Here is a 44,835-nt window from a genome sequence, read left to right as displayed (position 1 = left end):
GCTGTGAGGCATTGAGCTAACCCATACTAATTGCCCGTGAGGCTTGACCATATAACACCCAAGCAATTTGCGAAGAGCGGATTGCGGTGTAGTGAAGATGACGAACCGAAAGTTTGCGCCACACACACACAAATTACCGAAACAAACCTATTACACACCCATTCGCGGGTACGTACTCAAGTACGCACCGGCTACCGAATTTCTTGACGACCATAGAGCATTGGAACCACCTGATCCCATCCCGAACTCAGCAGTGAAACGATGCATCGCCGATGGTAGTGTGGGGTTTCCCCATGTGAGAGTAGGTCATCGTCAAGATTCAAATTCAGAACCCCCATCTGCATATGCAGGTGGGGGTTTTGTCTTTTCAGGCCTCATCCAGATTGTCGATATGCCTGAATCGCTCGACCAGGAAATCAATCAAGCTGCGAACCCGGGCCGACAGATGTAACTGCTGTGGATAGACCGCATACACATCCGCTCTAGTCGGAGTCTGGTCCTCCAGCACCAGACGCAACCGGCCGCTGCGCACATACCGGGCGATATCCCATTCGGCCCTGAGCAATATCCCATAACCCTCCAGCGCTCAGTTCAGCGCCACCTCGCCGTCATTACAGCCCAACGCTCCACGTACTTTGATGTTCTGGGTTTTCCCGCCGTTGGTAAAACTCCACACGCCATGGGGCGTTTCGTTCTGCCTGAGGAAAATGCAGTTGTGCTGCTGCAGATCTGACAAGCGCTGCGGCACCCCATGCTTTTCCAGATACAGCGGGGACGCGCATAACAAGCGGCGGTTGGATGCGATTTTGCGGGCATGAAAGGCGGCATCCGGCAGCGTGCCGAAGCGGATGCCCAGGTCAAAACCGTGTGTGGCCAGATCCAGCGGGTGATCGGTGATTTCCAGCTGTATTTCCACTTCCGGGTAACGTGAAAAGAATGCTGCCAATGCCGGCCCGATATAGCGGCGCCCGAAGCCCAGCGATGCATTGACACGAATCAGCCCCTTGGGCGTTGCCCGGCTGCTGCTCACCAACTGCTCGACCTCATCGATCTGAGTCAGGATGCGCGCCGCATGGGAGAAGTACAGCTCGCCCTCGGCAGTCAGGCTCATCGAGCGGGTTGTGCGGTTCACCAGGCGCACGCCAAACCGGGCTTCCAGTGCGCTCAGCCGTTTACTGACGGCTGGAGGTGTGATTCCAAGCTCCCGTGCCGTGGCGGCGAGGCTGCCCTGATTGGCCAGCAAGTAGAAAAAAGACAGGTCCAGAGTCTGATTCATTCGTAACTCAAGGTTATTGATGTAGTTATTTTGAGTAACTCACAGCTTTGTGCTCACTACATATACTCCGCCCACACCCTGCTGAACAGCCTGTTCGGCAGTACAACAAGAACGAATCAAGAGTGGAGTTGAACATGAGCGCATACAAGATTGCTGCAGTTCCAGGTGATGGCATCGGTGTGGAAGTGATTGCCGCAGGTGTCGAGGTTCTGCAAGCACTGTCGAAAAAGTCCGGGTTTGAAATCAATTTCAAACACTTCGACTGGAACTCCGATAACTACCTGAAAAACGGTTACTACATTCCCGAAGGCGGTCTTGAGGAACTGAAAACGTTCGACGCCATTTTCTTCGGTGCAGTCGGTGCCCTGAACGTACCTGACCATATTTCCCTCTGGGGCCTGCGTTTGCCGATCTGCCAGGGTTTCGACCAATACGCCAACGTGCGTCCTGCCCGTGTGCTCCCCGGTGTCAAAAGCCCGTTGCATAACGGCGACCAGATCGACTGGGTCGTGGTGCGGGAAAACTCCGAAGGTGAATATTCCGGTAACGGTGGCCGTGTTCACCGTGGTCTGCCGGAAGAGGTCGCTACAGAGGTGTCGGTATTCACTCGCGCGGGTGTCGAGCGTATCCACCGTTTCGCCTTTGAACTGGCACAAAGCCGTCCACGCAAGCACCTGACCATGGTCACCAAGTCCAACGCCCAGCGTCACGGCATGGTGTTGTGGGACGAGATTTTCTATGAAGTTGCCAAGGATTTCCCGGACGTCAAGATCGACAAGGAGCTGGTCGACGCCGTGACCACGCGCATGGTGCTCAAGCCTTCGACCTTGGACGTGATTGTCGCCACCAACCTGCACGCCGATATCCTGTCCGATCTGGCGGCAGCGTTGTCCGGCAGTCTGGGCATTGCGCCGACCGCCAACCTGAATCCGTCGCGCAAATTCCCTTCCATGTTCGAGCCTATCCACGGTTCTGCCTTTGACATCACCGGCAAGGGCGTTGCCAATCCGGTCGCGACCTTTTGGACCGCTGCCCTGATGCTGGAACACTTGGGCGAAGCTGCTGCGGCCAAGCAGTTGATCTCGGCCATCGAAGCCGTGACCGAAAGCGGCCTGCACACACCTGACCTCGGCGGCAACGCCACCACCCGGCAAATCACCGATGCGGTGATCGAGCTGATCAATCGTTGATTCAAAGTAGTACTGCGGCATAACGCCAGGAGGGCGATCATCGATGCGCCCCCTGGCATTTCCTGACAACAATAAAAAATCAGGGCCCCGTCATGAAAAGAATTCTCTCCAAGCTTTATGTACAAGTGCTTCTTGCCGTCATCCTCGGTGCCGTCGTCGGTGTGCTGGTTCCTGAAACCGGAACAGCGCTCAAACCCCTTGGCGATGCCTTCATCAAACTGATCAAGATGCTGCTTGCGCCGGTGATCTTCCTGACCGTCGTGACCGGCATTGCCCGTATGGAAAACATGAAAGAGTTGGGGCGCGTCGGTTTCCGCGCCCTGATCTATTTCGAGGTGGTATCGACCCTCGCTCTGGTCCTGGGCCTGATCGTCGTCGATGTCTTCAAGCCCGGAGCTGGCATGAACATCGATCCGGCCACGCTGGACACCTCCAGCCTCGCCACTTACACCACCGCAGCCAAACACGCGACGTTCATGGACTTTGTCATGAACATCATCCCCGACACCATCGTGGATGCCTTCGCCAAGGGCAATGTGCTGCAAATCCTGCTGTTCTCGGTGCTGCTTGGCGTTGCCCTGGCGAATGTCGGCCCGCGTGGCAAAGCATTCGTCGACACGCTGGATAGCCTCATGCAAGGCATGTTCAAGATCGTCGGCATGGTGATGCGCCTGGCTCCCATCGGTGCTTTCGGTGCGATCGCCTTCACCATCGGCAAATATGGTTTCGGCTCGCTGTTTTCCCTGGGCAAGCTGATGGCCTGCGTCTACCTCACGTGCGCGGCTTTTGTGATCTTTGTGCTCGGTCCGATCTGCCGTTACAGCGGTTTCAGCCTGTGGAAATTCCTGCGTTTCATCAAGGAAGAGTTGTTCACAGTGCTGGGCACCAGTTCGTCGGAGTCGGTGCTACCGCAGATGATTTCCAAGATGGAGAAAGCCGGTGTTTCCAAGCCGGTGGCCGGGATGATCATTCCGTCGGGCCTGACCTTCAACCCCGATGGGCAGGCGATCTATTACACCATCGCGGCGATTTTCATTGCTCAGGCGACCAACACACCGCTGACTTTGACCGATCAGTTGATCGTGCTCGCCGTGCTGATGTTCACGTCCAAGGGCTCGGCCGGTGTGACCGGTTCCGGGTTCATTATTCTGGCCGCGACACTGGCATCGCTGGGGACCATTCCGGTGGCCGGCATGGTGTTGCTGCTGGGAGTGGATCGGTTCATGTCGGAAGCGCGGGCCATCACCAATACCATCGGCAATGGCGTCGGTACCATGGCAATCGCCAAGTGGGTGGGAGCACTGGATACGGTGAAGATGAACAAGGCGCTCAATGGTGAGCCGGAGGAGATCAAGCCTGAAGCAGCGGCAACGACAACCGGAAATGTTGTCTTGCCAGGTCTGAAAGGCGCTCCCCAGATTTAAAGGAGCACCCTTCATACTTCGGCGCTGTTATTCAGCCAGCGCCGGAGCTTCTTCCTGTTTCACTTCTTCACGACGGCGGATGTATTTCCAGTCCGCCTCGTCGATGTAGATTCCGTTCGGGCCGCTGCCGCCTTCAAGGTCGATGGCTACGTGGGCCGAGACTTGAGGTTTCACGCTCGCCAGAATCGGCACAAAGCCCAGTTGCAGGCTGGTTTCCAGCAACGCTGCCTGGTTCTTTTCATCGATGTCCGCCGCCTCATCCAGGTAGTACGGCAAGCGCACGCGACCGGCCAGATCACGGTCCATCAAGTGCAGCAACAGGTACATGTTGGTCAGCGCCTTGATGGTCATGGTCGTACCGTTGGACGCGGCACCGTCGATGTCGGTGTGGATAACCGGCTGGCCATGAACCTTGGTGATCTCGAACGCCAGCTCAAACAAGTCTTTCAACCCAAGCTGGTTGTGATTGGCCGCGACCAGTCGGGCCAGATACTCCTTGGCTTCTTCGTTCTTGTTGTCCTGCTCGGCACTTTGACTCAGGTCGAAGACGGACAGGGTTTCACCTTCTTCATACTGACCGGCGCTGTGGATGATCTGGTCGATATGCTTGAGGGCTTCCTTGTTCGGCGCAAGGACGATACGGAAGCTGGCCAGGTTGGAAACCTGCCGTTTGTTGATCTCGCGGTTGAACAGCGCCAACTGGTGTTCAAGGCTGTCGTAGTCGCTGCGGATATTGCGCAAGGTACGGGCAATGTCCGTCACCGCTGCACGACGGGCCTTGCCGAGGGTCAGGGCTTCGTCGGTGCGGTGCGCGTAGGCGTTGATCAACAGTTGCAGACGACGCTCCACGTCTTCCTCGCTGTCGAATTTGGCAACACCCTTGAGGCGGACCTGCGCATACAGCGCTTCGATCTGGCCATCGCTGCGCAGCAGGCTTTGCCAACTGTCCTGATAGTCATTGAGCAGCGGCAGCAGGTTGTCCATGGAGTCGTCTACCGGGTCCATGAACGGCGTACCGAATGGCATGTCCGCAGGCAGCAACTGACGGCGGCGCAGCGCGTCATCCAGTGTGCGTTGCTTGGCTTCCATATCGCCGATCTGCCGAGCGACCAGTTGCAGCTTGGCGGACAGTTGCTGGACGCGCTCGGTAAAGGCATCGCTGGAGCGCTTGAGTTCGTCCTGCGCCGCTTCCAGTTGTGCCAGCTCTTCATGCTTGCCGGCTTCTTCCGCGCTCAACGTCTGGCAGCGACGGAAGTCTTCCAGCGCCTTTTGAGCGTCCAGAACCTGTTGATACAAGGCTTCGGTCTGGGTCTTGCTGGCGGCACGGTCGGCAGCGACGGCCTGCTGGGTTTTCAGTTGCTTGAGCTCTTTCTCCAGACGTTCTTTCTGATCGCGCAATGCGGCGCGATCCGCCAGTGCCTGCAAGGCGGGCGGCTCGATATTCGACAGGTTGATGGACAAACCCGGCACCTGGAACTGGTCGCCCTTGAAGCCATCGAGGATGGTTTCCAGAGACTTGACCCACGCGTCGCCGTCGTCCAGCGCAATGCCTTGCTCACCCAGCGGCAGGCTGAACAGCGCGCTGTTGAACAGGCGCATCAGGCGCTCGACGTCCGGTTGCGAGAACTCTTCGCGTAGACGTGCATAGCTGTTGTTGTCGGCGTGATCGAGTTGTTGCTTGACCGACTTCAGGCGTTTTTCCAGATCCCGCAGACGCTCTTCCAGGTCCTCGGCGCTGAACTGACGGGACTGGGCCAGCGCACCGGCCAGTTCGTCGTGAGCATCCTTGGCGGCCAGCAGTTGCTGCTCCAGCACCTTGACGTCATCGACCAGCGCGAAGCGGTTCTTGAGGACCGACAGCTCGCCGATCCAGCGCTGAATGCTGCTGATCTCACGCTCCAGTCGCATCAGTTCCTGAGTGCTGTTGCGCTGATCATTCTGCATCTCGTCCTGCTGGGCACGGTAATGCTCGGCCTGGATGACCAGCTCTTCCTTGCGGGCGCTGGAGTAGTCCGACCAGGTGCCGAGCAACGAGTCCAGCAATGGCGACAGGCGATGCAGCTTGCCGCGCAGGATGTCGCGTTGCTTGACGCCAGCGGCCAGGGCTTCGACCAGCGGGCCGGCGAGTACCAGCGAGTTGTAGTCCTGTTCCATGCGCCGCACGTCGCGGAACGCTTCTTCGCAGGCGGCGATGTAATCGACGCTGCCGGAACGCAGGCTGTGCTCGAAAGCATCCAGGAACAGCTGCTTGAGCTTGGCCGCAGTGATTTCGCGCATGTGCAGCAGGTTGATGAACAGGGCGCGGAAGGTCTTGAGGCTCTGTTCGCTGGTAGAGCGCAGTGGAATCAGCGTCAGGTCCAGCGGGATCGACGTGTGGCCGCCCACCAGCAGGCGACGCAGTTCGTCCGGCTTCAGTTCGTAAGCTTTCAGGCCCTTGCTTTCCAGATTGCTGAACAGCTCTTTCTGTCGAAGGCAGGTGTCGTTCTTCTGGTAATGGCTCAGGTCCAGCTCACCGGCATAGGCGAAGAACTGGTGCCCGAAGCCGCCACCCGGGCCGCGACCGACGACGCCGATCACGTGCGGGCCGTGGGGCAGGGAAACTTCCACCAGAATGTAACTGGTGTCCGAGGCGAAGTAGAAACGGCGCGATTGCTCCAGGCTGTACTTGCCGAAGCTCATGTCCGACATGCGCGCCAGAATCGGGAACTGCAGGGCGTTGATCGAAGCACTCTTGCCCAGGTTGTTCGCGCCGTAGACCGACAACGGGTTTTCCAGCGGGAACAGGCCAAGGCTGTAGCCAGCGGTGTTCAACAGGGCAAAACGGCGGATGCCATAACGTTCCTGGCTCATGCGTCCATCTCCTGTTGTTCTTCAGCAATTGCGCGTGCCAGGGCCTGCTCTTCGGTTTCTTCGGCGAACTCGGCCAGATCCAGCGGATCGTCGGTTTGTAGCAGTTTCTCGTCGCTGTCGTCATCGATCAGGATCGGTGTCGGCAGAGGCAGGTCGCTGTGCAGGCTGGCGGCCAGATCACGGTCCTGCTGCACCGACAGGCACACATCAAGGAAGCGATGCATCGGCGGCAGGAAGCGATAGATACCCACTTCTTCACTGGCAAAACCCAGTTGAGTCATGCGGCGCATGATCTTCTCTTCGAGTTCTTCCTGAGTCTGGACTTCAGCCTGCAAGAACAGGTCGCGGTATTTATCCAGCATCGAAGGCAGCTCATCGCGGCCCAGGGTGCCGCCGTCGAGCACGGCCATCGGATCGCGACCCTGGTCGGCCAGATGCTCGACGAGGATGAAGGTGAACAGCGCCAGACGCTGCGCAGTCTTGTTGACCTGTGCGGCGGCCAGCTCCGGGACGAAGTAGTAGAAACCGCGGGTATCGCAGACCAGCTCGAAACCCAGCGCCTTGAACAGCGTGCGGTACTGGTCCTGGGCATTGGAGAGTTGGGCATACAGCTCCGGGTCGCGGCGGCTGATGTGATAGCCCTTGAACAGCTCGCGAAAGATCGGCGCAAGCTGGGACATTTCGGAAAGATCAAGATGCATGAAGGGTGCTCTCGGAATTCTCTGGCTGCTCGTCTCGGGTCGAGAGCAGGGCGAAGGAGCGCAGGCTGACGCGGTGCTCCTGAGTGAAATACTCGCGACGCTCCAGGCGTTCGCGGGCGAAGCGCTTGTCACGGGACAGGCGCGAGAACCAGTACAGCAACTCGTCGGTGGCGCCGTTGGGTTCCTGCTCCAGCAGCCAGACCATCAGGTCCGGCATGGGCAGAGCGTCTTCGCAGCGCTCGAGCATTTCCTTGACGGTACGCGGTGCCTGAGGCAGTGCGCCCTTGCGGGCAGTGCCGCTGGCCTTGGGGAATTTTGCGGGTTTGGGTTCAAAGCGTGCCAATGCATAGACATAAGCCTCGACCTGGCTGGCGCTGCCCAAAAACGTGCTCTGCGGACGCGTGAACATCGGCATCGCCGCCTGCGGCACGGCATCCAGCCCTTTGCGGCGTATGGCCGACAAGGCCAGCGCGGCACCACGGGTCACGGCGTTGTGACGACGGGCTTCCTCGCGCAGCGGCAGCAGCAACTCCCGTGCATGACGCAGGGTGAGTTGGGCGCTGGTCTGCATTTCCAGGATGCGCGCATGGGTGCGCAGTAACATGTCGTCGTCCACCAGATGGCCCAGACGCTGCTGTTCGGTCAGCAGGCGCAACAGAACATTCTCGACCTTGCGCACGCCTTGCTCGAATGCACCGTCGGCGTTGACCAACTGGATCATCGGTTCGACGTATTCGTCCCAGGTCGCGAGCACCTCGGCGTAGCGCTGGCGCAGTGGGATCTGACGGTCGCTGGTCTTGGCGCGATCGGCAACGGCCACCAGTGCCTGTTCGTCGTTGGCGAGTTTTTTCAGGACATCGCGCACGCGCATGTCCAGCAGGCGCAACTGGCGGGCCAGATCGCTGGCGTCGCGAATGTCGAAGGCATCCTGAATGTAACCGGCCAGTCGCTCCAGATGGCGCAGATAGGCTTCGATTTCCAGGCATAACCCCAGACGGTGCTCGCGGCGCAGATAGGACAGGAAGTCATGGATCTGCGCATTGAGCTCGAAACGGTTCGGGCTTTTGGCGACAGGCACCAGAATATCCAGACGAATCCACACATCCAGCAGGTTGGTGATGTCTTGCGGTGTGCTGTCCAGCTGCTGAGCGGCCAGTTGCAGACGCAGTTCGCTCAGGCTCAGCGTGCCCTGGTCGAAGTGTTCGCATAAAGGCTCGAGTAGCGCCCAGTGCTCGGCAAGGGCGCGCAGGACGCGCTTGGGTTCGATCATTGGTAGGCCGACTGTTGGCAAGTGAAAAGGAGCGATTGTACTGCATCAGCCACTGAAGATTTCACCTCCCGGCGATCAACTGCGGCGCGAATCTGCGAAGAGCGCTAGAATTGCGCGCTTAACTTATCCACAGGTGGCCGACCTTTGTTGAACGAGTCCCGTCGCCGCGCCTATTTGACGGCCATGCAGGTGGTCAACTGGCTGCCGCGCACTGAACTGCCTTTCGCTGCACCGTCCCGTCCGGAGCTGCTTGCGCCGTTGCCGGTGGAGGTCGAAAGCATTGCGCCTGTCGTGCCTGAAACGCCGGTTGCCGCCCAATCTCCAGTGGCCCCAGGCGCCGCGCCGGTTGCGCGTCAGGCCGAGCGGCCGAAGATCGAAGTGCCTCGTCCATCCTCCGCCAGTAAAAGCGCTCCAGTGGCTGCGGCAGAAGAGACCGAGGCCACACCGACGGTCAAGGCCGTTGTCGTACCGCCACCGCGTTTCTCCTTGCAACTGCTGCGTGCCGGGCGTTGCCTGCTGCTGGTTGAGCTGCCTACCGGGCAGCCATTCCAGAGTCGCGACCCTGCTTACCTGTTGCTCAAGGACATGCTGCGCGCTGCCGGTTTGCCCGATAGCCCGCAGATTATCGGCGAGCCTGTGCGCTGGCCGCTTCTGGTTCGCGGCAACATGGATCAGGGGCCTGATGCAGCGCGTGATTTCGTGCAGGGCTTTGTTGCTGCCCGCCTTGAAGACGAACCCTGTGCCTGCCTGTGGCTGATCGGACTGCCTGCCGTGCGCTTTGCCGGTGAGGCCGAAGCCGAAGCGTTCAACCGTGAACTGCAAGTCGAAGGTCTTGGAGCCGCGTGGGCGCTGCCAGGGCTTGAATTACTGATGGACGAGCCGCATCGCAAGGCGGACGTCTGGCAAGCCATGCGTCGGCTGATGGCGCGCTGGAAATCCATAGATGAGTGACGCAATAACCTTTCGCCCGATGACCGAAGCAGATCTGGATGCGGTATTGAAGATCGAGTATGCCGCCTTCAGTCATCCCTGGACGCGAGGCATCTTTCTCGAAGGCCTGAAATCCTATGACATCTGGCTGATGTTCGAGGGCGCGCAACAAGTAGGGCATGGCGTCATTCAGGTCATCATCGATGAAGCGCACTTGCTCAACATTACCGTCAAGCCTGAGAGCCAGGGCCGCGGTCTGGGGTTGCGTTTGCTTGATCATCTGATGAAACGTGCCTACGAACTCAACGGACGTGAGTGCTTCCTGGAACTGCGCGACAGTAATCGAGCCGCCTATCGTTTGTATGAAAACTATGGTTTCAACGAGATCGGTCGGCGTCGGGATTACTACCCGGCTGTCGGAGGACGCGAGGATGCAGTCGTGATGGCCTGTACGCTGCTTGAGTAATTGCCACCGGCGCAAATAGCTCGCAAGTAGTGGCACCTTGGCGTGACTTGGCGTGTGGAGCGCGAGTCAAATCTGGGCATCATTATCGAGGCGTCATAGCATGAACGATCTACAAGACCTGATTGATAACAACGAGCGTTGGGCCGATGCGATCAAACAGGAGGACCCTGAGTTCTTCGCCAAGCTGGCTCGCCAGCAAACCCCTGAATATCTCTGGATCGGCTGCTCGGATGCACGCGTTCCCGCCAACGAGATCGTAGGCATGTTGCCTGGCGATCTGTTCGTACACCGCAACGTGGCCAACGTTGTGCTGCACACCGACCTGAACTGCCTGTCAGTCATTCAGTACGCGGTTGATGTACTGAAGGTCAAACACATCCTCGTGACCGGGCACTATGGTTGCGGTGGTGTGCGCGCTTCCATGCAGGACCGTCAGTTCGGCCTGATCGATGGCTGGCTGCGTACGATTCGCGACCTGTATTACGAAAAGCGTGAAGAGTTGGCGAAACTGCCGACCGAGGAAGAGCAGGTTGATCGCCTGTGCGAACTCAACGTGATTCAGCAGGTGGCCAACGTCGGTCATACCAGCATCGTGCAGAACGCCTGGCATCGTGGCCAGAGCCTGTCGGTGCATGGCTGCATCTACGGCATCAAGGATGGCCGCTGGAAAAGCCTGGACACGACCATCAGCGGCCCTGAGCAACTGCCGCCGCAATACCGCCTGCGTCCTCTGTAACCCCGTGGGAGCGAATTCATTCGCGAATGAATTCGCTCCCACGGTGGGCTGCTCTTAAAGCACAAACCTCTGCACCATCATGTTCAGATCCGTGGCCAGCATCGACAATGCGTTGCTGGCCACGGTGGTCTGTTGTGCGCCGGAAGCGGTCTGGCTGGACAGGTCGCGAATGCTGCTCAGGTTACGGTCCACTTCACCGGCCACCTGGGCCTGTTGTTCGGCGGCGCTGGCGATCATCAGGTTGCGGTCGTTGATGGTCGTGGTCGAGCTGATGATCACCGTCAGGGCTTCACCCGTTGCCGCTGCCTGTTCCAGCGTCTGGTTGGCCTGGGTAGCGGTATGGCGCAGGGCGTTTGCCGTTTCCTGAGTGCTTTGCTGAACACCGTTGATCAACCCTTCGATTTCCGTTGTCGAGGCGCTGGTGCGTTGCGCCAGAGAGCGCACTTCATCGGCGACGACCGCAAATCCGCGACCCGCTTCGCCGGCCCTTGCCGCCTCGATGGCCGCGTTGAGCGCCAGCAGGTTGGTCTGGTTGGCGATAGCCCGAATCACATCGAGAATGCTGCTGATGTTCTGGGTCCGCTCGGCCAGTCCTTCTGCCTGATGGGATGAGTCCAGCACATTGCTGGTCAGTTCCTTGATCGAACTGATGGTGGCTGACAAGCGATCCCGACCTTGTGCCGCTGCCTGGTTAGAGGCTTCCGATTCGGTCACGGTATTGCTGGCATTGCCCGCCACTTCCACCGCTGCCTGGCTCATCTGGTTGACGGCGACGGCGGCCTGTTCGATTTCATTGTTTTGCATCTGCAGGTTGAGCGCGCTGGCCTCTGCGATGGTGCCCATTTCCTGTACCGACTGGGATAACTGGGTCGCGGCTGCGTAAATCTGGTCGATGGTGCCATGCAGGTTGCTGCGCATGCGCCCGAGCATCATGAGCAGTTGCGCGGGCTCGTCCTTGCCTTGAGGAATGGTCTGTTCGGTCAGGTCGCCATCGGCGATGGTATTGGCAATGTGCAGGGCATAGCGCACGGGATGGATGATGCTCACGCTCAGGCGCCACGCCAGCAGCAGGGTCAGCGCCAGGGCCAGCCCGATGGCGCTCAGGGCGATAATGCGCGTCTGGTTGTAGCTGGCGCTGGCGGCCTCGACGGCAGCGGCTGCACTTTGTTTGTTGAGTTCGCGCAGCAGTTGCACCTGCATGTCCATCAGGTCGCCCTGCAAGGACAGCATGGTGTTGGAAAGCATCCGCGCTTCGTCCAGCTTGCGTTGTTCGATCAGGCCTATCTCGTCCTGAAGGCCGGGCATGAATGCGTTATAGGCTTCCTGCAAGGCGATGATCGAATCATGCTCGGTGCCTGCGGGCACACGGGCCAGATAGTCCGTGAAGCCTTTCTCGACCTCATTCTTGAGTTGTTCGACGTTGATCTTGCTGTTGATCACCGAACCGGGATCATCGGCATTGGCAATCAGGCGCGTGGTTTCGCTGCGCAACTTCACCAGGTTGATCGCAATCGCATCGGCCATTGCAATACTGGGCAATGCACCACTTTCCACCGCTTCTCCCTGATTGCGAATGTCCTGCATCTGAAACAGACAGAAAGCTCCCAGCGCAACCATCAGCAACGAGGTGATACCAAAGCACAGTACCAGGCGCGAAGTGATCTTGAAGCGTCGCAATACCGTCGTTCTGGATTGCTGGCGCAAAAAACGAGGCAGGAATTTTTTCACAGCAAACAACCCCTATAGGCGGCATTTCGGAGAGCCGTTTATAAGGCAGTTGTGTGATGTCTTTATGACATCCATGGGCGCTGAGCAGTTTTGACGTCAAGAATTTGCGATGTATTCAGGGGGCGCCGATTTCCTCCATCAATTCATCCAGAAACCGCTTCAATCGCGCATGCCTGACCTGCGCCATTTGCGCGCCGGTACGGGTCTGGAAGCCATCGGCCAGATTCAGCAGTTTGGTGTGAAAGTGATCGACCGCAAAATGCTTGTCGTCATAAGGCCGATCGGCAGCCTGAGGGTCCTGCGAGTCATAGAGATAGCTGCCCATCCGTCCCGATACATAGAACACGCGAGCCACGCCCACCATGCCCATGGCGTCGAGCCGGTCGGCGTCCTGCAGGATTCTGGCTTCGAGTGTCACAGGCGTAATGGCTGCCGAAAAACTGTGGGCTTCGATGGCATGGGCAACGGCGGCGATTCGCGTCTCGTCCCAACCCGTTTCGGTCAGCAGCTCGGTGGCCCTGGCGGCTGCCAGCCGTGAGGCGCTGGCGCGAAAGGGCGAATCCTTTTCGACCGAGACACAGTCATGCAGCACGGTCGCCGCCAGGAGGATTTCCTGATCCCCGCCCTCATGATTGCGAATGGCGCAGACGTTCTTCCAGACCCGCAACAAGTGAGAGATATCGTGTGAACCATCGAACCTCTTCGCTTGAGTGTGTGGGATCAGCAATCTGGCGAGGTCCTGAAAGGGCGTAAAACCGGCGTATGTCATCGATGAAATCCTGAAGAAACCTGTACAAGTAAAGCACCCTCTGCAACGGCGTTCGACAGGCTATCCCCCTGAAAACGGAAAAACCCTTTATAATCCATGGTTTTTCCCCACCTTCGATGTGAGAAACGCTGTGAGCTTACCGTCCTGCCCGAAATGCAATTCCGAGTACACCTATGAAGACGGCACAATGCTGGTCTGCCCGGAATGCGCCCATGAGTGGTCTGCTGACGGCAGCAGTGCAGAGTCTTCCGATGATGTGAAAGTCATCAAGGATTCTACCGGCAACGTGCTGCAGGACGGCGACACCATCACTGTGATCAAGGACCTGAAGGTCAAGGGCTCTTCGCTGGTGGTCAAGGTCGGCACCAAGGTCAAGAATATCCGTCTGGTGGACGGCGACCACGATATCGACTGCAAGATCGACGGCATCGGCGCCATGAAACTGAAATCCGAGTTCGTGCGCAAGGTTTGAGTCTGCTGCAGCATCGCTTGACCTGAACGCCTCGCCGGTCGTTTCCCGACCCCGAGGCGTTGTTGTCTTCAGGCTCATTTTGCCGCGCTGCGGTAAAGTGACGGTTCTTCAAGGAGAGAGCCACATGCCTTCAACCCCCGCGCCTTATTTGCAGGCTGATGAGTGCGTCGTGCTATTCGATGGCGTATGCAAGTTGTGTAATGGCTGGGCGAAGTTTCTCATCCGGTACGACACTTCCCGGCGTATTCGTCTGGCCACCGTGCAGTCCACCGAAGGGCAGGCGTTGCTGAAGTGGGCGGGCTTGCCGGTCGATCAGTTCGACACCATGGCGGTGATCGTCAATGACCGCGCGTTGCTGCGCTCCGATGCCTTTCTGTACGTCATGCGACAGATGCCGGAGCCTTGGTCCTGGCTGGTCGCGTTATGCATTGTGCCGCGCCCCTTGCGCGACTGGGGATACGATCGCATTGCCTTGAACCGCTATCGCCTGTTTGGTCGTTACGACAGTTGTCTGCTGCCGACGGCCGACCATGAGCAACGCTTTCTCAAGGCAGCGGCCCATGAGTGAGTTGCAACGCATTGCCTGGGTCGCCCGTGCCGGTCTGGCACTGATGTTCTTCTACCATGGGCTGGTGCCGAAGATCCTGTGGCTCAGCCCGGGTGAACTGGAAATGATCCAGGCCCACGGTTTTGCTGATGCGCGCTGGGTGGCAATGTTGAGTGGTGCAGCGGAAATCGGGCTGGCGGTCTGCTTGCTTTCGGGGTATTTCAAGCGAGCTTCAGTGATTATCAGTGCGGTCGTGCTGGCCGGGCTGTTGATTGATGTGGCCCTTGTCAGCCCTCACTTTCTTGTTCAGGCGTTCAATCCCGTTTCCCTGAACGGTGCCGGTCTGGCCTTGTGCGCCGTTGCCTGGCTGGCCGAGCGCCCGCAACGAAAGCTGGCAGGCTGAACGGCTACCGGCTGTCACCGCACAGGCTCACGTGTTGTGATCCATGCGATCCAGACGTAGAATTCGCGTCATCTGGTTGTATCCCCCATACCCACAATAATCCACATCGCACGCTGCGCTCGTTCATGTATTCACGAGCGGGGCGTTTTTGCGTTTGCTGCCGAAGGGGGCTGGCCTGATTTTGCGGTACAGGTGCCATGCGGGATTCATATGCATGGCGAACGGCTACTCCTTTGAGCGTTGCACATTCTTGATGAATACCCCTCCAGAGGTTCGTACCGGTAGCTGGCTTGGCGTTATTGCCCTTGCGCTGGCTGCCTTCATTTTCAATACGACTGAATTCGTGCCTATTGGCCTGTTGAGCAATATTGGCGAAAGCTTCGACATGACCACGGCGCAGGTCGGCCTGATGCTGACGATCTATGCCTGGGTCGTTTCGCTGATGTCCCTGCCGATGATGCTGATCACCCGCAACATCGAGCGGCGCAAATTGCTGATCTGCATATTCATGCTGTTTGTCGTGAGCCATATTCTCTCGGCCACGGCTTCAAGCTTCGGCATGTTGCTGGTCAGCCGCGTCGGCATTGCCTTCGCTCACGCGATTTTCTGGTCAATCACCGCATCGCTTGCCGTGCGCATTGCGCCGCCGGGCAAGCAGGTCCAGGCATTGGGCTTGCTGGCAACAGGCACTTCGCTGGCCATGGTGCTGGGTATTCCGTTGGGACGTGTGCTGGGCGAGGCGCTGGGGTGGCGCACGACCTTCATGGGTATTGCCGGGATTTCCGCGCTGACCGTATTGCTGCTGAGCCGCACACTGCCGCTGTTGCCCAGCCAGAATTCCGGCTCGCTCAGAAGCCTGCCGATCCTGTTCAAGCGTCCACGGCTGGTAGCCATCTATGCACTGACCGCTACCGTCGTCACTGCGCACTTCACCGCATACAGCTACATCGAGCCCTTTGCCCAGACCGTGGCGCACCTGAGCGGCGAGATGACGACTCTGTTGCTGCTGTTGGCTGGCGGCGCGGGGATCATCGGTTCCATCGTGTTCAGCCTGTTCAGCAGTCGCTTCCCCAATGGCCTGTTGATCGCCGCCATCACGCTGGTTGCGCTCTGTCTGCTGATGTTGCTGCCGTTCTCGAGTCAGGCGGCTGCGCTTGGTTCATTGAGTGTGGTGTGGGGCATGGCCATGATGTGTTTCGGGCTGCTGCTGCAGGCCAGAGTCCTGACCCTGGCGCCGGATGCTACCGACGTGGCGATGTCTCTGTTTTCGGGCATCTTCAATATCGGGATCGGCGGCGGTGCCCTGCTGGGCAGCGTGGTGAGCAGCCAGTTGGGCGTTGCAAATGTAGGGATCGTAGGCGGCCTGGTGGCCGTTGGCGGGTTACTGCTGTGCTGCGTGAGTACTTACCTTTTCAGCAAACAGGATTCTGCTGCTGCGCTGCAGGCCGACAGCAAGTGTTGACCTGATCGGGGCTGTTGAGAGATCAACAGCCCCTGCGTTTCCTTCCTCTGGACTTCAGGCCTTGAGCCTGCCCAGCCACTCCAGGGATGTTCTCCAGATACAGATCCCCATGAAGTAGGCCGACATGGCGAACCACAGCCCCATGATCATCGGCCCATTGTGTGGGTGGTTGATGATCAGCGAGGCGCTGCACAGCAGCCAGACCGTGGTGACCGCGATATTGATCGGCATGAACTTGCGCACGCGGAACGGATGCAGGAATTTCATGCGGGTCAGCGTCAGCAGCGCCAGGCCGACAATGGTCAGGAACGTGACCCAAGGCGTTGGCGACAGAATGTAAAGGCTCAGGGCGACCACGTTCCAGGCGGCCGGGAAGCCCTGGAAATAGTTGTCCTTGCTTTTCATGTCGACGTTGCAGAAGCAGAACAGCGACGAGACCAGAATGATCGAGATGCTTAACAGCAGGGTGAATTCCGGCAACGGGATATAGCGGTAAATGAACAACGCCGGGATAAAGACGTAGGTCAGATAGTCGATCACCAGATCCAGTGCCGAGCCGTCGAAGTGCGGCAGTACCGAGTGAGTGTTGACCTTGCGCGCCAGCGAGCCGTCGACGCCGTCCACGATCAGGGCGACGCCCAGCCAGAGCAGACAGGCCTTGGGCTCATTATTGAACAGTGCAATGGTTGCCAGAAACGCAAGGACTACGCCTGTGGCGGTAAAGCCGTGAGCACCCCATGCGTTAAGCCTGGCTATGCGTTGATTGGTTATCACGGGACGCTCTCCAGAAAGTAATGCGTGTCAGTGTTACAAATAAGACCTTCAGATTGTGTGAAAACGCAGCAACGCCGGGCGTAGCAGTGTTCACAAAATCTGGTAGCTACTATCGACCCGGCAATCGCCGATAAGGTTCAGCGGTGACTATCGCTCGTTTTGCCGTCATTTTCCAGAAAACTGCTGTCCGGCGAGGACCGCTCGTCCTTGTACTCTTCCGGTTCGACGAAGCAGGTGGGCGCAGAGCCATTAGCGTTGAGCTGATTGATCAGGGTCGGTTCGCCACGCTCATTGAAGAAGACCTGGCCGATACCTGCCGAATTCCATAACCGCTCACCGGCCTTGCTGTGTTGCGGCGTGCGCGGAATGACTTTCATGCGCCGACGTTTGGTGAACCAGTTGAGCGGCGAGCGCGGCGAGTAGAGCCAGCGGTTCAGGCGATCGAAGGTGTCGAGCAGGCGGCGGGGAAACTCGTTCTTGATGCCGCTGCTGGTGATCTGCCAGATGCGTGGCCCGCCGCTGCGCTTGCGAATCAGGATTTCGTAGACGAACGAATAATGCACGTCTCCGGAAAGGATGACGTAGTTCCCCGGCGTCCTGGAATGACCAAAAATGTTGAGAATGACCTGTGCGGCCCCGCGATGCGCCATCCAGTTTTCCGCATCCACCAGCAACGGATAACCGAGCCAGCTGAATACCCGCTGGATAGCCTCTATCAGCTTGACCCCGAACACGGGCGCTGGCGACACGATGATTGCGGCCTTGTGGTCGAGCAACTCTTGCTGCAGTTCGCTGAGCGCTTCCCAGTCCATCAGGCCTGAGGGCTGACTGAAGTTCCACTCACTGCGCCAGCGCCGGGTACGGGTATCGAGCACCACCAGCGCCGGGCTGGTAGGTAAAACGTAGTGCCATTGCTGGAAGTGCAGCAGTTTGTCGATCACGGCATCCTGGGTCTTGCTGGCCCAGCGATTGTCATGCTCCTTGACCTCGGTGCTCAACGCCTCGACCTGCTGGATCAGATCATCAAGCGCATCGGGGTTGTTGCCCCAGCCCTGGCACAGCAGATAGGCGAGCAGGGCGTTGCCGATGATGCGTTTGGAGAACGGATGGCCGTAGGCGCTTTCTTCCCAATTGGCCGACAGGTTCCAGTCATCGGTGATGTCGTGGTCATCGAAAATCATCATGCACGGGAGATGCGCCATCGCTCGTGCAGCGCCACCCAGGCTGTTTCTGAAATCGTCGATCAGGTGCTGCTCTCTGGCATAGCGTTCACGCTGTTCGGCGTCGAGCTTCGGCATGTCCGGTTCGATCAGCGTCCAGGGTGTTGGCGACCAGACCAGCAGATACATTGCCATGACTTCAGCCAGCGTGACCAGGTGGTTATCCGCCGAACTGCTGGTGAAAACCGGCTTGCTGACACCGCCAAAGAACCGCTCGCGCAGAGTGTCGTTGCTCTTGAGGGCTGGCAGCAGATCGGCGCGCTGGTAATAGCTGGCCGGATGCTGATAAAGATCGACGCTGTCATCGACCACCGCGCCTTCAAGCCGCTCCCCGAACAGGCCAAGGCGTTCGATCAAGGCATGGATTGCACGCAGCATGGGGCCGGCAACGTCGTCGGCGTAAACCTGATCGCCGCTCATCATCAGCAGTGCCGGGCGATCCAGCGGATCTTTGGTATCGGCCAGCAGACGATCAACACACAACAGGCCGTCAGTCGCAGGATGATGCGGTTTGCGGCATGAGCCGTGGAGCATATGGTCGATCTTGCTGCGCACCACAAAGTTCGGGCTGTCGGTTTCGGCGTACAGCAAATGAGGCGCCCAGTCGGCGATGCCGCTGTGTCGTTCGTCATCGATCAACAGGTCGTAATCGATCAATACATCCTTGGGCAGTTCGGTATCCAGCTTCACGTCAATCAGATGCACAAAGGCATGGCGTCCTACGGCGATGACCTTGCACTGCCCGGCATCAAGAGGATAGTCCGTGCAGGTTCGTGCCCCGTTGGCGTCGGTAAATTGCAAGCGCAAGGTCAGGGAAAGCGCTTGTGACCCTGTCAGCCATAGCACCAGACGGTTTGCTTCCTGACGACGCAAGAGAGGGCCAGCGAGTACAGCGGGTAGGGGTGGAAGCTTTTCGGCGGGGGGTACGGACATCCTGGGTTCAGGCTCTGACTGAATTTCGACCAGAAATGGTAACGCAGGCTGTGTGAAAAATTCCTCCAGGCGCTGTCAGGCATTCGGAACAGAATGTTTCAAAACGATACCGAAGAGCGGGCATGAAAAAGCCGATGCCAGAGGGTCTGGCATCGGCTTTTGTGGAGCGGATCAACTCGTCAGAGGTATCAGAGTGTCCATTTCAGCGAGAACATCAGGTTGCGCGGGTCGCCGTAGACGCCGCTACCGGTACCGGTCGGGATGCCCTGCCAGTATTTGGTGTCGAACACGTTATTGAAGTTGACGCGGCCATCCCAGTGCTCGTCGAACTTGTAGCCAGCCATCAGGCCGACGACGGAGTAAGCATTCTGAGTCGCGTAGCCGGTGCCGACACGGTTGAAGGTTTCGCTCTGGGCAAGAACGTCTGCACCGACGCGCCACTTGCTCAAGTCGCCTTGCAGGTTGTAGCTGGTCGCGGCCTTGAAAAGGTGCTTGGGTTGGTCCGCGGCAAACAGACGGCCTTCATTACGCTCGACGGCATCCTTGACGTACTGGCTCAGCACATAGGTGTAGGCTGCGGAGAACTGCCAGTTCGGAGTCAGGGCACCGCTGATCTCGGTGTCGATACCTTGGCTGCGAACTTCGCCAGAGGCTGCGTAGCAGTTGGTCCCAGGCCGATTGCCGGTGCAGACACTCTGATCCGGTACTTGGTAAGCACGGTTTTGCTGCGTCATGTCGAACAGAGCTACCGAGGCGTTCAGTGCACCCTCAAAGTATTCACCTTTCAGGCCGATTTCATAACTTTCACCTGTCATCGGGTCTAGCACCGAGCCGGAGGCGTTTTCTTCACTCTGCGGTTTGAAGATCTCGGTGTAGCTGGCATAGACCGAATAGGTATCGTTCAGGTCATAGATAATGCCCGCGTATGGGGTGACTTCCTGGGTGACTTTATAGTCGCCCTCGCCAGTACGGTTGTTGTAGTCATACCAGGTCAGTCGGCTGCCCAGGATGACATGCAGTGGATCGATCGGGTTGAAACGGGCCGCTGCATAAACAGCCTTTTCAGTCGATGTGTTTTTGCTTTGGTAGGCATTGCGGTCAGCCCGGGAAGGCTTGGCGATAACGCTATGGCTGAAATTATAGATATCTACGGACGGGGACGCTGACCACCAGCCGCCGACCTGATCGAATTTCTCCTGACGACGGCTCGCGCCGATGGTCAACTCATGTTCGCGTCCGAACAACTGGAACGGGCCGGAGAGGGAGCCGTCGATATTGGTCTGCACATCGGTAGTATCGTATTGGCCGGAAGACTGGGTAAATCCAGTGCTGCCACCGTAGTTCAGGTAGCTGGAAAAGGTATTGGACTCGCCCCAGATCTTCGCGGCTGCCAGCTTGGCGTTCCAGCCATTGTCGAAGCGGTGGGTCAGGTCGGTGAATACGCTGACGTTATCGCGGTCCCAATAGGCCCAGTCGTTACTCAGGAAGGTGGAGCGCGACAGGTGCAGGTTTTCGCCATTCGGGCCGGACGGCAGGCTGCCCCAGTCCGAAGTCGCATCATCGCGCTGCTTGGAGGCACCGATGCTCCAGGTGGTGGCATCGTTCAGGTCGGTTTCCAGAATGCCGTAAAAGGTCTGGCGCTGTTTGTCGCGTTCATCGACAAAACTCTTGTTGTCTTCATAAGCTGCCACAAAGCGTCCACGCACAGTGCCGGACTCGTTCAGCTTGTTGGAGGCATCGACTTCAGTGCGATAGCGATCCCAACTGCCAGCGCTGGTGGTGATGCTGACCTGCGGCGTTGCGGTAGGACGCTTACGCACCATATTCAAAGTTGCCGACGGGTTACCTGCGCCGGTCATCAGGCCAGTAGCACCGCGCACCACTTCAACGCGGTCGTAGATGGCCAGATCAGCTTCGGAAATGGTGTCTTGGGTGAAGGTCCCAAGACTGCTCGGCAAACCGTCGTACATCACATTATCGATGGTAAATCCGCGTGCCAGGAATTGCTGACGATCCTGACCGAACTTGCGCAGGGTCACGCCCGGTGCGTATTTGACGACGTCGTTGAGGTCATTCATGCCTTGGTCATCCATGCGCTGGCGCGTGATGACACTGACCGACTGAGGTGTTTCACGGATCGACAATGGCAGTTTGGTCGCTGTACTCATCGAGCCTGTGGTGTAGGACTTGGTGCCTTCGGTGGTCGCAACCCCGGCAATGCCTGTATCGGCATTGATATTCACGTTACCCAGCGATACCGGACCTTCTGCCTGCTGCCGGAAGACCTGAGCAGAATTGCCCTGCACGGTTGCGCCGAGACCGCTACCGGCCAGCAACTGATTCAGCGCTTGCGCCGGCTCCAGATTGCCGCGTACGGCTGGCGCCTGCTTGCCTGCGACTGACTGGGCATCGAAGGTCACTTGCATGCCACTGACCTGACTCAGTTGAGTCAGAGACGACGACAGGGATTGAGATGGCAGGTTCAAGCTGACAGGAGCAGCCAGTGCAACGGCCGAAAGGCCTAGTGCCAGGGCACCGGTCAACGTGGGAATAAAGGGACGAAGCATCTCGTGATTCCTAGAGGGGCATGAAGACTTGGCAGCTTTGCGAGAGGCGTAGCGGGGGGGCGCTCGACATGGCAAAGGGCAGCGTGAAGCGCAGGATTTAACAATTTTTTCACAAGTATGTAAATACAAACGATTTGCAATTGCTCCTTTATTTGTGTTCGTTTCTGCGCCGATGCCTTGCGTGCCTGATGGTGAGGCATTCTGTGATGCAAGCCTGGCTGGGTTGTGGGCCTGCTGAGGATGAAGAAGCTCAGTCTAGAGCCTTGGCTTTATCCGACAGGTGGTGGAATCAGAAGACAGTGGCCCAGGATTATCGAGCGGGTGAATTGGAGTATTCGAGGGTGTAGGAGAGGATTGCTGAACGCCAAAAACAAGAAAGCCCGCACGAGGCGGGCTTCTTGTTGAACTTGGTGGCTACACAGGGACTTGAACCCCGGACCCCAGCATTATGAATGCTATGCTCTAACCAACTGAGCTATGTAGCCAAGTGGCGCGCATTATTCGCGTAGAACGACTATGTGTCAAGCGTCGATATGAAAAATAATTTCGATTGATCAATCGGTTAGCTCGGATCTGCTGCAGCGCCTCTGTTTTCGGGGGCTTTGGAGGGTACGGCTATTTGTCTTGCGGCCTGGCTAACCTGCTCGCATTCGGTGGCGCGTGTTGGTCGAGAGCGCCTCCTGCCATTCACTTCGACTGTTTCTTCCAGTGACATGTTACGGGACTCGTTTTTCAGGCCGCTGCGAACGCCGTTTTCGAGCGGCTGATATTCGGTTTTCCGAATGCTGGAAGGTGTTTCTGTCGGTGGGGCAACTGGCGTTTTTCCTCAAAGGGAACCGCAGGGCCCGTGTTGTCCACGCAGGTCGTCCACTTTATGCGCTTTGGATAAGTTTTCTGCGTCATTTGTGGGGTTTTTCTGCAAGAAGGCCTGCTTCGGTCCAGATCTTGCTTTGTTCCGCGCAATGCACTGAGCAAGATGCTTTTCGTGCCTTTAAAACATGGACGACTTCGCTTTTCGGATAAACGAGTAGCGATGGCTATCGTCATTAAATCAATAACATGGCATTTTGCTATTTGGCTTTTTTGAAAACGGGCATCTGCACGGGTTTACCCGGTTTTTGCAGGGTGTCACAGGGGGATGGCGGACATGAGTGGGCTTTTATCACCAGGTATGCGCCTGATGGGGCATTTTGGTTTCGCGCGTAAGTTTCAGGTCCTGTTCTTGTTGTTCATGCTGCCTCTGGTGGGCAGTGTATGGATGATTGCTCAGGATTATCGCAACAAGCTTGCGGTGATTACGGGCGAACAGTCGGGCGTGCGTCAGTTGTTGGTGCTCGATGATCTTGATTTCGAGTTATCGGCCCAGCGTGATAACGCGGCGCGCTGGAAAGCTGCCGACATTCTTCGTGAGCCCACTCCTGCCGCCAAGGCTGCGATTGCGAAGCTTGATGCGAATGTTCAGAAAATCTCCCAGGCACTTGATGCCGTAGGCGCCAAATTGGCGCAGGAAGATGCCACTGCTGAAGCCATGGAGCGTTACAGGGCATTGCAGGCGTCCGTGAAGGGCCTGGACTCTGCTTCGTTGCGCACGGTTGGCTGGTGGCCGGATGGTTATGATCGCTTTACTGCGTCACTGAGCCTGACCCAGGCCTTGCGTGAGCAGATCGCGATGGACAGCGGCCTGATCCTCGATCCCTGGCTGGAAACCTACATGCTGATGCAGCTTTCCACTCAGCAGATGCCGGATCTGATCGAGCGTATCGGCCGTATGGCCAGTATCGGCCAAACTTCCGTGGCCACGGGTCAGTTCAGTCTGCAAAGTCGTTTGCAGATGCGTGACTTGCGCAGTCGCATTGATGATGCCAAGGATCAAATGCACAAGGCGGGCAATCTGCTGTTGTCCAAGCTGCCGCCGGAGCTGGAGCCCTGGGCTGTAAAATACAAGGCGACTTCCGCGATGCTGGACGCCGAGCTGAAAGTGCTGGATGAGGGCGTATTCGGTGGCACCATCAAGCTCAAGCCCGAAGAGTTCGAGCGCAGCATTGATACCCTGCTGGGCGGGATGGCTCAGTTGCGCAAGCAGTCGCTGGTTTCTCTGAACGATAGGCTCGAGTACTACCGCGATACTTCCAACATGCAGTTCATTCCGATGGCCGTGACCTTTGGTGTGCTGCTGCTGGCAGCGCTCTATCTGTTCGTCTGCCTGCAATCTTCAATTCGCCGCAGTGCCAGCGGTATTACCACGCTCGCCGAGTCGCTGCGTGACGGTAATCTGTGCGTCGAGGTTTCGGTTCAGGGGCGTGACGAGCTGGCCGCAATCAGCAAGGCGCTGAACGTTGCGGTGGTGCAGTTGCGTACCAGCCTGTTGGGTGTCAATCATGAAACCCGGCAACTGGGTGATGCAGTGCTGACCCTCAATACCCAGTCAAATGGCACGCTCAGTGAAGTCGAGGAGCAGCAGTATCAGATCAGCCAGATTGCAGCCGCGGCCACCGAGCTGGCGGCAACCTCTCAAGGGGTGGCCAGAAGCTGTGAACAGGCTTCCGACAGCGCACGCCAGACCCGCAAGATTGCAGAAGAAAGCAGCCGCGACAGCCGACGTACCACTGACAGCATCCAGCAGCTCAATCAGCGCCTGACGGATACGGCTGCGGCTCTGGGGCGTGTCAGCGAGCAGGGTCAGCAGATCCATTCGGTCGTTGATGCGATTCGTGGTATTGCCGAACAGACTAACCTGCTGGCGCTCAACGCGGCCATCGAGGCGGCGCGGGCGGGCGAGCAGGGGCGTGGGTTTGCGGTGGTGGCCGATGAGGTCCGTAGCTTGTCGCAGCGTACTCAGGCTTCAACGGCAGAAATCGCCGGTACTGTGGACAGCTTGCGCTCTACCGTGACTCAGGCCGTCAATCTGATGGAAGCGGCTTGTGGGCAGGCGGTCAACGATGCTCAGTCCGTGACCGGGCTGGGTTTGCGGTTGGGTGAAATTGCTTCTGCCGTGCAAGGCGTGACGGACACCCTGGTGCAGATTTCCACTGCGGTCGAAGAGCAGGCTTCGACGGCCGATGAGGTCAGCAACAATATTCAGCAGGTGGATCAGGCAGCAGGTCGTTTGCTCGAGGGTGCCCGCGCCGTCAATCAGGCGGCCGATACCCTGAGCAAGGGCAGCCGTGCGTTGAACGACAATACAGCGCGCTTTCAGTTGGGTTGATAGGGTCTTACCGAACGCTTCACTCAATGACACCTCAATCGCCAGGTCCGGCGGTTGAGGTGTTTTGCATTGGGGAGCAGTGTCTTGCGTTTGTGTCGTGGTGCCGTCAAACGGCTACGGCTGGTTCATTGATCCAGGTGGGGGCCACGCTTTGCAGTTGCACCCAGGGCTGCGGTTTACCCAGCAGATAACCCTGGAACTCGTCCACTCCCATGGCATGCAGGCATTGCGCCTGGGTATGGGTTTCGATCCCTTCGGCAACGATCTTCAACGAAAAGCGCTTGGCGATGAGCACAGCACTTTCGACCACGGCCAGGGCCCGGTCATCAAGCTGGGCGACGAATGAGCGGTCGATCTTGATGCCATCGATGGGCAGCTCACGCAATCTGGACAGTGAGGAATAGCCGGTGCCGAAGTCGTCGATGTGGATATGCACACCCATTTTTCTCAGGTGATGCAGCGATTCGAGAATGCGATCCTTCCAGGCTTCGTCAAACACCGACTCGGTAACCTCCACGATCAGCCGGACAGGAGACAGACGCTCTATCGCGAGCGTCTGGGCGACGAAGCGGGTGAAGCCCGGCGTCACCAGTTGGCGAATGGATACGTTCACGGCAATCGACGGCAGTTCCGGGCCGGTTTTCTCCCAGGTGACGGCTGCGCGGCAGGCCTGCTGCAATACCCAGGCGCCGAGTTCGACGATCAGATCGGACTCTTCGGCTATGGGAATGAATTCCTGCGGGCCTACAGCGCCTAGCAGAGAAGGGTTCCAGCGCAGCAAGGCTTCGATGCACATCACTTCGCCGGTTGTTGCCGAGATCAGGGGCTGGAATACCAGGGACAGGCTTTCATCATGCACGGCCTGGCGCAGGGCAATGTTGATGTCCAGCTTGCGACGCTGAATGCGCGCCAGTTCCTGATCGTAAAACACGATGCGGCCACGGCCCTGTCGCTTGGCTTCCGCAGATGCCAGGTCGGAGGCTTGCAGCAGGGTTTCAATGTTGTCGCCGTCGTCGCCCTGAATGGCAATGCCGATGCTGACGCCGATGCGCAGGGAGGCAGAGGCGACCTCGAAGTTCTTTATCAGCGCTTCCCCGAGGTTCTCAGCCAGTTGCCAGGCCTGGGTACGGATATCGAGTAATGCTGGCGTCACGACAATGAATTCATCACCTCCCCAGCGGGCGATGGAAGAGCCGTCTGGCAGCAGGGATTTCAAACGCTTCGCAACGCCCTGAAGGATTTCGTCGCCACAGGCATGTCCCAGCCCGTCATTGATCTGCTTGAAGTGATCCAGGTCGAGAAACAGAACGGCGCGCGATTGGGGAGCGAAATCCGGCAGCGGGCTCAAGTCGTACATCAGGCCACGGCGGTTAGGCAGGCCGGTGAGCGGATCGTGATGAGCTAGATTGTGCAGGGAGCGGGTTCGGTCGGCGACGCGCTCTTCAAGCTCTGCATTGGTGGCGAGCACTTCCTCGGTGCGCTGGGTCAACTGTTCGACCAGGTCCGAGTTTTCATACTTCAATTCGATGGAATTGCGCAGCCGTTCATAGTTGTTGCGGTGCCCGGCAAGCATCAGGCCATAGAACGCCACGCCAATGACGCTGAGTATCCACTGCGATGGAGTCTGTACGGCCAACTGGTAGCAGACAGGCAGCATCATGAGCCCGAAATACACCGGGCCCATTACGCGCATGGGCGCAAGTATTCCGCTGGCACCGCCTGCCATGGCCGATATCACCATGGTGATCAGATACTGTTGGGCATGTGGATAGGTATTGAACTCACTCAGGATCAGGACTGCCCACAGAAAGCCGGTGGTAAACAGGCCGGCTCCCTGAAGCTCCCAGGCTCGATCAAGCCATTCGATCGATTGACCTCTGGGAGTATTGGCGACTTTGAGCAGGTAGTGATGCAAGGCATACCTGAACCCCAGGGTGGTCACGACGATTGTCAGCCATGTCCAGTGACATTCGCGGTCGATTTCCGATGTCTGGACCAGCAGCACCACACCGATTGCCGCGACCAGTTGAGCCCACAGACCTGCAAGGTTGCTGCCTAATGTGTATTGCAGAAGCTCAGCCTTCAGATGGGCCTTGTTCATCTTGTCTTTCCCGACAGGTACTTTCTATGGGAGTCCGTGTGTGAAGTGAGATCCATGAGTGAAGGCAGACTGCATTGCTGTAGTGAGTCTGGCCAGATGCGATGCAAGGCTCTGGGCTGAATGCATCTTTGATCTAAATGATGGCTAAATGCAATCACTGTGAGGCAGTGGTGGATTGGGTTTGCAATTGCGCGGTCACGCCGTTATCGGCCGCAAGCGTTCAGAGCTTGAGATGCCGGTCATCGGACAGCCGGTAAGAGGAAGGAATTGCAGAAATATCGCCTTTGGCCACGTGATGCAGCCAAAGGCAGAGGAGGAGCGCAGGGGTCAGAACGAGCCGTGTTTCAGCAGCTTTTGCAGGTATTGACCGTAGCCGGTCTTTTTCAGTTTCTCAGCCTGCTCACCCAGTTGTTGAGCCGTGATCCAGCCATTGGAGTAGGCGATTTCTTCAAGGCATGCCACTTTCCAGCCTTGGCGCTGTTCGATGGTATGCACGAAGTGGCTCGCCTCCAGCAGCGATTCGTGGGTGCCGGTGTCGAGCCAGGCGAAACCGCGGCCCAGAATTTCCACCGTCAGGCTTTTCTGTTCCAGATAGGCTCTGTTCACGTCGGTGATTTCCAGTTCGCCACGCTCGGAAGGCTTGATGTTTCTGGCGATTTCGACAACCTGGTTATCGTAGAAATACAGACCGGTAACGGCATAGCTGGATTTCGGGTTGGCCGGTTTCTCTTCAATGCTCAGTGCCCGACCGCTGTCGTCGAACTCCACCACGCCAAAGCGCTCGGGATCGGAAACGTGATAGCCGAATACCGTCGCACCGCTGCTTTGCCGGGTGGCGGCGTGCAGTTTTTCCGAGAAGTGCTGACCGTAGAAAATGTTGTCGCCAAGGATCAGGCAGCATGGATCCTTGCCAATGAACTCTTCACCGATCAGGAAAGCCTGTGCCAGGCCATCGGGGCTGGGTTGCTCTGCATAGGTGAGTTCGATGCCGTACTGGCTGCCGTCTCCCAGGAGCTTGCGGAAAGAGGGCAAGTCGTCCGGCGTGGAGATAATCAGGATTTCACGCATTCCTGCCAGCATCAGCACCGACAGAGGATAGAAAATCATCGGCTTGTCGTAGATCGGCAGCATTTGCTTCGAAACGCCGAGGGTCAACGGATGCAGACGAGTGCCCGAGCCTCCGGCCAGGATGATGCCTTTACGGTTGGTCGTGATCATTTATTCAGGGTTTCCATGAGCATTCGGGTTACACCACTTTGCCAATCCGGCAAGTGCAGGGAAAAGGCGCTGCGCAGTTTTGTTGTGTCCAGGCGCGAATTCAAAGGCCGTTGCGCGGGAGTCGGGTAGTCGACGGTCCCGATGGGGTTTACGGCCTCTACTGCCAGTTGCTCGCCATTGGCCCGGGCAAAATCGATGACATATTGCGCGTAGGCATGCCATGACACTTCGCCTGCCGGTGCCAGATGATAGATCCCGCCGAGTTGCGGGCGTGCCAGTGTCTGTTGCAGGGCAACTGCCGTTACATCCGCCAGCAGCTCAGCGCCTGTGGGGGCGCCGATCTGATCGCTGATGACATTGAGCGTCGGACGATCCTTGGCGAGTCGCAGCATGGTCTTGGCAAAATTGTTGCCGCGTGCCGCGTACACCCAACTGGTACGAAAGATCAGGTGTTTGCAGCCCGATGCAGCAATGAGCTGCTCACCTTCGAGTTTGGTTGCGCCGTAATGATTGATGGGCGAAACCGCATCGGTTTCTTTCCAGGCGTTTGTGCCTGTGCCATCGAACACATAGTCGGTCGAGTAGTGAATCAGCAGGGCGTCGAGCTGGCGTGCTTCTTCAGCCATGACCTGGCTGGCCAGGGCATTGACCCGGTGTGCCGCTTCACGCTCGCTCTCGGCCTTGTCGACGGCCGTATAGGCCGCGGCATTGACGATGACCTGGGGCTGGACACGACGAATCGTATCCCGCAGGCCGGTCAGATCAGCCAGGTCGCCAGCCAGCTCGCCGCAAGTGGTCTGTGCAGGATGTCTATCCAGCGCTATCACTTCGCCAAGCACTGCCAGCGAGCGCTGCAACTCCCATCCGACCTGACCGTTTTTCCCAAGTAGAAGTATTTTCATGCTTTCCCGGTGCGCGATGCGTAGTTTTTATCGATCCATTGTTGATAACTACCACTTTTCACATGAGCGACCCACTCAGGGTTATCGAGGTACCACTGCACGGTCTTGCGGATGCCGGACTCGAAACTTTCCTCGGGAACCCAGCCCAGCTCACGCTGAATCTTGCTGGCGTCGATTGCATAGCGTAGATCATGCCCGGGGCGGTCCTGAACATAAGTGATCAGGTCGGCATGGGGGCGGAAGGCCGAGTCGGGACGAAGCTGGTCGAGCAGGGCGCACACGGTATGCACCACTTCGATGTTCTGCTTTTCGTTGTGACCGCCGATATTGTACGTCTCGCCTATCTCGCCCTCGTTCACCACCTTGTAGAGTGCGCGTGCGTGATCTTCCACGTAAAGCCAGTCACGGACCTGATTACCCTTGCCGTAGATAGGCAGCGGCTTGCCTTCCAGTGCATTGAGAATGATCAGCGGGATTAGCTTCTCAGGGAAGTGGCAGGGGCCGTAGTTGTTCGAGCAGTTGGTGACCAGCGTCGGCAGGCCGTAGGTCCGGCTCCAGGCGCGCACCAGATGGTCGGAGCTGGCCTTGCTGGCCGAGTACGGCGAGCTTGGCTGATAAGGCGTGGTCTCGGTGAACAGGTCTTCAGGCCCTTCAAGGTCGCCATACACTTCATCGGTGGAAATGTGGTGGAAGCGGAAGGCTGCCTTGCGCGTATCGTCCAGTCCGTTCCAGTAGCCGCGAGCAGCTTCCAGCAGCGCGTAAGTGCCGATGATGTTGGTCTGGATGAATTCCGAAGGCCCGCTGATGGAGCGGTCGACATGGGACTCGGCAGCCAGGTGCATCACTGCATCGGGCTGGTGATCGCGAAAGACCCGGTCGAGCTCTTCACGGTTGCAGATATCCACATGCTCGAAAGCATAGCGCTCGCTCTTGTCCGCCGACTGGAGGGATTCGAGATTGCCGGCGTAGGTCAGCTTGTCGACATTGACCACAGCGTCGGTCGTGTTGGCGATGATATGGCGAATGACCGCCGAGCCAATGAAGCCTGCACCACCTGTTACTAAGATCTTCACGAGAGTTTTTACCTTGGATTCTGACAAGACTTGAGTGCGCCAACTGGAGGTCGCGACTGTAAGGGACAAGCTGACCTGACGATAGTACAAGGCAGCATTTTACATGGAAAAATCGCTATCGCAGGCCTGAAGCAGCAATCGCTCGATCTGTGCCAGCTCCCAGGTGCTCAGCAGGCTGACCGGATCTGTACCGTAATGCTGAGTTTCCAGGTTCCACTCCCTGCCGTCCGGAGCCCGGCAGCGTTGGCAATGGTGCAGATGCCTGTCACTGAAGTCGAGGGTCAGGCACCAGTCTTCGAGAGTGATTTGCAGCAGCCCTGAGTCAAGATGCTGCGCCAATTGCAGGGAATGAATGCCCTGAGCCGTGTCCCTCAATTGCTGATAAACCTCGCGTGCGCTCAAGGGTTGCATCTATTTCACTCCCTGCAAACGGTTTTCCTCGAACTGGCTGCAACTGTTCCAGAAGCGTTCGAGCCCTACGGAGATGAATTTCTCCCGATGGCGAATCATGAAAAAGCGTCGGGTAAAGGGCGGAATATCGCCACTCAGCGTCTTCAACTGCTTTGATGCCAGAAGATCGGCAACCACCCAGCGCGACAGGCAACTGATGCCGATGCCCTGAGCCAGCGTGTGCTTGATGGCTTCGGAACTGCCGATCTGCCGGATATCGGACAAGCCATGCAAATGCCTCAGCAGCAATTGCTCGACGACTTCACGAGTGCCTGAGCCAGGCTCGCGAAGCAGCCATTCGGCATCCTGCAGATCGCCCAGCGTGACGTCCTTTTGCCTGGCCAGTGGATGCTGGCTGCCGGCAACAATCAACAGTTCATCCACCAGCCATGGCTCGGCGCTGAGTTCGGGCAGATGACACGGGCCTTCGATCAACCCCATGTCGATTTCAAAGTCGGCGACTTTTCGGGCGATGGTCATGCTGTTGCCCATCTCGACATCTACCTGCAGCAGAGGAGCCGACTGCCGCAGCTCGCCAAGAATCAGCGGCAGTACATAGTTGCCGATCGTGGTGCTGCATCCGACTCGCAGGCGGGTTTTCATCTCTGCGTTGCCGGGCTGAAAGCCGGCTTCGATCTGTTGCGCGCTTTCGAGCATTTTTCGGGCTTGAGGCAGCAAGGCGTGGCCGTTGTCGTTAAGCACCAGACGCTTGCCCACTCGGTCGAACAGTCGGGTTTCAAGGGCGCTTTCCAGCTCATTCAATGCTGCGCTGGTTGCCGATTGCGACAGCGATACCGCCAGTGCAGCGCTGGTGGTGCTGCCATGCTGGCTGATAGCGCAGAAAATCTGCAATTGACGAAGGCTCAGTTTCACTCGATCTACCTGTAAAACGGGTAAGAGAAACCTATATTACCCGTTTTTATAATTGTTTTGCTTTCCCTAGACTTTGCTTATGTCATCAGGCGGGAGCACTCACATGATCAACATCGGACCAGCAGCGATCACGGGACGCGGTCGACCATTGGCTGCCCTTTCGAGTCCTCGGGAAGCCATCCGGCAATTCACTCCCAACTGGTTCGCCGTAACGATGGGCACCGGTATTCTGGCCTTGCTGCTGGGGCAATTGCCTTTTTCCGTTCCATTGCTCAAGACCTTGGGCGAGGCCCTCTGGCTTTTCAACATTGGATTGTTCGTGCTGTTCAGCGTGATGTATGCGAGCCGTTGGGTACTGTTTTTCGATGAGGCCAAACAGGTTTTCGGTCACTCCACTGTCTCGATGTTCTTCGGGACGATCCCCATGGGGCTGGCCACGATCATCAGTGGGCTGCTCCTGTACGGACTGCCGCGCTGGGGCGTTTCCGTAATTGCCCTGGCTCAGGCCTTGTGGTGGATCGATGTGGCGATGGCGCTGGTTTGCGGGGTGCTGATCCCTTTCATGATGTTTACCCGCCAGCAGCACAGCATCGACCAGATGACGGCGGTATGGCTCTTGCCTGTCGTGGCCGCCGAAGTCGCCGCTGCCAGTGGCGGTATGCTTGCCCCTCATTTAGCCGATGCCAGCGCTCAGTTTTCCATACTCATCACCAGTTACGTGCTGTGGGCGTATTCGGTGCCGGTTGCCCTGAGCATTCTGGTGATCCTGCTGTTGCGCATGGCCTTGCACAAGTTGCCTCACGAAAGCATGGCCGCCTCAAGTTGGTTGTCGTTAGGCCCGATTGGAACCGGCGCCATGGGCATGCTGGTGCTGGGCACCGACGCGCCAGCCATCTTTGCTGCTCATGGTCTGGCAAGCATCGGCGACGTTGCCAAAGGGCTCGGCCTGATTGTCGGCATTCTGTTCTGGGGGCTTGGCCTGTGGTGGCTGACGCTCGCCCTGTTGATCACCTTGCGTTACTTCAAGACCGGTATTCCGTTCAACCTGGGCTGGTGGGGATTCATCTTCCCGTTGGGCATATACGCAGCCACGACCCTGAAGCTGGGGGCGATGCTGGATCTGGTGTTTTTCAACGTGACGGGCGTCGTGCTGGTGATGCTGCTGGCAGTGATGTGGCTGATCGTTGCTTCCAGAACGTGGGCCGGGGCTTATCGTGGCAGCCTGTTTGTGTCGCCTTGTATTGCTGCGTTGGGAGGGGTGAATAATCAGGTGTGCAGGCTCAGTTCCAACTGATTTTTCGACGAGCCTTCGGTATGCATTCGCCGTTCGCATGGCATAAACACAAAACCCCCGAATCGCATGGCGATTACGGGGGCTTTGAGGATTCATCAGCATCCGTGGCAACCCACGGCAGGCATCAGACGTTAAAGCGGAAGTGCATCACGTCGCCATCCTTGACGATGTATTCCTTGCCTTCCAGGCGCCATTTACCGGCTTCCTTGGCACCGGCTTCACCCTTGAACTGGATGAAGTCTTCGTAGGCGATGACTTCGGCGCGGATGAAGCCTTTTTCGAAGTCGGTGTGGATCACGCCTGCAGCCTGTGGTGCGGTGGCACCGACGCGGACGGTCCAGGCGCGGACTTCTTCGACACCGGCGGTGAAGTAAGTCTGCAGGTGCAGCATTTCGTAGCCGGCGCGGATCACGCGGTTCAGGCCGGGTTCTTCAAGGCCCAGGGCTTCGAGGAACATGTCCTTTTCTTCGCCGTCATCCAGCTCGGCGATTTCCGCTTCGATCTTGTTGCAGACTGGCACCAGCATTGCGCCCTCTTCGTCGGCGATGGCGCGGACCACGTCCAGCAGCGGGTTGTTCTCGAAGCCGTCTTCGGCAACGTTGGCGATGTACATGACCGGTTTGGTGGTCAGCAGGTGGAAGCCGCGGATGACCGATTTTTCCTCGACGCTCATGTTCTTCATCAGGCTGCGCGCCGGCTTGCCTTCGGTGAAGTGGGCGATCAGTTGCTCGAGCAGGCCTTTCTGGATCACCGCATCCTTGTCGCCGCCCTTGGCGTTGCGAGCGACTTTCTGCAGTTGTTTTTCGCAGCTTTCGAGGTCGGCGAAGATCAGCTCCAGGTCGATGATTTCGATATCGCGCTTCGGATCGACGCTGTTGGAAACGTGGATCACGTTCTCGTCTTCAAAGCAGCGCACCACGTGAGCGATAGCGTCGGTTTCGCGGATGTTGGCCAGGAACTTGTTGCCCAGGCCTTCACCTTTCGAGGCACCGGCGACCAGACCGGCAATGTCGACGAACTCCATGGTAGTCGGCAGGATGCGCTTGGGATTGACGATGGCTGCCAGCGCCGCCAGACGCGGGTCGGGCATGGCCACGATGCCGCTGTTCGGCTCGATGGTGCAGAAGGGAAAGTTCTCTGCCGCAATGCCAGACTTGGTCAGGGCGTTGAACAGGGTGGACTTGCCGACGTTAGGCAGGCCGACGATTCCGCAGTTGAATCCCATGGTGTTTCCCCTCGAGTGATGTCAGGCCTTCTGGCTGTGCAGGTTTTTCATCGCCCGGTTCCATTCACCGGCGAAGATATCCGGCAGCACGCCGAGGGCAAAGTCGATACTGGCATCCAGTTTTTCCTGTTCGGCGCGTGGCGCTCGACCCAGGACAAAACCGGAGACCTTGCTGGCATCGCCTGGGTGGCCGATGCCAAGCCGCAAGCGATGGAAAGTGTTCTGGTTACCGAGCTGCGCGATGATGTCGCGCAGACCGTTGTGACCGCCATGCCCGCCGCCAACTTTCAGTTTGGCAACGCCGGGAGGCAGGTCGAGTTCGTCGTGCGCTACCAGAATGGAGTCGACCGAAATGCGGTAGAAGCCGGCGAGTGCCGCTACAGCCTGACCGCTGCGGTTCATGTAGGTAGTAGGAATCAGCAGACGAACATCCTGACCCTGATGCGTGAAGCGTCCGGTCAGGCCAAAGAATTTGCGCTCGGGAACGAGGTTGACTCGTTGCGCCGCAGCAATACGCTCAACGAAAAGAGCCCCTGCGTTATGCCGGGTCTGTTCGTATTCAGTGCCGGGGTTTCCCAGGCCAACGATCAGTTTTATGGCGGTCACGACAGGGGCTCTTCCTTGGAGTTGTGGATAACACCGCTTGCGAAAGCGGCAACTGTGGACGAAAAGTGCTCATTTACCATGATGTAAACTCCGCGATCCCGCCCGCTTTGCCTGCTATCGCTCGCGATGTTTCCTGAGCAACTCCGACGTTACCAAGTAATGAATTACTCGGCAGCGCCTTCTTCTTTGGTGTCTTCTGCAGCTACGCGTGGAGCGTGGACGTTGGCGATAGCCAGGTCGGTACCGTGCGCCAGTGCGACGAACTCAACGCCTTTTGGCGCTTTGAGGTCGGACAGGTGAACGTTGGAACCGATTTCCAGAGCGCCCAGATCCACTTCGATGAACTCAGGCAGATCTTTAGGCAGGCAGGAAACTTCCAGCTCGGTAGTGGTGTGCGAGATCTCGCCGCCTTTCTTGACCGGAGCTTCTTCGTTGATGAAGTGAACCGGAACGATGGCGGTCAGTTTCTGGCCGGCAACAACACGTACGAAGTCAGCGTGCAGTACGTGACCTTTTGCTGGGTGACGCTGCAGTGCCTTGATCAGGACGTTCTGCTTCTTGCCACCAACATTCAGCTCGATAACGTGGCTGAAAGCAGCTTCGTTTTCCAGCAGTTTGGCAACTTCTTTGGCCAGCATGCTGATGGACTCAGGGGCTTTGTCAGCACCGTAGACAACAGCTGGAACCAGGCTTGCGAGACGACGCAGGCGGCGGCTCGCACCTTTCCCCAGGTCGGAACGCACTTCAGCATTCAGAGTGAAATCATTCATTTTGTTTCTCCAAAATAACCACACTCGCTTTGGCGTTTGCGACCAGCGCCAATGCGATATGGGCAAAAAAGCCCCGCCCTGACCGGATGCCAGGGCGGGGCGCTTTTCGTCGACGAGATGAACCCAGGGAAAACCCTTAGCGGAACATCGCGCTGATCGATTCTTCGTTGCTGATACGGCGAACCGCTTCAGCGACTACCGGTGCGATATCCAGTTGACGGATACGGCTACAGGCTTGTGCAGCAGCAGACAACGGGATGGTGTTACTCACCACCAGTTCGTCCAGCACGGAATTTTCAATGTTTTCGATCGCCCGACCCGACAGCACAGGGTGTGTGCAGTAGGCAAAGACCTTGGCAGCGCCATGCTCTTTCAGGGCCTTTGCCGCATGGCACAGAGTGCCGGCGGTATCGACCATGTCGTCGACCAGAATACAGGTACGCCCTTCGACATCACCGATGATATGCATCACTTCGGAGTGATTGGCTTTCTCGCGGCGTTTGTCGATGATCCCGAGATCGACGCCCAGGGATTTGGCAACAGCACGTGCACGCACGACGCCGCCGATATCCGGGGAAACGATCATCAGGTTTTCAAAGCGCTGATCTTCGATGTCATCCACCAGAACAGGGGAGCCGTAGATGTTATCTACAGGAATATCGAAGAAACCTTGTATTTGGTCAGCATGAAGATCAACCGTGAGAACACGATCGATACCCACCACGGTCAGCATGTCAGCAACGACTTTCGCGCTGATGGCAACACGTGCGGAACGCGGACGGCGATCCTGACGGGCATAACCAAAGTAAGGAATCACAGCAGTGATTCGGGACGCTGAGGAGCGGCGGAAGGCATCAGCCATCACGACGAGTTCCATCAGGTTATCGTTGGTCGGAGCGCAAGTCGGCTGAATAATGAAGACATCTTTACCGCGGACGTTTTCATTGATCTCAGTGCTGATCTCGCCGTCGGAGAATTTACCGACAGAGACGTCACCGAGAGGGATATGCAGCTGACGTACTACACGCCGAGCCAGATCGGGGTTAGCGTTCCCCGTAAAGACCATCATCTTGGACACGCGCAGTACCTGGAGGCTGAGGGTATACCTGGATGAGTATAGAAAATGGCAGGGGCGGCTGGATTCGAACCAACGCATGGCAGGATCAAAACCTGCTGCCTTACCGCTTGGCGACGCCCCTGTATTGAATCAATCCGAGTGCCTGGCACTCGATTCCTTTTTCACAGAATCTGTAGCTTGAGATGCAACATCGAAACGTTGCTTCCTTTTGCTACGAACCCTGTAAGGGTCTCTGTAAGAAGGGCCGAGACTTTATCAGCTTCAGCTTTGTTTGGGAAGGCCCCAAACACACAACTTCCAGTTCCGGTTAATTTTGCTTCGGTAAAATTACCTAACAAATTCAAAGCGTTACGTACATCTGGATAACGCTTCTCTACAACCGCTCTACAGTCGTTTTGACTGTTTCCCTTGGGAACGGGGCGCACTTTAATGGGAGGAGTGTCACGTGTCAACAGTGGATCTGAAAAAATTTCTGCTGTACTTACAGATACTTGCGGCACAAGTACCAAATACCACGGTTCTTCGGGGTTTATAGGGGTGAGAATTTCTCCTACACCCTCTGCAAATGCAGCACGCCCACGCACGAAAACCGGGACGTCGGCCCCAAGCGTCAGGCCCAGAGCGGCCAGGCGATCTTCGTCCCAGCCAAGATTCCAGAGATGGTTCAGACCCAGCAGGGTGGTTGCCGCATCCGAACTGCCACCCCCGATGCCGCCGCCCATGGGCAGACGTTTTTCCAGCCAGATGTCCATGCCCAGTGTGCAACCGGACTGTTTCTGTAATGCCCGGGCAGCCTTGACGATCAGATTACTGTCGTGAGGAACGCCGGGGACATCGGTTTGCAGGTGGATTTCACCGTCCTCGCGAACGGCGAAACCAAGTTCATCGCCGTAGTCGAGAAACTGAAAGATGGTTTCCAGTTGGTGATAGCCGTCAGGACGACGGCCAAGAATGTGCAGCATCAGGTTCAGTTTGGCGGGAGCGGGCAGGGTCAGGCTTGGCGTGCTCATGTTCATTGCCCCAGTTTGCGAGGCTGCCAGTCCTTGATGACCAGCGTGACATCCAGATCCTGGCCATGCAGTTTGATGCGCTCAGGCAACCAGTAACCGTTCTGTTCAATGTAACTGAGGTATTCCACCTGCCAGTCATCCTGTTCAAGGCTGGCCAGCCGGCTGTCGTCATCCAGTGTCAGGCGGCTCTTGCTGTCGGGGGCGGGAAGGCCGCGCACCCACCAGACGAGGTGCGAGACTGGAAGTTTCCAGCCCAACTGGTCTTGCAGCAGGGTTTCCGGGGTTGGCGCTTCGTAGCGGCCCTGGTTGGCCACTTCAAGGCTCACGCCACCAGGACGCCCGGTCAGGCGTGCCGCGCCGCGTCCCAGAGGGCCGGAGAGGCGGATGTCGTAATAATCCTGGCGTTGCAGCCAGAACAGGGTTCCGCTGCCGGAGTCCCTGGGAGCACGAATGCCGACCTTGCCGTTGATCTGCCAGCCGTCGAGGCTGCTCAGTTGTTGCTTGTGCTCGCGCCACTGCGCGGGATCGCCCTTGCCCTGAAGGGCTTCGCGGGAAGTCAGGCCGGCACAGCCGGTGAGCAGGGCAATGAGGCTGAATACGATTACATGGCGCAAAAACATAACGTCAAAGATTCTCTGATCCGGTCAGGCGCAGCACGGTGCTACGCAGAATAGGGCTGTCAGGTTGCTGTTCGAGGGCTTTACCCCAGACTTTACGGGCCTCACGCTGTTCGCCCTTGGCCCAGAGCACTTCGCCCAGGTGAGCGGCGACTTCGTGGTCGGGGAAGCGTTCAAGCGCCATGCGCAGCAGGCGTTCGGCTTCGTCCAGGTTGCCCATGCGGTAATTGACCCAGCCCAGGCTGTCGAGCACGGCCGGATCGTCGGGTGTCAGGGTGTGGGCCTTTTCAATCAGCTCCCTGGCTTCGGCGTAACGGGTCGTGCGATCCGAAAGGGTGTAACCCAGAGCATTAAGGGCCATGGCGTTTTCCGGTTCGCGCTTGATGATTGCCCGCAGGTCTTTTTCCATCTGCGCCAAGTCGTTGCGCTTTTCAGCCAGCATGGCGCGTGTATAAAGCAGGTTCACGTCGTCCGGATACTGCTTGAGCGCCTGATTCAGCACCTGCCAGCCACGGTCGGGCTGATTGTTGCTGGTCAGGGTTTCGGCTTCGATCAGGTACAGCTGGATCGCGTAGTCCGGCTGCGAGTCGCGGGCTTCGGCGAGGCGCTTGGAGGCTTCGGCAGCATTGCCGTTGCTCATCAGAATGTCGCTCTGGCGAAGCTGGGCGGACAGGAAATCACTGCCCGGCCCGACCTGTGCGTATTCGGCAAGGGCGCTTTGCGGGTCGTCGCGCTCTTCGTGGATGCGGCCCAGGTTCAGGTGCGCGGAGTCGACATGTGCGCCTCGTTCCACCAGCTCTTCCAGATAAACGGCTGCTTCGTCCCAAGCCTTGGCTTCCAGGCAGACCAGCGCCAGGGAGAAACGCAGTTCGTCGTCATCCGGGTATTGCTTCAAAAGGCTGGAGAACTGCACCTTGGCGTCTTCCATGCGGTTCTGTTCGACCAGCATGCGGGCGTAGGTCAGGCGCAGACGTTTGTCTTCCGGGTATTTCTTGAGGCTTTTTTCCAGGATCGGCAGCCCTTCCTTGCCACGACCCATGCCTTGCAGCAGGCGGGTGCGCAACAGGATTGGCGCAATTTCGCCGTCCTTGGGCGGATTGTCTTCAAGCAGGCGCAAGGAGCGTTCGGAGTCGCCGTTCTGCTGGAGCAGCAGCGCCTTGCCGAAGATCAACTGGCCATTGTTCGGGTATTTACCCAGCAGCCGGTCGAAACTCTTGAGCAGACCATTGCGGGTATCGGTGTCGGTTTCCGCAGCAGAGAGCGCCAGGAAGTCGAAATGCGTATCGCCCTGACCCTGCAGAACCTTCTCCATGTACATCATGGAGTCGTCATAGCGTCCGGAGCGTGCCAGCTGAATCGCGGCGGCTCTTTGCGCTTCCAGATTGCTCGGGTCGTTGCGCGCCCAGATCATGGCGGTATCCAGAGCGGCCTGATCGGCGCCCAGATACTCGGCGATGCGATAGGCCCGTTCGGAAACGCCCGGGTCCTGGGTCTTGACCGCCTGGGTGACGTAATTGTCGAGCGCAATGTCGAAACGGTTACGCTGGCCTGCCAGTTCGGCACTGAGCAGGCTGACCAGGGTGTCCTGAGTGAACGAGCCATAGACCAGCGGCTTTGTTTCAGGCGCGGGAGGTGTGTCTTTCTGTGCAGTCACAGGTTGCTGTGAGACGGGAGCCATGGACTGGCAGCCGCCGAGAAAGACAAGGGCGAGGAACAACGCGGAGGATCTAGTCATATATAAGAAAGGCGGCTTACCTGCGGTTTGGAGCATCATGACACAAGGCTGTCGGCAAAACCCACCACCGGTGGAAAAACTACTGCAACAGCGGTTCTGACGGCGTCGCCACCCCAAAAAGGGTGCCTGCGACGAGCGATTCTAGTGGGACAATAATATGCAGTGGTTGTTCTGAGCTTATTGAAGTAGGACAATTGCTGGCTTCACGTCACCACCAGCGACCCTGAATGGCCTTCCTTGCACTTGGTATTAACCATAAGACTGCCTCGGTAGACGTTCGCGAGCGCGTGGCATTTACGCCAGAACAACTGGTCGAGGCCTTGCAGCAGCTTTGCCGTCTTACCAGCAGTCGCGAAGCCGCGATCCTCTCGACGTGTAACCGTAGCGAGCTGTATATCGAGCACGACCAGCTCGCAGCCGACAGCATTCTGGCCTGGCTGGCGGACTATCATCACCTGAGCCTCGATGAACTTCGCGCCAGTGCCTACATTCATGAAGACGATGCCGCCGTGCGTCACATGATGCGCGTGGCTTCGGGCCTGGACTCTCTGGTACTCGGAGAGCCGCAGATTCTCGGGCAGATGAAATCCGCCTATGCCGTGGCCCGTGAGGCGGGAACCGTTGGTCCGTTGCTCGGGCGTCTGTTTCAGGCGACCTTCAGCGCCGCCAAGCAGGTGCGCACCGACACGGCCATTGGTGAGAACCCGGTATCGGTGGCGTTTGCCGCCGTCAGCCTGGCGAAACAGATTTTCAGCGATCTGCAGCGCAGTCAGGCGTTGCTGATCGGCGCGGGCGAAACCATCACTCTGGTTGCCCGGCACCTGCGTGATCTGGGCGTAAAGCGTATTGTGGTTGCCAACCGGACCCTGGAGCGCGCCAGTATTCTGGCTGCCGAGTTCGGCGCCCATGCGGTGCTGCTTTCGGATATTCCGGCAGAGCTGGTGAACAGCGATATCGTGATCAGCTCCACCGCCAGCCAGTTGCCGATTCTGGGCAAGGGTGCGGTAGAAAGCGCCTTGAAGCTGCGCAAGCACAAGCCGATTTTCATGGTGGATATCGCTGTTCCTCGCGATATCGAGCCGGAAGTCGGCGAGCTGGACGACGTTTACCTCTATAGCGTCGATGATCTGCATGAGGTGGTCGCCGAAAACCTCAAGAGTCGGCAGGGTGCTGCCCTGGCGGCCGAACAACTGGTCAGTATCGGCGCCGAGGACTTCATGTCCCGCTTGCGCGAACTGGCGGCCGTCGATGTATTGCGTGCCTATCGTCAGCAAAGCGAGCGGCTGCGCGACGAAGAGCTGAGCAAGGCGCAGCGTATGCTGGCCAACGGCAGCAATGCCGAAGAGGTCTTGATTCAACTGGCCCGTGGCCTGACCAACAAACTGCTGCACGCTCCCAGCGTTCAGCTTAAAAAGCTGTCTGCCGAAGGCCGCGTCGATGCGCTGGCCATGGCTCAGGAACTTTTTGCCCTCGGTGAGGGCTCGACGGATAAACCTTCGCAATGAAAGCTTCACTGCTCAATAAGCTGGATGTGCTCAGCGACCGTTTTGAAGAATTGACCGCGCTGCTTGGCGATGCGGAAGTTATCAGCGACCAGACCAAATTTCGCGCCTATTCCCGTGAATACGCCGAAGTCGAGCCGGTCATCGAGACTTACAGGCAGCGCATCAAGGTATTGGCCGATCTGGACGGTGCCCAGGCGCTGCTCAAGGACAACGATCCGGACATGCGGGAAATGGCGGTCGAGGAAGTCCGTGAAGCCAAGCAGCAGTTGCTGGAGCTGGAGGCGCAGTTGCAACGCATGCTGCTGCCCAAGGACCCCAACGACGGGCGCAACGTGTTCCTGGAAATCCGTGCCGGCACAGGCGGTGACGAGGCGGCGATCTTCTCCGGTGACCTGTTCCGCATGTACTCGCGCTATGCCGAACGTCGTGGCTGGCGCGTGGAAATCCTTTCGGAAAACGAAGGCGAGCATGGCGGCTACAAAGAAGTCATTGCCCGTGTCGAAGGCGAAAACGTCTACGGCAAGCTGAAATTCGAGTCCGGTGCCCACCGCGTACAGCGTGTGCCCGAAACCGAGTCACAAGGTCGTATCCATACCTCGGCCTGTACCGTGGCGGTGTTGCCAGAGCCTGACGAGCAGCAGGCGATCGAAATCAATCCGGCAGACCTGCGCATCGACACCTATCGTTCCTCCGGTGCCGGTGGACAGCACGTCAACAAGACCGACTCGGCCATTCGCATTACCCACTTGCCATCGGGTATTGTCGTGGAATGCCAGGAAGAACGTTCGCAACACAAGAACAGAGCCCGGGCAATGTCCTGGTTGTCTGCCAAACTGAATGATCAGCAGACCAGTGCCGCTGCCAATGCCATCGCCAGCGAGCGCAAGCTGCTGGTGGGGTCCGGTGATCGTTCGGAGCGTATTCGCACCTATAACTTCCCTCAGGGGCGAGTGACGGATCACCGCGTCAATCTGACGTTGTATTCACTGGACGAAGTTCTGGCCGGTGGCGTCGATGCAGTGATAGAGCCGCTACTCGCTGAATATCAGGCTGATCAACTTGCGGCACTGGGTGAGTAAATGACCATCATCGCCAGCTTGTTAAGAAGCGCTGAACTTCCCGACTCACCAACTGCGCGCCTGGACGCCGAGTTGCTGCTGGCCGCTGCCCTGGGCAAGCCGCGCAGCTTCCTGCATACCTGGCCCGAGCGCATTGTCAGCACCGAAGCGGCGCTGACGTTCGCCAGTTACCTGCAACGCAGGCGCACCGGTGAGCCTGTGGCTTATATTCTGGGTCAGCAGGGTTTCTGGAAACTCGATCTGGAAGTCGCGCCGCACACATTGATTCCACGTCCCGAAACCGAAATGCTGGTCGAGGCGGCGCTGGAACTCATACCGGCGTTTGCGCCGGCTCAGGTTCTGGATCTGGGCACCGGCAGCGGGGCGATTGCCCTGGCACTGGCCAACGAGCGTCATCTGTGGAAAGTGACGGCCGTGGATCGGGTACTGGAAGCCGTGGCCCTGGCCGAACGCAACCGCCAGCGTTTGCAACTGGACAACGCCGTGGTGCTCAACAGCCATTGGTTCAGTGCGCTGGAGCAGAACCGGCAGTTCGACCTGATCATCAGCAACCCGCCTTACATCGCCGATGCCGACCCGCATCTGGCGGCCGGTGATGTCCGTTTCGAGCCGAGCAGCGCACTGGTTGCGGGCGCCGATGGCCTGGACGACCTGCGAGCCATTGTCCAGCAGGCTCCAGCGTATCTGCGCAGTGGCGGCTGGTTGTTGCTTGAGCATGGCTATGACCAGGGGGCTGAAGTGCGTAACCTGCTGACTGCCAATGGTTTCGACCGGGTGCAGACCCGACGTGATCTGGGCGAGCACGAGCGCATCACTTTCGGATGCTTGCTGTGCTGAGTGATGAGGAACTGCTGCGTTACAGTCGGCAGATTCTGCTGCAACACGTCGATATCGACGGGCAGATACGGCTCAAGAGCAGCCGTGCGCTGATCGTCGGGCTGGGCGGCCTGGGTTCTCCGGTGGCGCTCTATCTTGCTGCTGCCGGAGTAGGCGAGTTGCATCTGGCCGACTTTGACAGCGTTGACCTGACCAACCTGCAGCGCCAGGTCATTCATGACAGCCACAGCATCGGGCAGGCCAAGGTGGATTCCGCCATGGCCCGTCTGACGGCCATCAATCCCGAGGTGACACTGGTCGCCCATCGCGCTGCACTGGATGCCGATTCCCTGAGTGCTGCCGTGCAAGGCGTTGATCTGGTGCTCGATTGCTCGGATAACTTCTCGACCCGCGAGGCCGTGAATGCGGCTTGCGTCGCTGCCGGCAAGCCTCTGGTCAGCGGTGCGGCGATCCGCCTTGAAGGTCAGTTGTCGGTGTTCGACCCGCGCCGTGCCGAGAGTCCTTGCTATCACTGCCTGTACGGTCACGGCAGTGAAGCCGAACTGACGTGCAGTGAAGCTGGCGTCATCGGGCCTCTGGTGGGACTGGTGGGCAGCCTGCAGGCCCTGGAAGCCCTGAAGCTGCTGGCGGGTTTTGGCGAGCCGCTGGTAGGGCGTCTGTTGCTGATCGATGCGTTGAGCACCCGTTTTCGTGAATTGAAGGTCAAACGCGATCCGGCGTGCGGTGTATGCGGTACTGCTCAATGACCGGTACTTCCACGCCTTTTAGCCGTAATGCGCCAGTAGGGGTTTTCGACTCCGGTGTGGGCGGGCTTTCGGTACTCACCGAAATCCGTCAGTTGCTGCCCAACGAATCCCTGCTGTATGTCGCCGACGGCGGGAATATTCCCTACGGCGAAAAGCCCCCTGAATTCATCATCGAGCGTTGTCTCACGATTGCCGGTTTCTTCCGGGAGCAGGGCGCCAAGGCGCTGGTGCTGGCCTGCAATACGGCGACGGTGGCAGGTGTTGCGCATATACGCCAGTGTTATCCCGGCTGGCCTGTTGTCGGCATGGAGCCAGCGGTCAAGCCGGCCGCTGCGGCAACTCGCAGCGGAGTGGTGGGGGTTCTGGCCACAACCGGCACCCTGCAAAGCGCCAAGTTCGCCGCTCTGCTCGACCGTTTCGCCAGCGATGTGCGGGTGGTTACCCAGCCTTGTCCGGGGCTGGTGGAACTGATCGAAACCGGTGATCTGCTCAGCCCGACCATTCGCCAGTTGCTCTGGCGCTATGTCGAGCCTTTGCTGCTGGAAGGCTGCGACACCATCATTCTGGGTTGCACACACTATCCGTTTATCAAGCCACTGCTGCGTCAGATGATTCCTGAATCCATCAGCCTGATCGACACGGGCGCGGCCGTAGCCCGTCAACTCCAGCGTTTGCTGACCCAATCCGATCTGTTGTCCACCGGTCCTGTGTGCGAAACATCCTACTGGACGAGTGGCAATCCAAATGATTTCAAAAAAATTCTTCCTGCCCTATGGCAAAGCGCTGGCAGTGT

At 58.1% G+C, this 44,835-nt stretch carries 37 protein-coding genes, 2 tRNA genes, 1 rRNA gene and 2 pseudogenes (1 of these 42 only partly in view); 17 read left to right on the top strand and 25 right to left on the bottom strand.

Features of this window, described 5'->3' with window-relative positions:
- Positions 1-202: 202 nt before the first annotated feature.
- Positions 203-318 (top strand): 5S ribosomal RNA (gene rrf, locus CKW23_RS05730).
- A gap of 49 nt (positions 319-367) precedes the next feature.
- On the opposite strand, the pseudogene CKW23_RS05725 reads toward rrf, so the two are convergent.
- Positions 368-1,276, bottom strand: a pseudogene (locus CKW23_RS05725) (LysR family transcriptional regulator).
- 134 nt (positions 1,277-1,410) lie between these two features.
- On the opposite strand from CKW23_RS05725, the gene CKW23_RS05720 reads away from it, so the two are divergent.
- Both CKW23_RS05720 and CKW23_RS05715 read left to right on the top strand, forming a co-directional pair.
- A complete protein-coding gene (locus CKW23_RS05720; protein ID WP_025258544.1) occupies positions 1,411-2,466 on the top strand; it encodes a tartrate dehydrogenase in 1,056 nt (351 codons plus the stop codon).
- Between the two features lie 92 nt (positions 2,467-2,558).
- Positions 2,559-3,890 (top strand): dicarboxylate/amino acid:cation symporter, encoded by a 1,332-nt coding sequence (locus CKW23_RS05715; protein WP_025258545.1) that lies wholly within the window; start codon positions 2,559-2,561, stop codon positions 3,888-3,890.
- A gap of 27 nt (positions 3,891-3,917) precedes the next feature.
- On the opposite strand, the gene mksF is transcribed toward CKW23_RS05715, so the two are convergent.
- Genes mksF through mksB form a run of 3 tightly spaced genes read right to left on the bottom strand, consistent with a single transcriptional unit; the run spans position 3,918 to position 8,711 of the window.
- Positions 3,918-6,740 carry an Mks condensin complex protein MksF gene (mksF, locus tag CKW23_RS05710; protein WP_025258546.1) on the bottom strand — a complete coding sequence of 941 codons (2,823 nt, stop codon included), beginning with the start codon at positions 6,738-6,740 and terminating at the stop codon, positions 3,918-3,920.
- On the bottom strand, positions 6,737-7,441 hold the full coding sequence (gene mksE / locus CKW23_RS05705) for an Mks condensin complex protein MksE (RefSeq protein ID WP_025258547.1): 705 nt from the start codon (positions 7,439-7,441) through the stop codon (positions 6,737-6,739). Before mksE ends, mksF begins: the two co-directional genes overlap by 4 nt.
- Positions 7,431-8,711: an Mks condensin complex protein MksB gene (gene mksB / locus CKW23_RS05700; RefSeq protein WP_095067201.1), complete on the bottom strand. Its 1,281-nt coding sequence runs from the start codon at positions 8,709-8,711 to the stop codon at positions 7,431-7,433. Before mksB ends, mksE begins: the two co-directional genes overlap by 11 nt.
- Positions 8,712-8,855: 144 nt before the next feature.
- Between mksB and CKW23_RS05695 the strand changes: the two genes are divergently transcribed.
- The 3 genes from CKW23_RS05695 (at position 8,856) to can (ending at position 10,843) form a co-directional block, all read left to right on the top strand.
- Positions 8,856-9,662 carry an energy transducer TonB gene (locus CKW23_RS05695; RefSeq protein WP_095067200.1) on the top strand — a complete coding sequence of 269 codons (807 nt, stop codon included), beginning with the start codon at positions 8,856-8,858 and terminating at the stop codon, positions 9,660-9,662.
- Positions 9,655-10,107: a ribosomal protein S18-alanine N-acetyltransferase gene (rimI, locus tag CKW23_RS05690; RefSeq protein WP_025258550.1), complete on the top strand. Its 453-nt coding sequence runs from the start codon at positions 9,655-9,657 to the stop codon at positions 10,105-10,107. Before CKW23_RS05695 ends, rimI begins: the two co-directional genes overlap by 8 nt.
- A 100-nt stretch (positions 10,108-10,207) precedes the next feature.
- Positions 10,208-10,843 (top strand): carbonate dehydratase, encoded by a 636-nt coding sequence (gene can, locus CKW23_RS05685; protein WP_038399747.1) that lies wholly within the window; start codon positions 10,208-10,210, stop codon positions 10,841-10,843.
- Between the two features lie 54 nt (positions 10,844-10,897).
- On the opposite strand, the gene CKW23_RS27170 is transcribed toward can, so the two are convergent.
- The 3 genes and pseudogenes from CKW23_RS27170 to CKW23_RS05675 form a co-directional block, all read right to left on the bottom strand.
- On the bottom strand, positions 10,898-11,602 hold the full coding sequence (locus tag CKW23_RS27170; RefSeq protein WP_371856553.1) for a methyl-accepting chemotaxis protein: 705 nt from the start codon (positions 11,600-11,602) through the stop codon (positions 10,898-10,900).
- A 378-nt stretch (positions 11,603-11,980) separates the two neighbouring features.
- A pseudogene (locus tag CKW23_RS27165) lies at positions 11,981-12,571 on the bottom strand (MCP four helix bundle domain-containing protein); the annotation flags it as partial.
- A 115-nt stretch (positions 12,572-12,686) separates the two neighbouring features.
- The gene (locus CKW23_RS05675) at positions 12,687-13,340 is read right to left on the bottom strand and encodes an HD domain-containing protein (protein ID WP_095067199.1); all 654 of its coding nucleotides are present in this window, start codon (positions 13,338-13,340) and stop codon (positions 12,687-12,689) included.
- 130 nt (positions 13,341-13,470) lie between these two features.
- On the opposite strand from CKW23_RS05675, the gene CKW23_RS05670 reads away from it, so the two are divergent.
- The 4 genes from CKW23_RS05670 to CKW23_RS05655 all read left to right on the top strand — a co-directional run bounded on the left by CKW23_RS05670 (position 13,471) and on the right by CKW23_RS05655 (position 16,224).
- Positions 13,471-13,812 carry a zinc ribbon domain-containing protein YjdM gene (locus tag CKW23_RS05670; protein ID WP_095067198.1) on the top strand — a complete coding sequence of 114 codons (342 nt, stop codon included), beginning with the start codon at positions 13,471-13,473 and terminating at the stop codon, positions 13,810-13,812.
- Positions 13,813-13,936: 124 nt separating this feature from the next.
- Positions 13,937-14,380 (top strand): thiol-disulfide oxidoreductase DCC family protein, encoded by a 444-nt coding sequence (locus CKW23_RS05665; protein ID WP_095067197.1) that lies wholly within the window; start codon positions 13,937-13,939, stop codon positions 14,378-14,380.
- Positions 14,373-14,762 (top strand): DoxX-like family protein, encoded by a 390-nt coding sequence (locus CKW23_RS05660; protein WP_095067196.1) that lies wholly within the window; start codon positions 14,373-14,375, stop codon positions 14,760-14,762. The genes CKW23_RS05665 and CKW23_RS05660 overlap by 8 nt, the downstream gene beginning before the upstream one ends.
- A gap of 253 nt (positions 14,763-15,015) precedes the next feature.
- A complete protein-coding gene (locus CKW23_RS05655; protein WP_095067220.1) occupies positions 15,016-16,224 on the top strand; it encodes a sugar transporter in 1,209 nt (402 codons plus the stop codon).
- Positions 16,225-16,278: 54 nt separating this feature from the next.
- Here CKW23_RS05655 and pcsA read toward each other — a convergent pair whose 3' ends face one another.
- The 4 genes from pcsA to CKW23_RS05635 form a co-directional block, all read right to left on the bottom strand.
- Positions 16,279-16,998, bottom strand: coding sequence for a phosphatidylcholine synthase (pcsA, locus tag CKW23_RS05650; protein ID WP_025258557.1), 720 nt, complete (start codon positions 16,996-16,998; stop codon positions 16,279-16,281).
- Positions 16,999-17,135: 137 nt separating this feature from the next.
- Entirely contained in the window at positions 17,136-19,151 is a 2,016-nt protein-coding gene (locus CKW23_RS05645) for a hypothetical protein (protein ID WP_025258558.1), read from the bottom strand.
- Between the two features lie 188 nt (positions 19,152-19,339).
- Positions 19,340-21,718 carry a TonB-dependent siderophore receptor gene (locus CKW23_RS05640; protein ID WP_095067195.1) on the bottom strand — a complete coding sequence of 793 codons (2,379 nt, stop codon included), beginning with the start codon at positions 21,716-21,718 and terminating at the stop codon, positions 19,340-19,342.
- 408 nt (positions 21,719-22,126) lie between these two features.
- A tRNA-Met gene (locus CKW23_RS05635) sits at positions 22,127-22,203 on the bottom strand.
- A 662-nt stretch (positions 22,204-22,865) separates the two neighbouring features.
- Between CKW23_RS05635 and CKW23_RS05630 the strand changes: the two genes are divergently transcribed.
- A complete protein-coding gene (locus CKW23_RS05630) occupies positions 22,866-24,923 on the top strand; it encodes a methyl-accepting chemotaxis protein (protein ID WP_095067194.1) in 2,058 nt (685 codons plus the stop codon).
- Positions 24,924-25,029: 106 nt separating this feature from the next.
- On the opposite strand, the gene CKW23_RS05625 is transcribed toward CKW23_RS05630, so the two are convergent.
- The 6 genes from CKW23_RS05625 to CKW23_RS05600 all read right to left on the bottom strand — a co-directional run bounded on the left by CKW23_RS05625 (position 25,030) and on the right by CKW23_RS05600 (position 31,540).
- The gene (locus tag CKW23_RS05625) at positions 25,030-27,024 is read right to left on the bottom strand and encodes a bifunctional diguanylate cyclase/phosphodiesterase (RefSeq protein ID WP_095067193.1); all 1,995 of its coding nucleotides are present in this window, start codon (positions 27,022-27,024) and stop codon (positions 25,030-25,032) included.
- A 327-nt stretch (positions 27,025-27,351) separates the two neighbouring features.
- A complete protein-coding gene (gene rfbA / locus CKW23_RS05620) occupies positions 27,352-28,242 on the bottom strand; it encodes a glucose-1-phosphate thymidylyltransferase RfbA (RefSeq protein WP_095067192.1) in 891 nt (296 codons plus the stop codon).
- Entirely contained in the window at positions 28,239-29,144 is a 906-nt protein-coding gene (rfbD, locus tag CKW23_RS05615; protein ID WP_095067191.1) for a dTDP-4-dehydrorhamnose reductase, read from the bottom strand. The genes rfbA and rfbD overlap by 4 nt, the downstream gene beginning before the upstream one ends.
- Positions 29,141-30,217: a dTDP-glucose 4,6-dehydratase gene (gene rfbB, locus CKW23_RS05610; protein ID WP_025258588.1), complete on the bottom strand. Its 1,077-nt coding sequence runs from the start codon at positions 30,215-30,217 to the stop codon at positions 29,141-29,143. The genes rfbD and rfbB overlap by 4 nt, the downstream gene beginning before the upstream one ends.
- A gap of 99 nt (positions 30,218-30,316) precedes the next feature.
- Positions 30,317-30,628, bottom strand: a complete 312-nt coding sequence (locus tag CKW23_RS05605; RefSeq protein ID WP_025258589.1) for a hypothetical protein — start codon at positions 30,626-30,628, stop codon at positions 30,317-30,319.
- Positions 30,629-31,540 (bottom strand): LysR family transcriptional regulator, encoded by a 912-nt coding sequence (locus tag CKW23_RS05600; protein WP_025258590.1) that lies wholly within the window; start codon positions 31,538-31,540, stop codon positions 30,629-30,631.
- A 103-nt stretch (positions 31,541-31,643) separates the two neighbouring features.
- Between CKW23_RS05600 and CKW23_RS05595 the strand changes: the two genes are divergently transcribed.
- Entirely contained in the window at positions 31,644-32,834 is a 1,191-nt protein-coding gene (locus CKW23_RS05595) for a TDT family transporter (RefSeq protein ID WP_095067190.1), read from the top strand.
- A 124-nt stretch (positions 32,835-32,958) separates the two neighbouring features.
- On the opposite strand, the gene ychF is transcribed toward CKW23_RS05595, so the two are convergent.
- From ychF to CKW23_RS05555, 8 genes are all read right to left on the bottom strand, one after another.
- On the bottom strand, positions 32,959-34,059 hold the full coding sequence (gene ychF, locus CKW23_RS05590; protein WP_025258594.1) for a redox-regulated ATPase YchF: 1,101 nt from the start codon (positions 34,057-34,059) through the stop codon (positions 32,959-32,961).
- Between the two features lie 21 nt (positions 34,060-34,080).
- On the bottom strand, positions 34,081-34,665 hold the full coding sequence (pth, locus tag CKW23_RS05585; protein WP_025258595.1) for an aminoacyl-tRNA hydrolase: 585 nt from the start codon (positions 34,663-34,665) through the stop codon (positions 34,081-34,083).
- 164 nt (positions 34,666-34,829) lie between these two features.
- A complete protein-coding gene (locus CKW23_RS05580; RefSeq protein ID WP_025258596.1) occupies positions 34,830-35,435 on the bottom strand; it encodes a 50S ribosomal protein L25/general stress protein Ctc in 606 nt (201 codons plus the stop codon).
- A 136-nt stretch (positions 35,436-35,571) separates the two neighbouring features.
- Positions 35,572-36,513, bottom strand: coding sequence for a ribose-phosphate pyrophosphokinase (locus tag CKW23_RS05575; protein ID WP_025258597.1), 942 nt, complete (start codon positions 36,511-36,513; stop codon positions 35,572-35,574).
- 46 nt (positions 36,514-36,559) lie between these two features.
- A tRNA-Gln gene (locus CKW23_RS05570) sits at positions 36,560-36,634 on the bottom strand.
- 40 nt (positions 36,635-36,674) lie between these two features.
- Complete coding sequence (gene ispE, locus CKW23_RS05565; RefSeq protein WP_095067219.1) at positions 36,675-37,523, bottom strand: 4-(cytidine 5'-diphospho)-2-C-methyl-D-erythritol kinase; 849 nt, start codon at positions 37,521-37,523, stop codon at positions 36,675-36,677.
- Positions 37,524-37,525: 2 nt separating this feature from the next.
- Positions 37,526-38,143: a lipoprotein insertase outer membrane protein LolB gene (lolB, locus tag CKW23_RS05560; protein WP_025258599.1), complete on the bottom strand. Its 618-nt coding sequence runs from the start codon at positions 38,141-38,143 to the stop codon at positions 37,526-37,528.
- Between the two features lie 4 nt (positions 38,144-38,147).
- Entirely contained in the window at positions 38,148-39,875 is a 1,728-nt protein-coding gene (locus CKW23_RS05555; protein ID WP_177434623.1) for a tetratricopeptide repeat protein, read from the bottom strand.
- A 227-nt stretch (positions 39,876-40,102) separates the two neighbouring features.
- Between CKW23_RS05555 and hemA the strand changes: the two genes are divergently transcribed.
- The 5 genes in view from hemA to murI are tightly spaced (each overlapping or abutting the next) and all read left to right on the top strand, a layout consistent with a single transcriptional unit that may run on beyond the window.
- Positions 40,103-41,380: a glutamyl-tRNA reductase gene (gene hemA, locus CKW23_RS05550; RefSeq protein ID WP_025258601.1), complete on the top strand. Its 1,278-nt coding sequence runs from the start codon at positions 40,103-40,105 to the stop codon at positions 41,378-41,380.
- Positions 41,377-42,459 carry a peptide chain release factor 1 gene (prfA, locus tag CKW23_RS05545; protein ID WP_025258602.1) on the top strand — a complete coding sequence of 361 codons (1,083 nt, stop codon included), beginning with the start codon at positions 41,377-41,379 and terminating at the stop codon, positions 42,457-42,459. Before hemA ends, prfA begins: the two co-directional genes overlap by 4 nt.
- The gene (gene prmC / locus CKW23_RS05540; protein ID WP_025258603.1) at positions 42,460-43,296 is read left to right on the top strand and encodes a peptide chain release factor N(5)-glutamine methyltransferase; all 837 of its coding nucleotides are present in this window, start codon (positions 42,460-42,462) and stop codon (positions 43,294-43,296) included.
- Positions 43,290-44,042, top strand: coding sequence for a molybdopterin-synthase adenylyltransferase MoeB (locus tag CKW23_RS05535; protein WP_162883708.1), 753 nt, complete (start codon positions 43,290-43,292; stop codon positions 44,040-44,042). Before prmC ends, CKW23_RS05535 begins: the two co-directional genes overlap by 7 nt.
- A protein-coding gene (gene murI / locus CKW23_RS05530; protein ID WP_025258605.1) for a glutamate racemase crosses the window boundary here: on the top strand, positions 44,039-44,835 show its 5' portion. 19 nt of this gene lie beyond the right edge of the window; 797 of the gene's 816 nt are visible here — the first part of the coding sequence; it begins with the start codon at positions 44,039-44,041; the stop codon falls past the right edge of the window. Before CKW23_RS05535 ends, murI begins: the two co-directional genes overlap by 4 nt.

It is taken from the genome of Pseudomonas sp. Irchel 3A18 (assembly GCF_900187465.1).
GTDB classification, from domain to species: Bacteria; Pseudomonadota; Gammaproteobacteria; order Pseudomonadales; family Pseudomonadaceae; genus Aquipseudomonas; species Aquipseudomonas cichorii.
This window is presented reverse-complemented; position numbering and strand designations above follow the sequence as displayed.

Bases quoted from the DNA above. Each gene is read 5' to 3' on its own strand.
- CKW23_RS05720 (WP_025258544.1), top strand. From the start codon at position 1,411: ATGAGCGCATACAAGATTGCTGCAGTTCCAGGTGATGGCATCGGTGTG.
- CKW23_RS05715 (WP_025258545.1), top strand. From the start codon at position 2,559: ATGAAAAGAATTCTCTCCAAGCTTTATGTACAAGTGCTTCTTGCCGTC.
- mksF (WP_025258546.1), bottom strand. From the start codon at position 6,740: ATGAGCCAGGAACGTTATGGCATCCGCCGTTTTGCCCTGTTGAACACC.
- mksE (WP_025258547.1), bottom strand. From the start codon at position 7,441: ATGCATCTTGATCTTTCCGAAATGTCCCAGCTTGCGCCGATCTTTCGC.
- mksB (WP_095067201.1), bottom strand. From the start codon at position 8,711: ATGATCGAACCCAAGCGCGTCCTGCGCGCCCTTGCCGAGCACTGGGCG.
- rimI (WP_025258550.1), top strand. From the start codon at position 9,655: ATGAGTGACGCAATAACCTTTCGCCCGATGACCGAAGCAGATCTGGAT.
- can (WP_038399747.1), top strand. From the start codon at position 10,208: ATGAACGATCTACAAGACCTGATTGATAACAACGAGCGTTGGGCCGAT.
- CKW23_RS27170 (WP_371856553.1), bottom strand. From the start codon at position 11,602: ATGAGCCAGGCAGCGGTGGAAGTGGCGGGCAATGCCAGCAATACCGTG.
- CKW23_RS05675 (WP_095067199.1), bottom strand. From the start codon at position 13,340: ATGACATACGCCGGTTTTACGCCCTTTCAGGACCTCGCCAGATTGCTG.
- CKW23_RS05665 (WP_095067197.1), top strand. From the start codon at position 13,937: ATGCCTTCAACCCCCGCGCCTTATTTGCAGGCTGATGAGTGCGTCGTG.
- CKW23_RS05660 (WP_095067196.1), top strand. From the start codon at position 14,373: ATGAGTGAGTTGCAACGCATTGCCTGGGTCGCCCGTGCCGGTCTGGCA.
- CKW23_RS05655 (WP_095067220.1), top strand. From the start codon at position 15,016: ATGAATACCCCTCCAGAGGTTCGTACCGGTAGCTGGCTTGGCGTTATT.
- CKW23_RS05645 (WP_025258558.1), bottom strand. From the start codon at position 19,151: ATGTCCGTACCCCCCGCCGAAAAGCTTCCACCCCTACCCGCTGTACTC.
- CKW23_RS05640 (WP_095067195.1), bottom strand. From the start codon at position 21,718: ATGCTTCGTCCCTTTATTCCCACGTTGACCGGTGCCCTGGCACTAGGC.
- CKW23_RS05630 (WP_095067194.1), top strand. From the start codon at position 22,866: ATGAGTGGGCTTTTATCACCAGGTATGCGCCTGATGGGGCATTTTGGT.
- CKW23_RS05625 (WP_095067193.1), bottom strand. From the start codon at position 27,024: ATGAACAAGGCCCATCTGAAGGCTGAGCTTCTGCAATACACATTAGGC.
- rfbA (WP_095067192.1), bottom strand. From the start codon at position 28,242: ATGATCACGACCAACCGTAAAGGCATCATCCTGGCCGGAGGCTCGGGC.
- rfbD (WP_095067191.1), bottom strand. From the start codon at position 29,144: ATGAAAATACTTCTACTTGGGAAAAACGGTCAGGTCGGATGGGAGTTG.
- CKW23_RS05605 (WP_025258589.1), bottom strand. From the start codon at position 30,628: ATGCAACCCTTGAGCGCACGCGAGGTTTATCAGCAATTGAGGGACACG.
- CKW23_RS05595 (WP_095067190.1), top strand. From the start codon at position 31,644: ATGATCAACATCGGACCAGCAGCGATCACGGGACGCGGTCGACCATTG.
- ychF (WP_025258594.1), bottom strand. From the start codon at position 34,059: ATGGGATTCAACTGCGGAATCGTCGGCCTGCCTAACGTCGGCAAGTCC.
- CKW23_RS05580 (WP_025258596.1), bottom strand. From the start codon at position 35,435: ATGAATGATTTCACTCTGAATGCTGAAGTGCGTTCCGACCTGGGGAAA.
- ispE (WP_095067219.1), bottom strand. From the start codon at position 37,523: ATGAGCACGCCAAGCCTGACCCTGCCCGCTCCCGCCAAACTGAACCTG.
- lolB (WP_025258599.1), bottom strand. From the start codon at position 38,143: ATGTTTTTGCGCCATGTAATCGTATTCAGCCTCATTGCCCTGCTCACC.
- CKW23_RS05555 (WP_177434623.1), bottom strand. From the start codon at position 39,875: ATGACTAGATCCTCCGCGTTGTTCCTCGCCCTTGTCTTTCTCGGCGGC.
- hemA (WP_025258601.1), top strand. From the start codon at position 40,103: ATGGCCTTCCTTGCACTTGGTATTAACCATAAGACTGCCTCGGTAGAC.
- prfA (WP_025258602.1), top strand. From the start codon at position 41,377: ATGAAAGCTTCACTGCTCAATAAGCTGGATGTGCTCAGCGACCGTTTT.
- prmC (WP_025258603.1), top strand. From the start codon at position 42,460: ATGACCATCATCGCCAGCTTGTTAAGAAGCGCTGAACTTCCCGACTCA.